This is a genomic window from Terrabacter sp. MAHUQ-38, from assembly GCF_014518425.1.
GTDB lineage: Bacteria > Actinomycetota > Actinomycetes > Actinomycetales > Dermatophilaceae > Terrabacter.
On sequence record NZ_JACVCU010000005.1, the window covers coordinates 116,020 to 173,690 of the forward strand.

Genomic DNA, 57,671 nt, shown 5'->3' on the forward strand with positions numbered 1-57,671 from the left:
GGCGTTCGCCCTGTTCCTCTTCCTCCTGCCGCTGCTGAACATCCCGTTCGTCACCACGGAGGGCTCCGACTTCGGCGGTGTGCTCTTCACCGTGGCGACGTACGTCCTCGTGGCGTTGGGCCTCAACATCGTCGTCGGGTACGCCGGACTGCTCGACCTCGGGTACGTCGGCTTCTACGCCGTGGGTGCCTACACCGTCGGCGTCCTGAGCGCCGAGCACGCGTCGCTGCCTTGGCTGCTCAGCGTGCCGATCGCGATCGGCATCGCCATGCTCTCCGGCATCATCCTCGGCGCCCCCACCCTGAGGGTCCGCGGCGACTACCTCGCCATCGTCACGCTCGGCTTCGGTGAGATCGTGCGTCTCACGCTCGTCAACACGCAGTGGCTGGGCGGCGCACAGGGCATCTCCGACATCCCGAAGCCCCCGGGCCTCGAGCTGTTCGAGGTGCCCGCCATCGACTGGAGCTCCGGTGCGCCGGTCGTCGACCTCGACACGACGTCGACGTTCCTCAAGTTCGGCATCACCGACTTCGTCCCCTACTACTGGCTCGCCCTGATCGTCATCGGCCTCGTGGTCCTCTTCGACGTCCTCGTCAAGAACAGCCGCGTCGGCCGCGCGTGGGAGGCGACCCGTGAGGACGAGGACGTCGCCGAGCTCATGGGCGTGCCGACCTTCCGGTTCAAGCTGCTCGCCTTCGCGCTCGGTGCGGCGATCGGCGGACTGTCAGGCGCCCTGTTCGCGACGAAGTCCGGCTTCATCAACCCGCAGAGCTTCGAGCTGATCCTCTCGATCCTCTTCATCGCGGCCGTCGTCGTCGGCGGCGCCGGCAACCGCTGGGGCATCATCGTCGGGGCGATCGTCGTCAGCTACTTCCCGGAGCGGTTCCGCGAGTTCGCCGACTTCCGCGTCCTCGTCTTCGGTCTCGCCCTGATGCTGCTCGCGATCTTCCGGCCGCAGGGCATCCTGCCACCGCGACGGACCCTGAGGGCCAAGAAGGCCGACGAGCGACAGGCCATCCTCGAGGAAGGAGAAGCCAGTGCCTGAAGACACCCAGCCTGACTCGACCCAGCCCGACCGCACCGCGGCAAACCCGACCGTCGACGAGTCCGCGCACGCCCCGACAGGGGTGATGGACCCGGCCGACGAGGTCACCGAGATCAACCCCGACGTCGACATCACTCCCGAGGACATCGGGCCGACCGTCGCCGAGGGCGAACGCCTGCTCGAGGTCGACGACGTCACGCTGCGCTTCGGCGGTGTCGTCGCGCTCAACGAGGTCAGCTTCCACATCAACAAGGGAGAGATCCTCGGCCTCATCGGTCCCAACGGTGCCGGCAAGACGACCTGCTTCAACGTCATGACCGGCGTCTACCAGCCGACCTCCGGCGGTGTGCGGTTCCTCGGCAACCCGCTGGGCAAGCGCAAGAAGTTCGCGATCACCAAGCTGGGCATCGCCCGGACGTTCCAGAACATCCGGCTCTTCGCCAACATGACCGTCCTGGAGAACGTCCTCGTGGGCGTCGACGCGCACCACAGCACCGGCATCGGCTCGGCCATGTTCCGCCTCCCGAAGCACCGGCGTGAGGAGGAGCAGGGCCACGCGCGGGCGATGGAGCTGCTCGAGTTCATGGGTCTCGCCGGCAAGGCAGACGAGCTGGCCCGCAACCTGCCGTACGGCGACCAGCGCCGTCTGGAGATCGCGCGCGCCCTGGCCACGAGCCCGCAGCTGCTCTGCCTCGACGAGCCGGCGGCCGGCTTCAACCCGGCCGAGAAGCGCAAGCTCATGGAGCTGATCCAGACCATCCGCGACCAGGGCTACACCGTGCTGCTCATCGAGCACGACATGAAGCTCGTCATGGGGGTCACCGACCGGATCGTGGTGCTCGAGTTCGGCCGCAAGATCGCCGAGGGCACGCCCGCGGAGATCCGCGACAACCCGGCGGTCATCGCCGCCTACCTTGGAGTTGATGAAGAAGATGCTTCTTGAGGTCAACGGCCTGTGCGTCAACTACGGGCGCATCGAGGCCATCCGCGACATCAGCTTCACGGTCGACGAGGGTGAGATCGTCACCCTCATCGGGGCCAACGGCGCGGGCAAGACGACGACGATGAAGACCGTCTCGGGGCTGCGTCCCGTGCGCGCCGGGACCGTCATGTTCAACGGCAAGGACATCACGCACACGCCGTCGCACGAACGCCCGGTGCTCGGCATCTCGCAGTCGCCGGAGGGTCGTGGCTGCTTCGTCGGCATGACCGTGATGGAGAACCTCGAGATGGGCACGTACGCCCGTCCGGACCGCAAGACCAAGGCGGTCAAGGACGACCTCGCCCGCGTGTTCGAGCTCTTCCCGCGTCTCAAGGAGCGCAGCAACCAGGCGGCCGGCTCCATGTCCGGTGGCGAGCAGCAGATGCTCGCCATGGGACGGGCCCTGATGGCCAAGCCGAAGCTGCTCCTCCTCGACGAGCCGTCGATGGGCCTCGCACCCAAGCTGATCCAGCAGATCTTCGACATCGTCACCGAGATCAACAGCCAGGGCACGACCGTTCTGCTCGTCGAGCAGAACGCCGCGCAGGCGCTGAAGCGCTCGCACCGCGCGTACATCCTCGAGACGGGTGAGATCGTCCGTGAGGGCACGGGAGCGGAGCTCGCAGCCGACCCTGCGGTCAAGGCGGCATACCTCGGCGGCGACGTCTAGGAGTCGGCCCGGGCGACCTACGGAACCAGAAGGCAGGGTGCCACGACGCAGTCGTGGCACCCTGCCTTCTGCCTGCGGACCTGTGTGTTCCTCTTCCGCGTGAAGGCCGTTGGTCGTAGTGTCTGCCGGGTGACCTCGGGACAGGAACTGGAGGGATGATGGGTCGAGCGGCGGTATCGGTGCAACGGGTCGACGAGGGCCTGCACTCGCAGTTCATCGAACTGTGGATCGCGCACCGGATCGAGGGCGGCACGACGCCGGAGGCAGCACAGCGCCTCGCGCTCGATGGAACCCTACGGAATGCCTTGCAGCGCAACGACATCTGCGCCTTCCTCGCCTCCACCGAGGGTCGCCCCGCGGGCTACGTCGTGCTCGCCGACTCGACGCGCAGCCTGCTCGTCGACTCACCGTGCGTGTCGATCGACATGCTCTTCGTCCACCCCGACCTGCGCCGGCAGGGCGTCGGCAAGGCGCTGCTCACGGCCGCCAGCAGGTACGCCGACCGTCAGGGGTGCGAGCACCTGGCCAGCGCGGTTCCCGCAGGCGACCGGGACGCCAACCGGTTCTTCGCCCGTCTCGGGTTCGCCCCCGAGACGGTGCGTCGCGTGGCGTCGGCGGCCACGCTGCAGCGCAAGCTCGCGGGGGAGCCGCGCACCCAGAAGGTGTCCCTCGACCTGCTCCAGCGGCGCCGTGACCTGCGCGCCCGGGCACCCCGGCGCGGGCCCAAGATCGCGGGCTGAGCCCGCCGGGCACCGGTGCCGGGGTCAGGCTCCGGGGGCGGCGTCGCGCAGCAGGCAGGTGATCCGCGACGTGCAGACGCGTCGACCGTCCTCGTCGGTGACGACGACGTCGTAGCTGACGAGGGTGCGGCCGGCGCTGAGCAGCGTGGCCGTGCCCGTCACGACGCCTGCCCGCGCCGCGCGGTGGTGCGTCGCGTTGATGTCGAGGCCGACCGCGACGCGGCCCGCGCCCGCGTGCATCTGCGCGCCGATCGAGCCGAGCGACTCGGCGAGCACGACGCTGGCGCCACCGTGGAGCAGGCCGTAGGGCTGGGTGTTGCCGGCGACCGGCATCGTCGCGACGAGCCGTTCGGGCGTGGCCTGCGTGATCTCGATGCCCATGCGCTCGAGGAGCGTCCCCGTCGCCATCTCGCGCATCGACTCGAGCGCGCTGTCCGTCGCGGTGTCCGTGGAGTCCGTCATGCCCGCGATCGTATGCCGCTCCGGGGGCCGTCCTGCGGTCACCGTGCCCCGGGTCACGGCGTCGGTGGGCGCCACTAGGGTTGCGGGTGTGAGCCGACTTCTCCTCCTCGACGGACACTCGCTGGCCTACCGCGCGTTCTTCGCGCTGCCGGCCGAGAACTTCTCGACCGTGACCGGGCAGCACACCAACGCCGTGTACGGCTTCACGTCGATGCTGATCAACATGCTCCGCGACGAGCAGCCGACGCACGTCGTCGTCGCGTTCGACAAGTCGCGCCAGACCTTCCGCACCGAGCAGTACGCCGAGTACAAGGCCGGGCGGGCGCGGACCCCCGACGAGTTCCGGGGGCAGCTGCCCCTCGTCAAGGAGGTCCTCGACGCCCTGCGCATACGGTTCGTCGAGCTCGACGGCTACGAGGCCGACGACATCATCGCGACGATCGCGACCGAGGCCGACGGGCAGGGGGTGGAGGTGCTCATCTGCTCGGGCGACCGCGACACCTTCCAGCTCGTGTCCGACAACGTCACGATCCTCTACCCCGTCCGCGGTGTCTCCGAGGTGTGGCGCATGGGTCCGACCCAGGTCGAGGAGAAGTACGGCGTCCCGCCGACCCGCTACAGCGACCTCGCCGCAATGGTCGGCGAGACCTCCGACAACCTGCCCGGCGTTCCCGGGGTCGGGCCCAAGACGGCCGCGAAATGGATCACGCAGTTCGGTGATCTCGAGGGCATCGTCGCCGGCGTCGACCAGATCAAGGGCAAGGCGGGCGAGGCCCTGCGCGAGCACCTCGACCAGGTGCTGCGCAACCGCCGGCTCAACCAGCTCGTCAAGGACGCCCCGGTGGGCATCGGCGTCGCCGACCTCGAGCGGGCGCAGTGGGCGCGCGAGGAGGTCCACGAGGTCTTCGACCGGCTCGAGTTCCGGGTCCTGCGTGACCGGCTCTTCTCCGAGGTCGAGGCGAGCGAGCCCGAGGCCGAGTCCGGCTTCGAGGTCGACGGGACGGTGCTCGCGCCCGAGGCCGTGCCCGACTGGGTCGCCGAGCACCTGCCCGCGGGGGAGCGGGCCGCGCTGTCGGTCTCCGGCACCTGGGCCCGGGGCACGGGCGACGCCACCGGCCTCGCGATCGCCTCACCCGACGGATCGGCCGCCTGGGTCGACCTCACGACGCTGACCCCCGAGGGCGAGACCTCCATGGCGTCCTGGCTCGAGGACGAGGCCCGACCCAAGGCCATGCACGACGCCAAGGGCCCGATCGAGGCGCTGACGGCCCGCGGCTTCACGGTCGCCGGGCTGACGAGCGACACCCAGCTCGCCGCCTACCTCGTCAAGCCCGACCAGCGCACCTACCACCTCGACGACCTCGTCCTGCGTCACCTCAAGCGCGAGCTGAGCGGTGTTGCACCCGCCGACGGGCAGGGGATGCTCGACTTCGACGGCGACGCCGACGAGGTGGCCGCGCACAAGGAGCTGGTGCGGGCCACGGCGGTCCGCGACCTCGCCGTCGTCCTCGACGAGCAGGTAGCTGCCACAGGCGGTTCCGACCTGCTCGCCGACATGGAGCTGCCCCTCGTCGAGGTGCTGGCGCGGATGGAACGCACCGGGATCGCCGTCGACGTCGACGGGCTCGACGACCTCGAGCAGGACTTCGCGGCCAAGGTGGCGCAGGCACAGGAGGACGCCTGGGACGCCATCGGTGGCGAGCGGATCAACCTCGGGTCGCCCAAGCAGCTGCAGGAGGTCCTCTTCGGTCAGCTCGGCATGCCGAAGACGAAGAAGACCAAGACGGGATGGACCACCGACGCAGATGCGCTGACCGACCTCTTCGCCAAGACCGGTCACCCGTTCCTCGAGGCGCTGCTGCGCCACCGCGACTCCGCGAGGCTGCGCAGCACCGTCGAGGGGCTGCAGAAGTCGGTGGCCGACGACGGCCGGATCCACACCACGTACCTCCAGACGATCGCGGCCACGGGCCGCCTCAGCTCGACCGAGCCCAACCTGCAGAACGTCCCGATCCGCACGGAGGAGGGGCGCCGCATCCGCGAGCTGTTCGTGGTCGGCGAAGGCTTCGAGTCGCTCATGTCGGCCGACTACTCGCAGATCGAGATGCGGGTGATGGCCCATCTCTCGGGCGACGCGGGGCTCATCGAGGCCTTCCGCACCGGTGAGGACCTGCACCGCTACGTGGGGTCGAAGGTCTTCGGCGTCGCCCCGGAGGACGTGACCGCGGCGATGCGGTCCAAGGTCAAGGCGATGTCCTACGGCCTCGCCTACGGCCTGTCGGCGTTCGGCCTGTCGAAGCAGCTGACGATCAGCACCGAGGAGGCCCGCGGCCTCATGGACGGCTACTTCGAGCGTTTCGGAGGCGTCAGCGAGTACCTCCGAGAGGTCGTCGCCGAGGCGCGGGGGACGGGCTGGACGGCCACCATGTTCGGTCGGCGTCGCTACCTGCCCGACCTCACCTCCGACAACCGGCAGCGACGCGAGACCGCCGAGCGGATGGCACTCAACGCGCCCATCCAGGGGTCGGCAGCCGACATCATGAAGGTCGCGATGATCGGGGTCGACCGCGCGCTGAGGGCGGGCGGCGCGAGCTCGCGCATCCTTCTCCAGGTGCATGACGAGCTCGTCCTCGAGATCGCAGCAGGGGAGCGTGACGACGTCGAGAAGCTCGTGCGCGAGCAGATGGGCAATGCCGCGGAGATGGACGTGCCCCTCGACATCAACGTCGGTGTCGGTCGCTCCTGGCACGACGCTGCCCACTGACGCGCGTCAGGTCACGATCGCGCATCGGCCATGTCGGTTGCGTCACTTCGACTCGCGCCTGTGAGGAGCCATCAGCATACTGACCGGTAACTTGCACCCGTCACCGGAGACGGGTGCTTTTACTGTGAGGTGGACATGGTCAGAAACCTGGTCACAGGTCTGTGTCTCGCCGTCTTCGCGGCGGTCATCATCGGGATGAGCACCCTGCTCGGTCTCGACCTCGAGCACGTCGCCCTCCTCGGGGCTGCTCTCGGCGGCGTTCTCGGGCTCGTCCCGCACCGCCACGCGTGGGGCAAGGTGGCCGGCTTCCTCGCCGGGTTCCTGCTCGCCTGGGTCGGCTTCGCCCTCCGGGCGGCCGTCCTCCCCGACGCTTCAGCCGGTCGCGCCGTGGCCGCCTTCGTCGTGGTCGCCCTCATCACCGCCGTCGCGGCCGTGAGTGGGGACCGCCTTCCGCTGTGGAGCGGTCTCGTCGGCGCTGCGTCGATCGTGGGGGCCTACGAGTCGGTCTACACCAACGCGCCCTCGCAGTTCCTCACCGAGTCCCCGGCTGCCGCCACCACCGTCCTGCTCGCCGTCGGCCTCGGCTACCTTGCGACGAATCTTCTTGCGCCGCAGTCGATCCCGTCCCACGAGACAGTACGGCCGGTAGTCCACCGGCAGGACGCCGCAGACCCTGGGCCCAACACCACGCTCGACGACCTCGTGACGGGGGCGGCCCAGTGAGCAAGCGGACTCTCGCCAGCGTCGTCGCCGGTCTGGCGACGACGCCAACCCTGGTTCTCCTCGCTGCCGCGCCCGCAGCCGGCAGCGGCTCGGACAACGGCTCGGTCAAGGTCTCGAACACGGAGACCGTTCAGGCCTACCTCGACGCGACCGGGAAGGTCGATGCGGCACGTGTCTACGAGCAGGTGGCCATGCAGGGCCGAGGCACAGTGGATCTCAAGAACCCCGTCGAGGCGCGGGGCCTGCGCAACCTCGACGGATTCAGCCGCTTCGAGGTCAGGGACGGCGTGATGGTCGGCCGCTTCGACGTCGACGGCGAGCAGCGCCTGCGCACCGTGAGCGACTACTCGAAGAAGCTGCCCCTCGAGGTCCAGGCGGCGTACGCCCTCGACGGCAAGCCTGTCGATCCGGGCGACCTCCTCGGTCGCAGCGGGCGACTCGAGGTGCGCTACACCGTCAGGAACGTGACCGGCACGTCGCAGGTCGTCAGCTTCGACGACGGCACCGGCGCGACCATGACGGCGACCGAAGACGTCGTCATCCCGATGGTCGGCTCGCTCTCGACGACGCTGCCCTCGACGTTCACCAACGTCTCCTCCCAGGAGGCGAACCTCGCCGGGGACGGCCGTGGCGGCACGAGGCTGACGTTCACGATGACGCTCTTCGGCCCGATCGGTACGCCGACGGCGACCTTCGGCTACGCGGCCGACATCGTCGACGGCACCCTGCCCAAGGCAGCCGTGTCGGCCCTGCCGGTGAGCCCTCTCGACAGCCCGTCGTTCAAGGGTGGCGCCGCGAGCTACAAGGGCGGCGCCACGACCGGTGCCACGCTGACCGCGGGGGCGACCGAGATCGACGCCAACCTGCTCAAGCTGCGCGACGGAGCGAGCACCCTGCTCGCCGGCCTGATCCAGCTGCGTGACGGGGCCAAGAAGCTCGACGCCGGTCTCGGCTCCCAGGCGCTCACGGGGTCGCGCGACCTCGCGACCGGAGCCGGCCAGCTCAAGGACGGGACGTCGAAACTGCGGTCCGGTGCCGATGCGGCGAAGGACGGCTCGTCCAAGGTCGCCGACGGCGCCACCCAGGTCGCCGACGGCAACGCGAAGGTGGGCGCCGGTGCACAGAAGCTGAGCAGGGGCGCGGCCCAGGTGGACGACGGCGCCGGACTCGTCGCAGGCGGGCTGCGCCTTCTGGGCGACAAGGCCCCCCAGCTGCTCGACGGTCTCGCGCAGGTGGCGGACGGGCTGGACCAGGTCGATGCCGGCCTGACCCAGCTCTACGACGGCGTCGGTGGTCTTCCGGACCAGGCGAAGCCGCTCCACGCCGGAATCGCAAGGCTCCGGGCAGGTCTCGGGGACAAGGGCCAGTCCGGAACGCTCATCGACGGCGTGGACCAGGTCCGTTCCGGTCTGACCGCAGCCACGAAGGACGGCGGGAGCCTCGACCAGCTCATGGGTGGTGTCAACCAGTCCAAGGGCGGGGTCGACACGTCGAAGGGGGGCGTCGACCAGGTCCGCTCCGGACTCCAGGGAGCGCTCTCGGTCGGCGGTGGCATCGACCGGCTCGACGGTGGCGTGGCCCTGGCGAAGGGCTCGGACTGCGGGGTGGTCTGCAAGGGAATCCTCGCGCAGGTCCAGGTGGGGCTCGGCGAGCTGCGGACGAAGACGAAGGCGGGAGCCGACGGTCTCGGTCAGGTGTCCGATGGTCTCGGTCAGGTCTCCGGTGGTCTGGGCCAGGTGTCCGGTGGCCTGTCGCAGCTCAAGGGCAAGCTCAGCGACGCGGCTTTCGGGCTCGCCAAGGTCGAGTGCGGCCTCAGCAACACCACGCTGTCGGTGTGCGATCCGCAGGTGCCGGGGCTGCTCGAGGGTGTCGACCTCGTCGACGCCGGCGTGTCCACGCTTGTCGACCGTGTTGTCACCAAGGTGCAGAGGGGCCTCGGCGCGCCCACTGATCAGCCGAACGACAAGACGCTGCGTGGGGGCATCAACGGTCTCCAGTCCGGCGTGGACCTGCTCGGTCTCGGCGGCCTCGACCTGCTCGATGCAGTCGACGCCCTCACGGTCGGTGCAGACGCGGTCCACGGGGGGACGTCGCAGATCGCGACGAAGTCCAAGGTCCTGGCGGTGGGCGCCACGAAGCTCGCGAACGGGTCGAGCGACCTCGCGACCGGTGCGGGTCGACTCGATGCGGGCGTCGGCAAGCTCACCGACGGTGCGGGCAAGCTCGACGAGGGCGCGGCCCGGCTCGCGGACGGCGCGGGACGGCTCTCGGACGGTCTCGTCGACGCGGCATCCGGCACGAGCCGGCTCGCGGCCGGCCTGACCGATGCGGCGGCCGGTGCTCCGCAGCTCGAGGACGGTGCTCAGCGCCTGTCCGACGAGGGTACGAAGAAGCTCGTCGCTGCAGGCAAGGCGACGGCATCCGACTACGGCCAGAAGTACGCCCTCATCGAGATGGGTACCCGCCGGGCGAAGGCCGAGGGCATGGCCTACGGCGCGCCGCAGGATGCGGTCGGGGCCACGGCCTACTCGTTCGAGCTCGCAGGCGTCGACGGTGCGGGCCCGGCCAACCTCGGCCGGGCGGCAGGCGCGGCCGCGGTGTTCGGTTTGGCGGGTGGGACGGTGCTGCTCCGGCGCCGCTTCCTCTGACCTCGACCGCCGAGAGGCCACGAACCATCCGGTTCGTGGCCTCTCGGCGTTGTCGAGCGGGACAGGCGGTGGGTGGGAGCTCAGGCGGGCTTGCGGCAGACGAACACTGCCGTGCCAGGGATGATGCGCCCGCGCAGGGGAGACCAGCCGCCCCAGGGGGCGTCGTGGCCCCGAGGCCACTCGGGCTCCACGAGGTCGACGAGGACGAGCCCCGCCGCCGCGATCTCGCGGACCCGGTCGCCCAGGGTGCGGTGGTGCTCCACGTAGGTGGCCCGACCCCGCTCGTCCTGCTCGACGTACGGCGTGCGGTCGAAGTAGGAGTGCCGAGCCGTCAGGCCGTCCGGCCCCGGGTCGTCGGGAAAGGCCCACCGCACCGGGTGCGTGGTGGAGAAGACGAACCGGCCGCCCGGGCGCAGCACTCGCGCCGCCTCGGCCATGACGACGTCGGAGTCGGCGACGAAGGGCACGACGCCGTAGGCCGTGAACACCGAGTCGAAGACGCCGTCGGCGAAGGGCAGGGCCCGTCCATCGCACTGGGCGAACGGCACGCGCGCCACGGAGTCGACGGCGGCGTTGACGGCGACACCCGTGGCCACCATGCCGGCGGACAGGTCGGTCGCGACCACTGTGGCCCCGTGCGCGGCGAGCCAGCGCGAGCACTGCCCAGAGCCGGCCCCGATCTCGAGGACGACCTGGTCCCGTGGGTCGCCGAGCAGGTGGGCGTCCTCCTCGCGGAGGCGCTCGGGCCCCCAGACGAAGTCGGTGTCACCGAGGAACACGCCGTGCTCGACGTAGTAGTCGGTGGCCTCCGCGTCCCACCAGGTCCGGTTCGCCGTGGCCGTCTCGGTGGCGGGAGCGGGGCGGCGCGTGGCCTCGGACGGCGTGCTCACGGCATACTCCCGCTCTTTTGACCCGGTACTGACGGCGCGGATAGGATTGCCGGGCACATCCGTGTGCGCAGTGTCACTGCTGCACCTGTCCACGAGGACACCGGGGCTCCGAGCCGTCAGGCGCGTCGCCGCGAGGTCCCCAATCTAACTGTCCACAATCGGAGTTCCTACTACATGACTGCCAACACGGTCGAGAAGACCGCGCCTGAGATTGCCATCAACGACATCGGCTCTCAGGAAGACATCCTTGCGGCGATCGACGCCACCATCAAGGACTTCAACGACGGCGACATCGTCGAGGGTCGCATCGTCAAGGTCGACCGGGACGAGGTCCTGCTCGACATCGGCTACAAGACCGAGGGCGTCATCCCCTCGCGCGAGCTGTCCATCAAGCACGACGTCGACCCGGGCGAGATCGTCAAGGTCGGTGACGAGGTCGAGGCCCTCGTCCTCCAGAAGGAGGACAAGGAAGGCCGTCTGATCCTGTCCAAGAAGCGTGCGCAGTACGAGCGCGCCTGGGGCACGATCGAGAAGGTCAAGGAAGAGGACGGCGTCGTCACCGGCACCGTCATCGAGGTCGTCAAGGGTGGTCTCATCCTCGACATCGGCCTGCGCGGCTTCCTTCCCGCCTCGCTCGTCGAGATGCGTCGCGTCCGCGACCTGCAGCCGTACGTCGGCAAGGAGATCGAGGCCAAGATCATCGAGCTCGACAAGAACCGCAACAACGTGGTCCTGTCGCGCCGTGCCTGGCTCGAGCAGACGCAGTCCGAGGTGCGCACGACGTTCCTCAAGGAGCTCCAGAAGGGCCAGGTCCGTTCGGGCGTCGTGTCCTCCATCGTCAACTTCGGTGCGTTCGTGGACCTCGGCGGCGTCGACGGTCTCGTGCACGTCTCCGAGCTGTCGTGGAAGCACATCGACCACCCGTCAGAGGTCGTCGAGGTCGGCACCGAGGTCACCGTCGAGGTGCTCGACGTCGACATGGACCGCGAGCGTGTCTCCCTGTCGCTGAAGGCGACGCAGGAGGACCCGTGGCAGCACTTCGCCCGCACGCACGCCATCGGCCAGGTCGTCCCGGGCAAGGTCACCAAGCTCGTCCCCTTCGGTGCGTTCGTGCGTGTCGAGGACGGCATCGAGGGCCTCGTCCACATCTCCGAGCTGGCCGAGCGCCACGTGGAGCTGCCGGAGCAGGTCGTCAACGTCGGCGACGAGATCTTCGTCAAGGTCATCGACATCGACCTCGAGCGTCGTCGTATCTCCCTGTCGCTCAAGCAGGCCAACGACCAGTCCGTTCCGGTGTCGGAGTTCGACCCGACCCTCTACGGCATGGCCGCCGAGTACGACGAGCAGGGCAACTACAAGTACCCCGAGGGCTTCGACCCGGAGACGAACGAGTGGCTCGAGGGCTTCGAGTCGCAGCGCGAGAAGTGGGAGCGGCAGTACGCCGAGGCCCACGCCCGCTGGGAGGCCCACAAGGCCCAGGTCGACGCCGCGACGAAGGCCGACGCCGAGGCTGCGGCCAACGCCGGCTCCGCGACGTCGTACTCGTCCGCGACCGGTGACGTCGCCGACGCGGGTGACACCGACCGCGACCGTGGCCAGCGCAGCGCGCCGGCTCCGGCCGAGGGCACGCTCGCTTCCGACGAGGCGCTCGCCGCGCTTCGCGAGAAGCTGACCGGCAACTGAGCCCCACCGCTCAGGGCTGATCGCTCTGAAGGAGCCCCGGACCCATGGTCCGGGGCTCCTTCGCATTGCCACGCCCGTCGAGGGCTCCAGGAGTTCAGACACGCGTCGAAAGCCCGACGCACCAAAGCCGCATTCCGTGCAAATGTGTGGCTAGGTTGACGGGGTGCAGTCACCGGAGACCGTTCCACCCGACGAGCCTCGACACGGAGCCGGCGCGCCCGCACCGGTCGGGCCGCCACCGCGGCGATCGAGCGGACGGGCCTGGGAGTGGACGCTCGCGGCGCTCCTGCTCCTGCCCAACCTCGTCCTGCTCATCGTCTTCACGTACCGCCCGCTGCTCGACAACATCCGGCTGTCGTTCACGGACTGGAACATCAGCTCGCCCATCGCCAACCCGGTCGGGCTCGCCAACTACATCGAGTGGTTCGGTCGCGATGACACCCGGGTCGTCGTCCGCAACACGGTGGTCTTCACCGTGGCCACCGTCGGCATCTCGATGGCGCTCGGTCTCGGCCTCGCGCTGCTGCTCGACCAGAGGCTCAGGGGTCGCAACCTCGTCCGCTCGGTCGTCTTCGCGCCGTTCGTCATCTCGGGTGCCGCGATCGGGATCGCCTTCCAGTTCGTCTTCGACCCGCAGTTCGGCCTCGTCCGTGATCTGCTGACGCGCGTCGGCGTGACCTCGCCCGACTTCTACCAGCAGTCGGGGTGGGCGCTGTTCATGGTGACGGTCACCTACATCTGGAAGAACCTCGGCTACACGTTCGTCATCTATCTCGCTGCGCTGCAGGGCCGCCGGGCCGACCTCGACGAGGCGGCCGAGATCGACGGGGCGTCGGCGTGGGCCCGGTTCCGGCGCGTCCTCATGCCGCAGCTGCGGCCGACGACGTTCTTCCTGTCGATCACGGTGCTGCTGAGCTCGGTGCAGGTCTTCGACATCATCAACGTGATGACCCGTGGCGGTCCCGCCGGCAACGGCACGGCGACGCTCGTCTACCAGGTGTACCAGGAGACGTTCGTCAACCAGCGCGCCGGCTACGGCGCGACGGTGGCGACCATCATGTTCGTCATCCTGTTGGCGGTCACGGTGGTCCAGGTGCGCTTCATGGACAAGGGGCAGAGGTCATGAGCACCCCCGCCATCGTCGGGACGCTCGACGACGAGACGACCACCACGCCGCGTTCGCGCCGCCGGCGCCGCGACGACGCCCACGGGGCCGAGGCCGGGACGCACCACCGCGGTCCCGTGTGGACCGTCCTCGGCTACGCCGGCATGGTCCTCGTCGTCCTGCTCGTCGCCGTCCCACTGTTCTGGATCCTCATCACCTCGTTCAAGGAGCGCGGCGACATCTACGTACGCCCCGCACAGTGGTGGCCCGAGCCGGCGACCGGCGAGAACTACCACGAGCTGACGACCCGGATCCCGTTCTTCGACTACGTCCGCAACTCGGTCATCATCACGTCGGCGACCTCCGTCGCGAAGATCGTCCTCGGCGTCCTCAGCGCGTACGCCCTGTCCCTGCTGCGCTTCCCGGGGCGTGGGGTCGTCTTCCTCGTCGTCATCGCGGCACTCATGGTGCCCAACCAGATCACCGTGATCAGCAACTACGCGCTCGTCGCACAGCTCGGCTGGCGAAACACGTTCCAGGGCATCATCATCCCACTGGCGGGGGTGGCGTTCGGCACCTTCCTGATGCGCAACCAGTTCCTCAACCTGCCCGGCGAGATCATCGAGGCCGCCCGGCTCGACGGGGCCGGCCCGATGAAGCTGCTGTGGCGCGTGGTCCTGCCCATGTCGTGGCCGACGCTCGTGGCGTTCGCGCTCATCACCGTCGTCAACGAGTGGAACGAGTACCTCTGGCCGTTCCTCATGTCCGACGACGAGACGACCGCCCCGCTTCCCGTCGGCCTGACCTTCCTGCAGAACAACGACGGCGTCACGAACTGGGGCCCCGTCATGGCCGGCACGGTCCTCGCCATGCTGCCGATCCTCGTGCTCTTCCTCTTCCTCCAGCGCCAGATGATCAAGGGCCTGACGGCCGGCGCCGTGAAGAGCTGACGCGCGGGTCAGCACCCACGACCCACCGCAACCACCACTACAGGGAAAGGCACCATCCATGAACGAGTTCTCACGTCGAGGCTTCCTCGGTCTCGCCGGTGCGGCCGGTGTCGCCGGCCTCTCCGCCTGCGCCGGCACCGGTACGGCCCCGTCGTCGGGCGCCGGGGGCGGCTCGAGCAACACCATCGAGTTCTGGAGCAACCACCCCGGCAACAGCAAGCCGGTCGAGCAGCAGATCATCAAGGCGTTCGAGGCGGCCAACTCCGGCCTCAGGGTCAAGCTCGTCGACGCGGGCAAGAACTACGAGGAGGTCGCGCAGAAATTCAACGCCTCCCTCGCCGGAGGGCAGCTGCCCGACGTCGTCGTGGTCTCCGACGTGACGTGGTTCAACTTCGCGCTCAACAAGCAGCTGGCCCCGCTCGACGACCTGCTCTCGGCCGCGAAGATCGACACGAGCGACTACGTCGACGCGCTCTACAACGACTACAACCTCGACGAGAAGCACTACGCGCTGCCGTTCTCCCGCTCGACGCCGCTCTTCTACTACAACAAGGACCTCTGGAAGGCGGCCGGTCTCGAGGACCGCGGCCCGAAGGACTGGGACGAGTTCCTCACCTGGGCGCCGAAGCTCAAGGCGGCAGCGGGCTCCGACACGATCGTCATGGAGCTGCCCGACGGCTCCAACTACCTCGACTGGGTCTTCCAGAACATCGTCTGGGGCTACGGCGGTGCCTACTCCAAGGAGTGGACGCCGACCTTCTCCGACCCCAACACCGTCAAGGCCGGGGCGTACCTGCAGGACCTCGCGAAGAAGGGCTTCCTCAAGCTGTCCAAGGACCCTGCGCCCGACTTCACCGCCGGAATCGTGGGCTGCAGCATGATGTCGACGGGCTCGCTCGGTGGCGTCACCAAGGACGCGAAGTTCGCCGTGGGCACGGCGTTCCTGCCGGGGGACGGCAACTGCCCGACCGGCGGCGCCGGCGTCGGCATCCCGGCGAGCCTCTCCGACGAACGCAAGAAGAACGCCCTGAAGTTCATCGAGTTCCTGACGAACGCGCAGAACACCGTGACCTTCACGCAGGCCACCGGCTACATGCCCGTGCGCAAGTCGGCGGTCGAGCTGCCGGAGGAGAAGGCGTTCCTCGAGAAGAACCCCAACGCCAAGACGGCGATCGACCAGCTGCCCAAGACGCGTTCGCAGGACAACGTCCGCGTGCTGCTCCCCGGTGGCGGCGCCCGCATCGGCAAGGCCCTCGACCAGATCGTCCAGGGCCAGGACGTCGGGACGGTCTTCAAGGCGCTCGACGCCGAGAGCCAGCAGGTCTTCGACTCGCAGATCAAGAGCAAGCTCGGCGCCTGAGGCGCCTTCGTTCGACCAGCACGACCCGGCCGTATGCCGTCCGGCGGGCACCCGCTCGTGTCCGCCAGACGGTGTACGCACTGACCAGAACGACCCGAGAGGCCATCGATGGCAACCGTGTACTTCGACGAGGCGACTCGTCGGTTCTCCAAGGACGATGCCCCGGCGGTCGACGGCATCACCCTCGACATCGCCGACGGTGAGTTCCTCGTCCTCGTCGGCCCCTCGGGCTGCGGCAAGTCGACGACGCTGCGAATGCTCGCGGGCCTCGAGCCCGTCGATGGCGGCCGGATCCTCGTCGACGGACACGACCAGAAGGGCGTACGGGCCCGCGACCGCGACATCGCGATGGTCTTCCAGAGCTACGCGCTCTACCCCAACATGACCGCGGCCCAGAACATGGCCTTTGCGCTCGACAACGCGAAGGTGAGCAAGGCGGAGACGAGGCAGCGCGTCGCCGAGGCCGCCAGGATCCTCGAGCTCGAGCCCCTGCTCGACCGCAAGCCCGGCCAGATGTCCGGTGGCCAGCGCCAGCGCGTCGCGATGGGGCGCGCGATCGTGCGCAACCCCAAGGTCTTCTGCATGGACGAACCGCTCAGCAACCTCGACGCCAAGCTGCGTGTGTCGACGCGCTCACAGATCGCGGGCCTGCAGCGTCGCCTCGGCATCACGACCGTGTACGTGACGCACGACCAGGTCGAGGCCATGACGATGGGCCACCGGGTCGCGGTGCTGCGCGACGGCAGGCTCCAGCAGGTCGACACACCGGAACGCCTCTACGACAGCCCGGTCAACACCTTCGTCGCGTCGTTCATCGGCTCGCCGGCGATCACTCTCGTCGAGTCAGAGGTACGCGAGGGCGTGGCGCACGTGCACGGGGTTCCCGTGCCCCTCGACCGGGCCGTCGCCGGGAAGGCGGGGGAGAAGGCCGTCATCGGTCTGCGCCCGGAGTCGTGGCACGTCGTCGCGTCGCCGACGAGCGGCTCGAACGGGTCGGCGGTCGCCCTCAACGTGGAGCTCGTCGAGTCGCTCGGGTCCGAGTCGTTCGTCTACGGCCGGCCCGCAGGCGCCGGTGAGGAGGCGGGCCGGGTGACGGTCCGCCTCGACAAGCGCACTCACCTCACGGTCGGCGACGTCGTGCACGTCGAGCCGAACCGGGGCGAGGTGCACGTCTTCGACGCGTCGACCGGCGATCGGATCGAGGCCTGACATGAGCTCGCGCCCCGGCCCGTGGGCGTCGGGCCGCTTCGACGTCGAGGGCCACCGAGGGGCCAAGGGGCTGGTGGTCGAGAACACCCTCGCGAGCTTCGCGGCGGCCTACAGCGCCGGGGTGACCGGGGTGGAGCTCGACGTGCGGCGGACGGCGGACGGCCACCTCGTCGTCTGGCACGACCCCGTCCTGCTGCCGCTCAAGTGCCTTCCGACAGGTCCTGACCTCATCGGTGCGCGCGTCGCGGACCTGACGCTGGCCCAGCTGCGCACCGTCGACATCGGCAGCCGGGCCCTTCCGGGGTTCCCCGGCCAACGCACGTCGCCGGGGGCCCGGATCGCCACCCTCTCCGAGGTGTTGCGACACGGGCTGGCGCGCGCCCCTGACGTGTGGTGGACGATCGAGGTCAAGGTCGACCCTCGGGACCAGCGCGAAGCCGACCAGCGCCAGGCGCTCGTCGAGGGCGTCCTGTCGATCGTTCATGACCTCGGTCTGGAGGGCCAGTGCTTCGTGCACTCCTTCGACTGGTCGGTGCTCGAGCTGTCTGCGCAGCTCGCCCCGGACGTGCTGCGCTCGGCCCTCGTCGAGGCGTCCGTGACGTGGCTGCCGGGCAGCCCGTGGACGGGCAGTGTCACCGTGGGGGAGTCTCACGACGAGGTGTGCGAGGGGGCGGCGGCCGTCGGAGCGCACGTCATCTCGCCCGAGCACGTGCTCGTCGACGCGGCGCTCGTCGACCGGGCGCACGCGCTGGGGCTCAGCGTGCTCCCGTGGACCGTGAACGACCCGAAGCGGATGGTGGAGCTCGCCGAGACGGGCGTCGACGGCATCGTGTCGGACTACCCAGACAGAGCCCTTGCGGTGCTGGCGCCAGGAGCATGAGCGGTCGGCCGAGTCGGCCGACCCAGGCAGCGCTCGCCCGGGTCCGGTCAGCGAGGGACCGGATCCCCGTGGTCCGGCCCCTCGCTCCCCCTCAGATGCCCCTGGGGGCCGGGAGCCGGGGCGCTCGTGGCACACTCGTGCGGTCGACAGTCGCCGGTGTCGGCGCTGCGGACGCCCGAGGGCAGCAGCAGGGTGGGGACCCCTGGACCCCACCCATTCACTAGAACGCCGTTCCAGCGAACTCATGATGCTTTTCGAAGGGCACGGATGTCAACAGACCGGGCGTACGACAACCGCTCGCGTGCAGAGGCGGCCCTCGCGACACGACGCCGGATCATCGACGCGGCACGCGAGATGCTGCTCCGTGACGGCTACCACGCGATGTCGGTGAGCCAGCTCGCCTCGTCCGCGGGCGTGAGTGCACAGACCGTCTACAACGCGATCGGCGGCAAGGCCGCCGTCGTCAAGGCCGTCTACGACGTCATGCTCGTCGGCGACGACGAACCGGTCGCGATGCAGGACCGTCCGGAGTTCCGAGCCATGTCCCAGGCACCCGACCGCGAGGGCTTCGTGCGCGCGTACGCGGCGCTGTGCGCCACCATCTACGAGCGCGTGGGCCCCCTGCTCGGCGTCCTCCTCGCCCAGGGCGCAGGTGGGGACGTGGGGCTGCAGGACTTCGTCGCGACCATCGACCGCGAGCGCCGCGCCGGTAACACCAACGCGCTCAACGCGCTCGAGCGAGCGCACGGCCTGCCGCTGCAGCTCGACCGGCAACGCTTCATCGACATCGTCTGGACCGTGACCGCACCCGAGATCTACGACCGGTTCGTGCGTCGCAGCGGGTGGACCCACGCGATGTATGCCGCATGGCTCGCCGAGGCGCTCGTCGCCATCTTCGACCGCGCCAGCGTCCGACCCGCCGCGGGCGTCGAGCTCGCCGCTCCGGTCGGAGCGTCCACGAACGCCGCACTCCAGGAGGACTGATCATGCCCCGTCAGATCGCGACCAACACCGCTGTCGACCGCGACGGGCTTCTCGACTTCGTGCGACCGCGGCACTCGATGGTCCTCGTCACGCAGCGGGCCGACGGCCGACCGCAGACGTCGCCGGTGACGGGCGGCGTCGACGAGCAGGGCCGCATCGTCATCTCGACCTACCCCGAGCGCGCCAAGACCGCGAACGCCCGACGGCGTCCCGCCGTCAGCGTCCTCGTCCTGTCCGACGACTTCGGCGGCGAGTGGGTGCAGGTCGACGGCGACTGCGAGGTCATCGACCTGCCCGACTCCGTGGAGGCGCTCGTCGGCTACTACCGCTCCATCTCGGGCGAGCACCCCGACTGGGACGAGTACCGCCAGGCGATGCGCGACCAGGGGAAGTCGCTGCTGCGCATCACGCCGACCCGGTGGGGTCCCATCGCGAAGGGCGGCTTCCCGGCGCGGCTGGCCTGAGCAGCCGGCCGCGTGGCGGCCCCTAGGCTGGCCACGTGCTGCGCGTCGGAGTCACCGGAGGCATCGGGTCGGGCAAGTCGACGGTCTCGCGCCGTCTGGCCGAGCTCGGCGCCCACGTCGTCGATGCGGATACGGTCGCCCGCGCGGTCGTCGAGCCGGGGGAGCCCACGCTCGACCGCATCCGCGGACGCTTCGGCCCCGACGTGATGCACGCCGACGGGTCGCTCGACCGGGGGGCGCTGGCGGCTCTCGTCTTCCCCGACCCGGAAGCCCTCGCGGCACTCGACGCCATCACCGGGCCCGCGATCGGCGAGCGGGTGGCGGCGCAACGCGCGCAGGTGCCGGACGGCGTGGTCTCCGTCTACGACATGCCGCTCCTCGTCGAGCGCGGGCTCTGGGTCCACGAGCATCTCGTCGTCGTCGTCGAGGCCGACGTCGAGACCCGGGTGCAGCGGCTCGTGGAGCAGCGTGGTCTCGGGGAGCAGGACGCGCGGCACCGCATCGCCGCGCAGGCCACCGACGACCAGCGACGAACGGTCGCCGACGTCGTCCTCGACAACACCGGCGTGCCGGAGGCGCTCGTCGCTGCCGTCGACGAGCTGTGGACGTCGCGGCTCGCGCCCTGGGAGGACAACCTCGTGGCGGGTCGCCGCAGCCGCGTGCCGGGCCGTGCCGCCGTCGTCGCCCCCCGAGCCGACTGGGACGCACGCGGCGCTCGCTTGGTGGCGCGGATCGGCGCCGCCCTCGCCCGCTCGGGGGTCGCGACCGAGGTGTCGCACATCGGGTCGACGGCAGTCCCGGGCCTCGCGGCGAAGGACGTCATCGACGTCCAGGTCGGGGTGCGCGACCTCGCCGACGCCGACCGCGACGACGTGCGTGCGTCACTGCGCGATGCCGGCTACGTCCTCTCCGAGGGAAACACGGTCGACACCCCGCACCCGACGGGTGCCCCGAGCGAGGAGTGGAGCAAGCGCTTCTGGGGCGGCTGCGACCCAGGGCAGGTCGTGCACGTCCACGTCCGCGAGCACGGCTCTGCCGGTTGGCGTTTCGCGCTCCTCTTCCGGGACTGGCTCGTCCACGAACCGGGTGAGCGGGACGCGTACGCCGCCGAGAAGCTGCGCCTCATCACCCTCGACGACAGGACGGATGCCTACGTGGAGGCCAAGGAGCCGTGGTTCGACGGTGCGTGGCATCGCGCGACCGACTGGGCCACGCGCACCGGATGGCAGCCCCGCTGAGCCCACCACCCGGCATACGGCAGCTCGCGGCATACCTTGGTGGCCCTCGGTGTTGAGCGTGACATGCGTGGTGAGTACAAGGTCCCCGGTGGCAAGCTCGTGGCGGTCGACGTCGAGGTGAAGGATGGGAGGCTGGCCGAGGCCAGCGTCTCCGGCGACTTCTTCCTCGAACCGGACGAGGCGCTCGACGACATCAACGCGGCGCTGACCGGGATGTCCGTCGACGCCGGCGTCGACCAGCTCGCGGCGGCAGTCACCGGCGCGCTCGCCGACGACGTCACCCTGATCGGCTTCACGGCAGAGGCCGTCGGCATCGCCGTCCGGCGCGCGCTCGGAAAGGCGACCGGCTGGGACGACCATGTCTTCGACGTCATCCCCGCGCGGGTGCTGCACCCGGCGATGCACGTCGCCCTCGACGAGGTCATCGCGCGCGAGGTCGCATCCGGGGAGCGTCCGCCGACGCTCCGGTTCTGGGACTGGGACAGCCCGCTCGTCGTCATCGGGTCGTTCCAGTCGGTGCGCAACGAGGTCGACCCGGACGGAGCGGCACGGCACGGCATCGACGTCGTGCGCCGGGTCTCCGGGGGTGGCGCGATGTTCATGGAGCCGGGCAACACCATCACGTACTCCCTCGTCGTGCCCACCTCGCTCGTCGAGGGCCTGAGCTTCGAGAGGTCGTACGCGTTCCTCGACGAGTGGGTCATCGGTGCGCTCGCCGACGTCGGCGTCAACGCCCACTTCGTGCCCCTCAACGACATCGCGAGCGACACGGGCAAGATCGGCGGAGCCGCGCAGAAGCGCTTCGTCTCCGGCGCCGTGCTGCACCACGTCACGATGGCCTACGACATCGACGCCGACAAGATGCTCGAGGTGCTGCGGATCGGCCGGGAGAAGATGAGCGACAAGGGCACGAAGTCGGCGAACAAGCGCGTCGACCCGATGCGCTCGCAGACCGGTCTCAGCCGCGCCGCGATCCTCGAGTCGTTCGCGGCGTCCTTCGCGCGGCGCTACCGCACGAAGGACGCCGACTACACGGCGGCTGAGCTGGCCGAGGCGCAGCGACTCGTCGACGAGAAGTTCGCGACGACGGAGTGGACACTCCGGGTGCCGTGACGTCGAGACGGGGCCGGCGGCTCCGACGTCTCCTTCGAAGCGGCAGACTGGCCGCCCCGACCGAAGGAGCCTTCCATGAAGTACGTCATCCTCATCCACTCGAACCCGCAGCCCTGGGGCCACCCGACGGGTGACTTCGTCGCCGAGGCGCTAGCCCGACCCCAGGAGGAGCGGGAGCGCAGCGGCGCCGCCTTCGACGCGATGCTCGAGGAGCTGTCGGCGAGCGGTGAGCTCAAGGGCGGCGAGGCTCTGGGCGACCCTGCGTCGGCACGGCTATACCGGTGGGACGCCGGCGGCACCGTCGCGACGGACGGGCCGTACGCGGAGTCGAAGGAGCACCTGGCCGGGTTCTTCCTGCTCGACGTCGCGAGCCGAGAGCGCGCCGAGGAGCTGGCTGCGCGGTTCGCGGGCCCGGGTGACACGGTCGAGCTGCGTCCGGCTCACGTCTGGGAGGAGTGAGCGGTGGGCGCTGTCGGTCGTGCGACGTACGGTTGAGCCATGCGTCCCACGACCGACCTCCAGCGCACCGTGTCACCCTTCGAGGTCATCTCCGACTACACCCCGAGCGGTGACCAGCCCACGGCCATCGCCGAGCTCGCGCGACGGGTCAAGGCGGGCGCGACCGACACCGTCCTGCTCGGGGCCACCGGCACCGGCAAGTCGGCCACCACGGCCTGGCTCATCGAGCAGGTGCAGCGCCCCACGCTCGTCATGGCCCCCAACAAGACGCTCGCCGCCCAGCTCGCCAACGAGTTCCGCGAGCTGCTGCCCAACAACGCGGTCGAGTACTTCGTCAGCTACTACGACTACTACCAGCCCGAGGCGTACATCCCCCAGACCGACACCTACATCGAGAAGGACAGCTCGGTCAACGACGAGGTCGAGCGGCTGCGGCACTCCGCCACCAACTCGCTGCTGACCCGCCGCGATGTCATCGTCGTCGCCTCGGTGTCGTGCATCTACGGCCTCGGCACACCGCAGGAGTACGTCGACCGGATGGCCCGGCTCAAGGTGGGCCAGGAGATCGTGCGCGACGACCTGCTGCGCCGGTTCGTCGAGATGCAGTACACCCGCAACGACCTCGCGTTCACGAGGGGCACGTTCCGGGTGCGCGGCGACACCGTCGAGATCATCCCCGTCTACGAGGAGCTCGCGATCCGCATCGAGTTCTTCGGCGACGAGATCGAGCGCATCTACACGCTGCACCCGGTGACCGGTGAGGTCGTCAACGAGGAGCAGGAGATGTACGTCTTCCCGGCGTCGCACTACGTCGCCGGCCCCGAGCGCATGGAGCGAGCGATCCGCGGCATCGAGCTCGAGCTCGAGGACCAGCTCGCGCTCTTCGAGAAGCAGGGCAAGCTCCTCGAGGCCCAGCGACTGCGCATGCGGACCACGTACGACGTCGAGATGATGCGGCAGGTCGGCTTCTGCAACGGCATCGAGAACTACAGCCGCCACATCGACGGCCGCACTGCCGGCTCGGCCCCGAACTGCCTGCTCGACTACTTCCCCGAGGACTTCCTCCTCGTCCTCGACGAGTCACACCAGACCGTGCCCCAGATCGGTGCGATGTACGAGGGCGACATGTCGCGCAAGCGGATGCTCGTCGAGCACGGCTTCCGGCTGCCGAGCGCCATGGACAACCGGCCGCTCAAGTGGGAGGAGTTCCTGGAGCGCATCGGCCAGACCATCTACCTGTCGGCCACGCCGGGGGAGTACGAGCTGGCCAAGTCGGGTCCGCCGGTGGAGCAGATCATCCGGCCGACGGGCCTCGTCGACCCCGAGGTCGTGCTCAAGCCGACCAAGGGGCAGATCGACGACCTCATGCACGAGATCCAGGAGCGCACGAAGCGCGACGAACGCGTCCTTGTCACGACCCTGACGAAGAAGATGGCGGAGGACCTGACCGACTACCTCCTCGACAAGGGCATCCGGGTCCGCTACCTCCACAGCGACATCGACACCCTCCGTCGCGTCGAGCTGCTGCGCGAGCTGCGCACCGGTGTCTTCGACGTGCTCGTCGGGATCAACCTGCTGCGTGAGGGCCTCGACCTCCCCGAGGTCTCCCTGGTGTCGATCCTCGACGCCGACAAGGAGGGCTTCCTGCGTTCCGCGCGGTCGCTCATCCAGACCATCGGTCGTGCGGCGCGAAACGTGTCGGGCCAGGTGCACATGTACGCCGACAAGGTCACGCCCTCGATGGAGCAGGCTCTCGACGAGACGAACCGTCGCCGCGAGAAGCAGGTCGCCTACAACACCGCGAACGGCATCGACCCCACGCCGCTGCGCAAGAAGATCGCCGACATCACCGACCTGCTCGAGCGTGAGGACGCCGACACCCAGGAGCTGCTCGGGTCCGGGCGCATGCAGTCGCGCGGCAAGAGCGGTGCCGGTCGTGGCGCGATGGCGGCCGACGTCGGCGTCTCCGCGGGTGGCTCCACCAACCGCCCGGCCGACATGGCGGCCGCGGACCTCGCCGGCCTGATCCAGGAGCTGACGACGCAGATGCACCAGGCCGCCGCCGAGCTGCACTTCGAGCTCGCGGCGCGCCTGCGCGACGAGATCGGAGACCTCAAGAAGGAGCTGCGGCAGATGAGCGCCGCCACCCGATGACGGCGCGGCGCTCTTCCGACCCGGGCGTCCCGGGTCGCCTGCGGGCGGCTGCGCTCGCCCTGCCCGGCGCCTGGGAGGACTCGCCGTGGGAGGGCGACGCGGTCGCCAAGGTGGGCGACAAGATCTTCGTCTTCCTCGGCGGGGAGTCGATCGGCGTCAAGAGCGCACGCACCCGCCAGGAGGCCGACGAGTGGTTGCACCGTTACCCCGACGACGCCTCCGTCATGGCCTACATCGGCCGTCACGGGTGGAACACCCTGCGGGTCGGTGGGGCGATCCCCGAGGACGAGCTGCTCGAGGCGCTGGAGACGTCGTACGAGATCGTCGTCGCAGGCCTGCCCCGCGGCAAGCGGCCGTCGTGACCAGGGGACGGGACCGACTTGAGGCTTGACCCCTGCGGGTGAAACACTCAGGCGTTCACGGAGGGGAGTATCCCCGAAACGACGGGCTCGTCATCACGGAGTGGGTCTCACCGCCGCTCCCGGTCCCGTCGGTCCCGGCCCGCAGGGTCAGGGCGGGAGAGACCTCCGGTTACTGATCTGGTGACCGGAAGGTTGTGCCCATGAACGTTCCAGCTTGGGGCTGGTTCCTCACGATCGGTCTGATGACCGTGTTCCTGCTTCTCGACGTGTTCGTCATCGCGCGACGACCACACGTCCCGACGATGGGCGAGGCCGGACGCCATCTGGCGTTCTACGTCGCCGCCGCCGTGCTCTTCGGACTGTTCGTCTGGTTCGAGTGGGGCGGTCAGTACGCCGGTGAGTTCTACGCCGGCTGGCTGACCGAGTACTCCCTGTCGGTCGACAACCTCTTCGTCTTCCTGCTCATCATGGCCAGTTTCAAGGTGCCGCAGAAGCTGCAGCAGTCCGCCCTGATGATCGGCATCATCATCGCGATCGTGCTGCGCGGCATCTTCATCGCGCTCGGCGCGGTCGTCATCAACGCGTACGCCTGGGTCTTCTACCTCTTTGGCGCGTTCCTCATCTACACCGCCGTCAAGCTCGCGACCGGCGGCGAGAGCGACGACGACGAGTACCACGAGAACCGGCTCCTGATCTGGGTCGAGAAGCGCTTCCCGGCGACGAAGGCGTGGAACGGCACCCGCCTCACGGTTCTCGAGAAGGGCAAGCGGCTCGTCACGCCGATGTTCATCGTCATCCTGGCGCTGGGCACGACCGACCTGCTCTTTGCGCTGGACTCGATCCCGGCCATCTACGGTCTGACGAAGGAGCCGTTCCTCGTCCTGACGGCGAACATCTTCGCCCTCATGGGTCTGCGCCAGCTCTACTTCCTCATCGGTGGCCTGCTCAAGAAGCTCGTCTACCTCAGCATCGGCCTGGCGGTCCTGCTCGCCTTCATCGGCGTCAAGCTCGTCATGCACGCGCTGCACGAGAACAACCTGCCGTTCGTCAACGGCGGCGAGCCGATCCACGGCGTGCCGGACATCCCCATCTCCGTGTCGCTCGGCGCCATCGTCGTCATCCTCGGGGTCACGACGGTCGCCAGCCTCTGGAAGTCGCGCCGTGACGCGGCACTCGAGGCGGCCACCGGCACGAGCGCCGTGGAAGGCCCGGACGCTTCGACGCCCGATGCCTCACGCGACGAGACGGGCGCCACAGGCCGCGGCGCCTCCGCCGCCCGCGCGCGCACGAACGACCCCCTCTGAGCCGTCTGCCGTTCTGAGCGCCCGTCGACCCCTGGGTCGGCGGGCGCTCACGGCTGTCGCAGCGGCCTGGCCGCGTCAGCGTACGCGGTGCGCGGCGAGCCAGCCGACGACGGCCGGGACCGCCATGACGGCGAACACCGTGACGTACGCGCCGGGAAGAGCAGAGCCCGCCGCCGCGAAGACGATGGCCGACAGGGCGATCGCGGTGGCCGCCCCAGCGGAGTCGCCGATCTGGAGCGCCGAGCTGACGAAGCCCTGCTCGGTCGACTCGGCGCGGGAGAGGGCCTGCGCGGTGACCCTGGGGTAGAGCGTCCCGATGCCGAAGCCGAGCACCGGGAACGTCGCGACCAGCACCCAGGTCGGTGCGCCCAGGGCGACCGCGAGTGCGAGCCCACCGAGGGTCAGCGTCATCGCCGCGAGCGACGCGGACGCGGTCCGCCCGATCTCGAACCGCCGGTCCCATCGGCCCTGCACCCACGACCCGACGAACCACGCGACGCCCGTGACGGTGAGGGCGATGCCGGCGAGGCTCGGGCTCAGGCCGTCGCGATCGGTGAGCAGCCGAGGCAGGTAGACCTCGGCGCCGCTGAACGCCGCGAACGCCAGGGCTCGCAGGGCGATGTCGGTCGGCAGCCCTCGGGCCGCGCGCAACGTGCCGCGCGGGGTCAGCGGCAGAAGGGTCAGTCCGACGACGACGAGAGCGAGGATCGCGAGCGTGACCCCGAACGGGTCGAGCCGGTCCGCGACGGCATTGAGGCCGAGGACGGCGACGGCGAGCACGACGGATGCGGCGATCGAGCGCCACCGCCAGGGCACGTCGACGAGGTCCTGGCGCAGTCCGGCGATGATCCGGCCGAGGAGCACGGCGGCGACCAGCAGGACGACGAGCGCGAGCCCGAAGACCCACCGCCAGCCGATCGTCTGCGCGATGAGGCCCGCCACGAACGGACCCGCGATCGAGGGGACGACCCACGCCGCCGAGAAGCCTGCGAGGATCGCGGTGTGCAGGCGCTGCGGGTAGACGCGCGTCACGAGGACGTAGAGCGCGGTGCTCGTCATTCCGGCGCCAAGCCCTTGGACGACGCGGGCCACGACGAGCACCACCATGTCCGGCGCGAGCCCCGCCACGACGAGCCCGGCCGCGAAGAGGACCAGGCCGAGCAGCAAGGGTGGCCGGGGCCCACGCCGGTCGGCCAGGTTGCCCGACCAGACGATGCTCACGATGCCGGCCGCCAGGGTCGCCGTGAACGCCATGGCGTAGAGCGAGGCGCCGTCGAGGTCGCGGGCGATCGTCGGCATCACCGTCGTCAGCGCGAGCGCCTCGAACGCGTGCAGCGAGACGAGGGCGAGGACACCGATCGTCGTGGCCCGCAGCGTCGGCGACAGCAGTCCACCGGGCGGTTCGAGGTCGGGCTTCGTGGGCTCAGCTCTCATGGTGTTCGAGGTCATGGGCAGACGCTAGAACTTCGAGTCGACCTGAGGTCAAGCCGGACGTCATCAGCCGGGTCCGAGGGCGGCGTCGGGGGACTCGGGACGCGCCTGGGCGCCGAGCACGATGAGGCTGGCGAGCACGACGAGCACCATGCCGGCGACCTGCCAGCGGTCGAGCACCTGCCGGAGGACGACGAACCCGGCCAGGGCGCCGAGGACGGGCTCGAGGCTGAGCAGGATCCCGAAGACGCGCTGCGCGAGGTGGCGCAGCGCGACGAGCTCGAGCGAGTAGGGCAGCACGGACGAGAGGATGGCGATGCCGAGCCCGAGCGCAACGTCCCCTGGCGTCCACTCGTCCACCGAGGCAAGCCCGAGCGGCGTCACCGCGACCGACGAGACGATCAGCGCCAGGGCGAGTCCGTCGAGGCCGCCGAAGGCGCGACCGGTGCGCTGGCTGAGGACTATGTATGCGGCCCACAGGACGCCGGCCAGGGCGGCGAGCCCGACCCCGACCAGGTCGAGACGATCCCACGACGTGTGCAGGACGCCGGACACGAGGACGACGCCGAGTGCTGCTGCGGCGACGGCGAGGACGTCGCGCGTTCGTCGGCTGAGCGCGGCCGCGAGGCCGAGCGGTCCGAGGAACTCGACGGTGACGGCGACCCCGAGGGGCAGGTGCGCGAGCGAGGCGTAGAACGAGGTGTTCATCGCTCCGAGGACGAGGCCGAAGAGGACGACCGTGCCCCAGTCCCGGCGGCTGCGCCGGCGCCACGACGGGCGGGCAACGGCGTAGAGGATGACCATGGCGAAGACGAGCCGCAGCAGGACGGAGCCCGGCGCACCGATCCGGGGGACGAGCGTGGCCGCGAAGGCACCGCCGAACTGGACCGAGACGACGCCGCCGAGGACCAGCAGAGGAGCCGTTCGACGGTCCACGCTCACGGCATCGGCAGGCGGCCGGCGGCGACGAGGGTCGTGAGGCGCTCCGCGGAAAGGTCCTCCTCGACCAGCACGCTGCCGGTCTCGGACGCGTGGACCATGCGGCCGGGACGGACGACGATGCCGACGTGGTGGATGGGTCGGCCGGGGCGGGCGAAGAAGTACAGGTCGCCCGCGTGCACGTCGTCGAGGTCGACCGGCGCAGCGAAGTCGGCCTGCGCGTAGGCGTCACGCGCCACCACCACGCCCAGCCGGCGCCAGGCGTACAGCACGAGGCCCGAGCAGTCGAACCCGAGCGGCGAGAGTCCGGACCAGAGGTACGGCAGGCCGATGTGGCGCCGTGCCTCCGTGATGGCGGGGTGCTCGTCTCCGTCCGCAGATGCCGGCTCCCGTCCGGGCCACCCCACGTCGGCCGCGACCGGGAGCGTCTCGAGGTGCGCAGTGACCACCCATCCGGGGTAGCCGCGGTCGTCCTTGGGCGAGATCTGCCACGGCGCGACGACGTGAGACCACCGCCCGGACGAGTCCGTCTCGGTGACGGTCACCGGCTCGCCGAGGAGCAGCTGCGACTCGACCCTGCCGTGCAACCCCAGCCGTCCGTCGCCGGACTCGTCGTCCGCGCTGTTCGCGTCGAGAGCGGCCAGCCACCGGAGGACGTCCGGCTCGTCGGCGACGACGGGAGCATCGACGGGACGGGGGCTCCCGGGGGTGGACCAGATGGTGGTCACGGGGACGCGGACACGATGGGTGGCGGTGACGGTCGAGCTCACGCTCGCCATCCTCGCACCACGCCCGCGTCACCGTTCACGCCGGCGGGCGCCGTTGCCGCTCAGAGGCGCCGGCTGGGCTTCCTGACACTCCGCTGGCACTCACCTGCCGAGTCGATGTGGACCGGGCCGAGGTGCTGGCCCGTGCGCGTCGGTGGCCGTACCTTCAGAGGTATGGAAGAGCGAATCACCCTAGAAGGATTCGACCCGCCGAAGAACCGTCGGCACGGCCCGGACGGCGACCTCGTCGACGTACAGGGTTGGCTCCACGCCCCGGTCGACTGGACGGGAGGACCGCGGCTCGAGCGGGCCTGGCGCGACCGTCACGGCCAGTCACGGCTCGGCGTCGGTCTCTCGGTGGCGAACAACCCGAGGCGCCACATCCTCGTGACGAACGTCTCGGCCGACCTCGACTTCGTGAGGTCCGAGCTCGAGTCGCTCATCGCCGAGTTCGAGCCCCAGGAGTCGCTCGAAGGCGCCCAGTAGGTCGGCTCGGCCGGTGGGCCTTTGTGACCACGCCGCGTCCGGCTTGTCCGATTGGTGTGGTGTGCGGGCCGGCGACATCGCGGCGAACCTCGCGAGTGCGGCCCCGCGGAGCCCGCTCGCTCGTAGTCTGAGGGCGTGACGAGACCGGCCATCATCACGGTCGACGACGACGCGCCGGTCTCCGCCGCGATCGCCAGGGACCTCAGGGCGCGCTACGGCGCGGACTACCGCATCGTGCGCGCCGGCTCGGGGGCCGAGGCGCTCGACGTCGTCGGCCGGCTCGTCCTGCGCGGCCAGTCGGTCGCGCTCGTCGCCTCCGACCAGCGGATGCCGGGCATGACCGGCATCGAGCTGCTCGCCCGGGTGCGCGTCGACGCCCCGGACGCGAAGCTGTTGTTGCTCACGGCGTACGCCGACACCGACGTCGCCATCTCGGCGATCAACGACATCGGCCTCGACCACTACCTGCTCAAGCCGTGGGACCCGCCAGAGGACCGGCTGTACCCCGTCGTCGACGACCTGCTCTCGGACTGGCGCAACGCTCATCCGGAGGAGACCAACGACGTCCGCGTCGTCGGCGACCGGTGGTCGGAAGGCAGCCAGCTCGTCAAGGCGTTCCTCGCGAACAACCACGTGCCGTACGTGTGGCTCGATGTCGAGCGCGACGAGGAAGGTGCCCGCCTGCGGGACCTCGCCCAGGCGAAGCCGGACGACCTTCCGCTGGTCCTCGTGCCGGACGGCGAGACGCTCCGGGCACCCACGACGGTCGCGGTCGCGACGGCCCTCGGCCTGCGGACCCGGGCCGAGCGCGACCTCTACGACCTCTGCATCGTCGGTGGTGGTCCGGCCGGTCTCGCCGCCGCGGTCTACGCCGCGTCCGAGGGACTGAGCACCGTCATCGTCGAGCACGACGCTCCCGGGGGTCAGGCCGGCCAGAGCGCGGCCATCGAGAACTACCTCGGGTTCCCGCGCGGGCTCTCGGGGTCCGACCTGGCGCAGCGGGCCATCGCGCAGGCGCGACGGTTCGGCGCCGAGATGGTGCTGGCCCGTGACGTGGTGGCGCTGGAGTCCCGCGGCCCGGTTCGCGCGGTGCGGCTCGAGGGCTCCGACGACATCGAGGCCCGCAGCATCGTGCTGGCCACCGGCGTCGCGTACCGGCGGTTGGAGGCAGCCGGGGTCGACTCCCTCACCGGGCGTGGGGTGCACTACGGCTCGAACGCCGCCCAGGCCGCCGCCTGCAAGGGCGACGAGGTCTACGTCGTCGGCGCCGCGAACTCCGCGGGGCAGGCTGTGCTCAACCTCGCGAGGTTCGCCCGGCGCGTCACGCTGCTGGTCCGCGGCGACTCTCTCGAGGCGAGCATGTCGCAGTACCTCGTGGAGCGGATCCGCGCCGACGACCGGATCCGGGTGCTGTGCCGCACCGAGGTCGTCGGCGCCGACGGCGACGGACATCTCGAGCGGCTCACTCTCGCCGACAGGCACACCGGCGCGACGACCCTGGTCGAGGCGGCGTGGCTGTTCGTCTACATCGGGGCCTCGCCCCGCACGGACTGGCTCGGGTCCGACGTCTCTCGTGACGACCACGGCTTCGTCGTCACGGGGCACGACCTCGTCACTGGCCCGCACGCCGGCGGCTGGTCCCTGTCCCGCCCCCCGTTCGCGCTCGAGACCAGCCTGCCCGGTGTGTTCGCGGCCGGTGACGTGCGCTCCGACTCGATGAAGCGCGTCGCCTCGGCGGTCGGCGAGGGGTCGATGTCGGTGTACTTCGTCCACCGGTACCTCGCCACGATCTGACGTCAGAGAGGACAGTGCATGCTCGACCTCGCCGACCTACGGAAGGTCCCGCTGTTCGACGGTCTCCGCGACGACCAGCTCGCGGTGCTGCTCGCCGACGGGGCGGAGCAGCCGGTGATCCCGGGCGAGGTCGTGTTTCGCGAAGGCGACCACGCGGACGACTGGTGGGTGCTCGTCGACGGGGCGCTCGACCTCTCGCGGCACATCGGGCGCGAGGACGTCGTCGTCGGCCGGATGGACGTCCCGGGCCGCTGGGCGGGCGGCTTCCGCGCCTGGGACGAGCAGGGCGTCTACCTCGCCACCGCACGCGGCGTGACGGCCGGGCGCCTACTGCGCGTATCGTCCGAGCGGCTCCACGAGCTCGCCAACGAGTGGTTCCCCTTCGCGGCGCACCTGGTCGCCGGCCTCTACGGGACGGCGCGGTCGATCGAGGCCACGGCGCGCCAGCGCAACGGGCTCGTCACCCTCGGCACGCTCGCCGCTGGTCTCGCCCACGAGATCAACAACCCGGCAGCCGCAGCCACTCGGTCGGCGGCGGAGCTCGAACGGGCCTGCGACGGCCTGCTCGACTCACTTCGGCACATGGCCGTCAGCGAGGTGACCGCGGCGCAGTTCAACGAGCTCGACGCGCTGCGCCGCGAGCTGAAGCCGCCGACGGCGCTTGCGGATCCGCTCGAGACCGCAGATCGCGAGGAAGTGCTGGGCGACTGGCTCGAACGCTCCGGCGTCGACAAGCCGTGGGATCTCGCGCCGGCGCTCGTGTCGGCCGGGGCCGACGTGGCGTGGCTCGAGCGCGCGGCCGCCGCGACCGCGCCTGACGCGCTCGATGCCTCGCTCGGGTGGGTCGCGCGCACCATCGACGTGTCGGCGCTGCTCGCCGAGGTCCGCGAGTCGACGCGTCGTGTGTCGGAGCTCGTCGCCGGCATCAAGACGTACTCGCAGATGGACCGCGCGTCACACCAGCGGCTCGACGTCCGTGAAGGTCTCGAGAGCACGTTGCTGGTCATGGGCCCGCGGCTGCGCGAGGGCGTCACGGTCGTGCGCGACTGGGGGACTGACGTACCCCTCGTCGACGGGCTGCCCGGTGAGCTCAACCAGGTGTGGACCAACCTCGTCGACAACGCCGTCGACGCGATGGAGGGCTCGGGCACCCTCACGGTGCGGACGCGGCGCGACGGCGACGCGGTCCTCGTGGAGGTCCGCGACACCGGCGTGGGCCTGAGCCCCGAGGCGCAGCAGCGTGCCTTCGAGGCGTTCTACACGACGAAGGACGTCGGTCGCGGGACCGGCCTCGGACTCGACATCGCACAACGCATCGTCGTCGACCGCCACGGGGGCACGATCGAGGTCGAGTCGCGGCCGGGGGACACGCGCTTCCGCGTGCGGCTGCCGATCACCTCGCCGACGCCGACCGGCCCCTGACCGCGCGCGAAGTCCGCCGGGGCGCAGCTGGCGTCTGGGTGGCGGCCGTTCGGGGCGCGCGAAGTCCGCAGGGGCGCAGTTGGCGTATGCCGCATGGCCGGCGAGCGGTTCACCAACCGCGAGCGCGCCACTCGTCGAGGTGCGGGCGTTCCGCCCCGAGGGTCGAGTCGTCGCCGTGGCCGGGGTAGAACCAGGTGGCGTCGTCGTAGACGTCGAAGACGCGCGTCGTGACGTCCTCGATGAGTGAGTCGAAGCTCTGGCCGGGGTTCTTCGTGTTGCCGATGCCGCCGGGGAAGAGGCTGTCGCCCGTGAACAGGTGGGTGTGGCCCCCGGGGTCGGCATAGGCCAGCGCGATCGAGCCCGGCGTGTGGCCGCGCAGGTGGACGACGTCGAGTGTCACGTCGCCGACATCGACGGTGTCACCCTGGCCGACGCGCACGTCGACATCGACCGGCAGGGCGTCCGCGTCGTCCGTGCCGGCGACCGTGCGGGCGCCAGTCGCGGCCACGACCTCCGCCAGCGCCCCCACGTGGTCGTGGTGCTGGTGCGTGGTCACCACCGTCTCGAGCCCCTCGCCGCCCGAGGTGACGAGGTCGAGGAGGCGCCCGGCCTCGGCGGCCGCGTCGATGAGGAGCTGGCGTCCCGTCGCGCGGCATGTCAGCAGGTAGGCGTTGTTGTCGAACGAGCCCACCGACAGCTTGCGGATGATCAGTCCGGGCAGCTCGCGCACCTGTGCCGGCCCGCCCGGGGTGGCGTGGCCCATGTAACCGTCGGACGTCTGCGAGCCGGTCACGGGTCAGCCTCCGAACGGCAGGGTCGGGACCGGGCCGTCGAACTCGACGCCGTCGGTGCTCCCTCGGGCGAGCCACATCAGCACGTCGGCGCGCGCGCCCGAGACCCGGGTCGTTCCGTCGCCCACCGTGTAGTCGTCGCCCTCGGTGGTCCTGACGCGCATCGACGGCGGGTTGTCGTCGTGGGTCAGGCGGTTGACGGCGTCGCGCAGGAACAGGGCGACGACCTCGGCCGGGGCGCCCGCGAACGTGTATCCGGCATCGAGGTCGACGTGGTGGTAGACGACCTCGCGCAGCCGCATGAACGGGACCATCCGGACCTCGATCGGGAACCCGCCCGGCGTCCGCTCGACCCGCACCTCGGCGTGCTCCGGTCCCAGGGCCTGGAGCCGCTCGGCCAGACGCGCGGCGCTGTCGCGGATGTCCGTCGCCTGGTCGTCCGCCGACCGGCGGGCACCGCGGGCGATGTCGGCATCGCGGGCCTCGGCGTCGTCGTACATGGTGTCGGGGGTGCCGGTCAGGGCCACGTCGCACACCCGGGCGAGCGCGTCGGCATTGCGGGCCACGTGCGACAGGACGTGGCCGCGCGACCAGCCCTCGCACAGCGACGGTGCGAGGACGGCGTCGTTGCGGAAGCTGGCCGCGGTGGCGAGCAGCCGTTCCGTCTCGGCGGTGACGAGCTCGGCCGTCACGTCAGCGTGCTTCATGGGTGGCCTTTCCGGTCGCCTTCTCGAGGGCCAGCGCGGCCCCGACGAGGGTCAGGTGCGAGAACGCCTGGGGGAAGTTGCCCACCATGCGCTCGCCAATCGGGTCGTACTCCTCCGAGAGCAGGCCGACATCGTTCGTGAGGCCGACGAGGCGGTCCATCAGCTCGGTGGCTTGCGTCGTCATACCCGCCTTCGCGTAGGCGGTCACGAGCCAGAAGGAGCAGGCCAGGAAGGGGTGCTCGTCACCGGAGATCCCGTCGACGTTGGTCTCGGTGCGGTAGCGCATGACGAGGCCGTCGCGCAGCAGGTCGTTCTCGACCGCGGCGATGGTGCCGAGCATCCTCGGGTCGTCGCCGTCGACGAACCCGACCGACGACAGCGTCAGGAGCGAGGCGTCGACCTCCGTCGTGTCGTAGTGCTGGACGAACGTGTTCCTCTCGACGCTGAAGCCCTTCTCCATGACCTCCTCGCGCACCCGGTCACGCAGCTCGCGCCACTCGTCCACCGGGCCCTCGAGACCGTAGCGCTCCACGGCGCGGATGGCCCGGTCGAAGGCCGCCCACACCATCACCCGGGAGTGCGTGAAGTGCCGGAGCGGGCCACGGACCTCCCACAGGCCGTTGTCGGCCTCCTCCCAGTGCTTCGCGAGGTGGTTGACCAGGGCGCGCTGGAGGTACCACGAGTCGTCGTTGTCCTCGAGCCCCCGCGAGCGGGCGTGGTCGAGCGAGATCATCACCTCGCCCAGCACATCCGTCTGCCGCTGGTCCACGGCGGCGTTGCCGACACGTACGGGCTGCGACCCGGCATACCCCGGGAGATGGCTCAGCACCCGCTCGGGGAGGTCACGTCCGCCGTCGACGCGGTACATGATCTGCATGTCCTCGGGGTCACCGGCGACGGCCCTCAGCAGCCAGGCCCGCCACAGCTCGGTCTCCTGGACGTAGCCGCAGCCGAGCAGCGCCTCGAGAGTCAGCGCGGCGTCGCGCAGCCAGCAGAACCGGTAGTCCCAGTTGCGCTCGCCCCCGAACTCCTCGGGCAACGACGACGTGGCGGCTGCCACGATGCCGCCCGTCGCCTGGTGCGTGAGCGCGCGCAGCACGAGCAGCGAGCGGGTGACGGTCGACGCGTACGGGCCGGTGTAGTGGCTCCGTGCCGCGTACTCCTCGCTGAGCGCGATCGTCTCCAGGATGCGCGCGCGGATGCGGAGCGGCGGCGGGATGGGCTCGTGGCTGCGGAACCACGTGGTCGAGAACGTCAGCACGTCGCCGGCCGACACGTCGAACTCGTCGACGTGGTGACCGTCCTGGGCATGTGGGAGCCTGGCGCCACGGAGCACGAGCATGTCGGGGCCCGCGATCGCCGTGATGATCTCGTCGGTGCGTCCCTCGAGGTCCTCGGTGTCGCGCATGACCCAGGGGCGGGTGCGGCCGTAGTTGAACCGCACCGTCCACTCGTGGACCATCCGCACCGTTCCCTCGAGCCCCTCGACGCGGCGCAGGACGTCGGACCGGCCGTCGCCGAGCGGCATGACGTCGGTGACCTTGACCCGGCCGGTCGAGGTCTCGTGCGTCGTCTCGAGCACGAACGAGTTACCGACGTAGCGGCGCGTGGTCACGGCGTCCTCGTCGACGGGCGCGATGAGCCACCGGCCGTGCTCGGGCGTGCCGAGCAGCGCCGAGAAGCATGCGCGCGAGTCGAAGCGGGGCAGGCACAACCAGTCGATGGAGCCGCGCCGGCTCACGAGGGCGGCCGTGCCGAGGTCGCCGAGCATGGCGTAGTCCTCGATCGGGGTGGGCACGTGCTCACTCATGACTGCGAGTATGCCGTTCCGCCGGGCCGGAAGTGCTGCGCCCCGCCCCGTCCGTGTCGTCTCCGCCCGCCGCCGATGAGGGTACTGTCGGCGACCCCACCTAGCATGTTGCGCGTGACTGCTACGCCCACCGGCAACGCCCATTCCCTCGTCGTCCGCGGCGCGCGCGAGCACAACCTGCGCGACGTGTCGGTCGACCTCCCCCGTGACAGCCTCATCGTCTTCACCGGGCTCTCCGGGTCGGGCAAGTCGAGCCTCGCCTTCGACACGATCTTCGCCGAGGGTCAGCGCCGCTACGTCGAGTCCCTGTCCGCGTACGCCAGGCAGTTCCTCGGGCAGATGGACAAGCCCGACGTCGACTTCATCGAGGGACTCTCGCCGGCGGTGTCCATCGACCAGAAGTCGACGAACCGCAACCCGCGCTCGACCGTCGGCACCATCACCGAGGTCTACGACTACCTCCGCCTGCTCTTCGCCCGCGCCGGCAGGCCGCACTGCCCGGTCTGCGGCGAACCCGTGACGCGGCAGTCGCCCCAGCAGATCGTCGACCAGCTCCTCACGCTCGAGGACCGCACGCGCTTCCAGGTCCTGGCCCCGGTCGTGCAGGGCCGCAAGGGCGAGTTCGTCGACCTCTTCGCCGAGCTGCAGACCAAGGGCTTCTCGCGCGCTCGTGTCGACGGCGAGGTCGTCTCCCTCACCGAGCCCCCCGCGCTCGAGAAGCAGAAGAAGCACACCATCGAGGTCGTCGTGGACCGCCTCGTCGCCAAGGGTGACGACGCCGGGTCCAAGCGCCGGCTCACCGACTCGGTCGAGACCGCGCTGGGCCTGGCCGGCGGAGTCGTCATCGTCGACTTCGTCGACCGCGACGCGAAGGACAAGGAACGCGAGCGCCGGTTCTCCGAGAAGATGGCGTGCCCCAACAACCACCCCCTCGGCATGGACGAGATCCAGCCGCGGTCCTTCTCGTTCAACTCGCCGTTCGGTGCCTGCCCCACCTGCACCGGCATCGGCACCGAGCTCGAGGTCGACCCCGAGCTCGTCGTGCCCGACGACGACCTGTCGCTCGCCGAGGGCGCCATCCAGCCGTGGGCGCAGGGCTCCGGCTCGGCCGAGTACTTCCAGCGCGTCATGGAGGCTCTCGGCGAGGACATGAAGTTCTCGATGGACGTGCCCTGGCGGGCCCTGCCCGAGCGCGCCAAGGAGGCCCTGCTCCACGGCCAGAACTACAAGGTCCACGTCCGCTACAAGAACCGCTACGGCCGCGACCGGTCCTACACGACGGGCTTCGAGGGCGTCGTGCCCTTCATCAAGCGGCGCCACTCCGAGACCGACTCCGACTGGAGCCGTGACCGCTACGAGGGCTTCATGCGCGAGGTCCCGTGCCCGGTCTGCCGGGGCGCGCGCCTCAAGCCCGAGTCGCTCGCCGTGCTCGTCGGCGGCAAGAACATCTCGGAGGTCTGCGCACTCGCCATCAGCGAGGCCGCCGGCTTCCTCGACACCGTCGACTTCACCTCGCGCGAGCAGCAGATCGCCGAGCGCGTCATCAAGGAGATCGACGCGCGGCTCGGCTTCCTCCTCGACGTCGGCCTCGACTACCTCTCGCTCGACCGGCCTGCGGGCACGCTGTCGGGAGGTGAGGCGCAGCGCATCCGCCTCGCCACCCAGATCGGGTCGGGTCTCGTGGGCGTCCTCTACGTCCTCGACGAGCCCTCGATCGGGCTGCACCAGCGCGACAACCACCGACTCATCGAGACGCTGACGCGCCTGCGCGACCTCGGCAACACCCTCATCGTCGTCGAGCACGACGAGGACACCATCGCGACCGCCGACTGGGTCGTCGACATCGGCCCGGGTGCGGGCGAGCACGGCGGCCACGTCGTGCACTCCGGCCCGGTCAAGGGCCTGCTCGAGCACCCCGACTCGCTGACCGGCATGTACCTCTCGGGTCGCCGTGAGATCCCGACGCCCGACGTGCGCCGGGGCCACGACGGCCGCCAGATCACCGTGACCGGCGCGCGTGAGAACAACCTCCAGAACGTCTCCGTGAGCTTCCCGCTGGGCAATCTCGTCGCCGTGACGGGCGTCTCCGGCTCCGGCAAGTCGACGCTCGTCAACGACATCCTCTACAACGTCCTCGCCAACAAGCTCAACGGCGCGCGCCACGTCCCCGGGCGGCACAAGACCGTCACGGGCCTCGACCAGCTCGACAAGGTCGTGCACGTCGACCAGAGCCCGATCGGACGCACGCCACGATCGAACGCAGCCACGTACACCGGCGTCTTCGACAACATGCGCAAGCTCTTCGCCGAGACGACGGAGGCCAAGATCCGCGGCTACCAGCCGGGCCGGTTCTCCTTCAACGTCAAGGGCGGGCGCTGCGACGCGTGCTCCGGTGACGGCACGATCAAGATCGAGATGAACTTCCTGCCTGACGTCTACGTCCCGTGCGAGGTGTGTCACGGCGCCCGCTACAACCGCGAGACGCTGGAGGTGCACTTCAAGGGCAAGACCATCGCCGACGTGCTCGACATGCCGATCGAGGAGGCCGCGACCTTCTTCGAGGCGGTCCCCGCGATCTCGCGCCACCTCAAGACCCTCAACGACGTCGGCCTGGGCTACGTGCGCCTCGGTCAGCCCGCCCCGACCCTCTCCGGTGGTGAGGCCCAGCGCGTGAAGCTCGCGAGCGAGCTGCAGAAGCGATCCACCGGACGCACCATCTACGTCCTCGACGAACCGACCACCGGTCTGCACTTCGAGGACATCCGCAAGCTCCTCGACGTGCTGCAGGGCCTCGTCGACAAGGGCAACACCGTCATCGTCATCGAGCACAACCTCGACGTCATCAAGAACGCCGACTGGATCGTCGACCTGGGACCCGAGGGCGGCTCGGGCGGCGGCCTTGTCATCGCCGAGGGCACTCCCGAGGACGTCGCCGACGTCGAGGCGAGCCACACCGGTCGCTTCCTGCGACCCATCCTCGAGCGCACCGCCCGCACGACGACCCGCACGAAGACTTCCACGACGACCCGCAGCACGACGCGCGGTCGGTCGTCGAAGCAGGGCACCACGGGCTCACAGCGCGCTGACGGGCCGGGCACAGGAACGGGCCGCACAGTGGCGTCGACGAAGGCGGGCGGTCGCGCACGAGGGGGTGCCACCACTGCCGCCGCGAAGAAGACCACGTCGAGCACGACCGTGAGCAAGACGAGGTCATCCGCCACGACCCGGAAGAGGAACGCATGACCGAGCCCACCCAGTCCAGCACCACCGAGCCGACCGGCAGCACGTCCGGCGTCCCAGGCGAGCGCTCCACCGATCGGGTCGTCTTCATCGCGGACCGACGCTCGATCCTGCGCGCGGGCGGGTTCGCGCTCTGCGCGGGTGCCCTCGCCGCGTGCAGCAGCCCGCCCCTCCCGAGCGTCTCCCAGTCCTCCGGCACCGCCGGATCCTCGTCGCCCGCGGCGAGCTCGGCCGGAGCCACCTCGACGAGCGGGGCCGCGGCGGGCACCGGCGCGGGTGGCACCCCGGTCTCGGAGGTTCCGATCGGCGGAGCGGCGTTCTACCCCGACACGAGCACGATCGTCACGCAGCCGAAGGCCGGCGTCCTCAAGGCCTTCGACATGACGTGCCCACACCAGCAGAACCCTGTCAGGACGGTCGAGGACGGCCAGCTCGTGTGCCCGTCGCACGGGAGCCACTTCGACCTCACGACCGGCGCCCGTCTGTCCGGCCCGGCCGAGCAGGGCCTGACGGCCAAGACGGTCACCGTCACCGGAGACACCTTCACGGTGAGCTGAGGCACCTGCGCCGGAGGCCGTGCCGGGCCGTCGGTGGCCCGACATAGGGTGGAACCGTGGCCGACCCGACGACCTATCGACCGAAGCCGGGGGAGATCCCGACCGACCCGGGCGTCTACCGGTTCCGCGACTCCCACGGTCGGGTGATCTACGTCGGCAAGGCCAAGTCCCTGCGTCCCCGGCTGTCGTCGTACTTCCAGGACATCACGGCGCTGCACCCGCGCACGGCGACGATGGTCACGACTGCATCCTCCGTCGAGTGGACTGTCGTGCGCACCGAGGTCGAGGCGCTACAGCTCGAGTACTCCTGGATCAAGGAGTTCGACCCGCGCTTCAACGTCAAGTACCGCGACGACAAGTCCTACCCGTTCCTCGCCGTGACCATGGGCGAGGAGTTCCCCCGGGCCCAGGTGATGCGTGGCGCGAAGCGCAAGGGCACCCGCTACTTCGGTCCCTATGGGCATGCCTGGGCGATCCGCGAGACCCTCGACCTGCTGCTGCGGGTCTTCCCGCTGCGCACGTGCTCCTCCGGTGTCTTCAAGCGCGCCGCCTCGAGCGGCCGCCCGTGCCTGCTCGGCTACATCGACAAGTGCTCGGCGCCGTGCGTCGGCAGGGTCACCGCCGACGAGCACCGGGCCATCGCCGAGGACTTCTGCGACTTCATGGCCGGCAACACCACTCGCTTCGCCAAGCGGCTCGAGACCCGGATGAAGGAGGCCGCGGCAGAGCTGGACTTCGAGCAGGCGGCCCGGCTCCGCGACGACATCGGCGCTCTGACCAAGGCGCTCGAGAAGCAGGCCGTCGTCCTCGGCGACGGCACCGACGCCGACGTCTTCGCCCTCGCCGATGACGACCTCGAGGCCGCGGTCCAGGTCTTCCACGTGCGCGGTGGTCGCATCCGCGGTCAGCGCGGCTGGGTCGTCGAGAAGGAGAGCGAGGACGTCCCCACGCTCGTCGAGCACCTCCTCCAGCAGGTCTACGGCGACGCCGACCGCGACGCCGTGCCGCGCGAGGTCCTCGTCCCGACGGTGCCGACCGACCTCGAGGCGGTCACCGAGTGGCTGACGTCGGTGCGCGGCTCGGGGGTCAGCGTGCGGGTGCCGCAGCGCGGCGACAAGCGGACCCTGATGGAGACGGTGCGGCGCAACGCCGAACAGTCCCTCGCCAGGCACAAGGTCGCCCGGGCCGGCGACCTCACCCTGCGCAGCCGGGCCCTGCAGGAGCTGCAGGACTACCTCGGCCTCGACGACCCCCCGCTGCGCATCGAGTGCTACGACGTGAGCCACGTGCAGGGCACCAACGTCGTCGCGTCGATGGTCGTCTTCGAGGACGGCCTCGCGCGCAAGAGCGAGTACCGCCGCTTCATCGTGCGCGGCGCGGCCTCCGCCGCCGAGGCCGGTCCCACCCGCAACGGCCTGGAGCGCCAGGCCACGGTCGACGACACCGCGGCGATGCGCGAGGTGCTGACCCGCCGCTTCCGCCGCTACCTCGAGGAGGCCGAGGGTGTCGGTGACCTCGACCTGTCCACGGGTGTCGTGGGCGCGTCCGATGCCGAGGGGGACACGACGGGCGGCCGCGCCGCGGACACGGGTGTCGCCGGCAGAGGCCCGGGTGGCGCGATCGACGAGGACGAGGGTCCGTCGTCGTCCGGTCCGATCGACCCCCAGACCGGCCGCCCCCGCCGCTTCGCCTACCCACCCAGCCTCGTCGTCGTCGACGGCGGTCTCCCGCAGGTCAACGCCGCGCAGGCCGTCCTCGACGAGCTCGGCATCGAGGAGGTCGCGCTCGTCGGGCTCGCCAAGCGCCTCGAGGAGGTGTGGCTCCCGCGCGACGACCACCCCGTGATCCTGCCCCGCACCAGCGAAGGCCTCTACCTGCTCCAGCGCCTCCGCGACGAGGCCCACCGGTTCGCCATCACGTTCCACCGCCAGCGCCGTTCGAAGGCGATGACGACGTCCCAGCTGGACGGCATACCCGGGCTCGGCGCGAGCCGGCAGAAGGCTCTGCTGCGCCACTTCGGTTCGGTCAAACGCCTTCGTGCTGCGGACGTGACGGACATCATGGCCCTACCCGGCTTCGGCCGGTCGCTTGCCTCGGCGGTCGTCAACCACTTGGCTGAGGGAGCCCCGCAGGAGCCAGCCGTGAACCTCACGACGGGAGAAGTGCTCGAATGACCGCCGACACCGGCCGCACGCCGCAGACCCGCTTGGCCGACGCGCCGATCGTCATCGTCACCGGGATGAGCGGCGCCGGCCGCAGCACGACCGCCAACGTCCTCGAGGACCTCGGCTGGCTCGTCGTCGACAACCTGCCACCGCAGCTGCTGACACACCTCGCCGAGCTGCGTGACGAGGCGCGCGAGCGGCAACCCGAGTCGCACCTCCAACAGGTGGCCGTCGTCGTCGACGTCCGGTCTCGCGGCTGGTTCGCCCAGCTCGAGGACGCGATCGCCGCGGCTCGCGAACGCGGCGAGCGACCAAGCCTGCTGTTCCTCGACGCCACGGACGAGGCGCTCGTGCGGCGTTTCGAGAGCGTCCGGCGGCCGCACCCGCTCCAGGGGGAGGGGCGGTTGCTCGACGGCATCCAGCGCGAGCGCGAGCTGCTGCTCGACCTGCGCTCGTCGGCCGATGTCGTCATCGACAGCTCGGGCCTCAACGTCCACCAGCTGAGCGCCAAGCTGTCCTCGCTCTTCGCCGGTGACCGTGGTGTGCAGCTGCGCATCGCCGTCATGTCGTTCGGCTTCAAGTACGGCCTGCCGCTCGACGCCGACGTCGTCTTCGACATGCGCTTCCTGCCCAACCCCTTCTGGGTGCCCGAGCTGCGCGGGCTGACGGGCCGCGACAAGCCAGTCGCCGAGTTCGTCATGAAGCAGCCGGGCGCCGAGGAGTTCCTCGACCGTGCCTCCGAGCTGCTCGACACGATGATCGACGGCTACGTGCGCGAGGGGCGCCGCTACGTGACCGTCGCCGTCGGGTGCACGGGCGGCAAGCACCGGTCGGTCGCCACCGCCGAGGCGCTCAGCGCGCGGCTGGGCGGTCGCCACGGAGTCGACACCTTCGTGGTGCACCGCGACCTGGGGCGGGAGTGACCGGAGCACCTGACGTGACCCCTCCTCCCGGGCCCCTTGCCCCACCGCATCACCGCCGCATCGTCGCGCTCGGCGGCGGCCACGGCCTGGCCGCCGCCTTGACCGCCCTCCGGCTCCTCACCGACAGCGTCACGGCCGTGGTCACCGTCGCCGACGACGGTGGCTCGAGCGGCCGCCTGCGCGAGGACTTCGACGTCCTGCCGCCGGGCGACCTGCGGATGGCCCTGTCCGCGCTCTGCGACGACAGCGACTGGGGCCACACGTGGCGTGATGTGCTCCAGCACCGCTTCGCCGGCACGGGCGAGCTGAGGGGCCATGCGCTCGGCAACCTCATGATCGTCTCGATCTGGGAGCTGCTCGGCGACACTGTCGAGGGGCTCGACCTCGTCGGCCGCCTCCTCGGGGCCCGTGGCCGCGTGCTGCCGATGGCCGCCGTGCCGCTCGAGATCGTCGCCGAGATCCGAGGCCACGACCCGCAGCGTCCCGACGAGACCGTCGAGGTACGCGGCCAGCACCGCGTCGCGTCGTCGCCAGGAGTCGTGTCGTCCATCGGCATCCTGCCCACCTGCCCCGAACCGTGCCACGAAGCCATGGCAGCCGTCGCCGACGCCGACTGGGTCATGCTCGGGCCCGGCTCGTGGTTCACCTCGGTCATGCCGCACCTGCTCGTTCCCGGGCTCGCCGACGCGCTGGTCGCGACCCCGGCCAAGCGTCTGCTCAACCTCAACCTCGAGGTGAACAAGGGGGAGACCCGCGACTTCCGTGCAGAGGACCACCTCGCCTCGTTCGCGGCCAACGCTCCCGACCTGCGACTCGACGTCGTGCTCGCCGATCCGAGCGTCGTCCCCGACGGTGCGTCGCTGCGGGCGGCCGCCGCCGACCTGGGCGCCGAGCTCGTCGTCGCACCCGTGGCGGCCAGGGGAGCGCCCGGAGTCCACGATCCGCTCCGGCTCGCCGCAGCCCTGCGCGACGTCGTCTCCTGACGCCTCGGTCGTCCGCCCGTCGGCGTTCCCTCGCGCGCCGCGCCCACCGTCGGGCTCCTGACCTCGTCGGCAGAGGACCGGACGGCCTCCCGCGCGAAGGTGCTTGATCAGGATGGCAGGATGTCGCCCATGGCCATGACAGCGAAGGTGAAGGACGAGCTCTCACGCCTCGAGGTGACCAAACCCTGCTGTCGCAAGGCCGAGGTCTCGACGATGCTCCGCTTCGCCGGTGGCCTGCACATCATCGGCGGCCAGATCGTCGTCGAGGCCGAGCTCGACACGGCCAACGCGGCTCGCCGCCTGCGTCGCAACATCGCGGAGGTCTACGGCCACAAGAGCGACGTGCTGGTCCTCGCGGCCGGCGGCCTGCGCCGGGGCTCACGCTACGTCGTGCGCGTCGTCGAGGATGGCGCGACCCTCGCGCGACAGACGGGCCTCATCGACACCCGCGGCCGACCCGTACGCGGCCTGCCCCCCAAGGTGGTCAGTGCGGCGACGTGCGACTCCGAGGCGGCCTGGCGCGGGGCCTTCCTCGCCCACGGCTCGCTGACCGAGCCAGGCCGCTCCTCAGCCATGGAGGTCACCTGCCCGGGACCCGAGGCCGCGCTCGCCCTCGTCGGCGCTGCGCGTCGGCTGGGCATCCAGGCGAAGGCGCGCGAGGTCCGGGGCGTCGACCGGGTCGTCATCCGTGACGGCGACGCCATCGGCGCCATGCTGACGCGGCTCGGCGCGCACGACGCGGTCCTCGCCTGGGAGGAGCGCCGCATGCGCCGGGAGGTGCGCGCGACCGCGAACCGCCTCGCCAACTTCGACGACGCCAACCTGCGCCGCTCCGCTCGTGCCGCCGTCGCGGCCGGGGCTCGCGTCGAGCGCGCCATGGAGCTGCTCGGCGAGGAGATCCCGGACCACCTGCGCGAGGCCGGCGACCTCAGGCTCGAGCACAAGCAGGCGAGCCTCGAGGAGCTCGGCCAGCTGGCCAAGCCGCCAATGACGAAGGACGCCGTGGCGGGTCGAATCCGTCGGCTCCTCGCGATGGCCGACAAGCGAGCCGAGGAGCTCGGGGTGCCCGGCACCGACGCGAACCTCACCCCCGACATGCTCGAGAGCTGAGCTCCCGGCTCCCTTCCCCGTCCGGCTCCTCATCCGGCTCCTCATCCCGCTCCTCATCCCGCTCCTCACCGAGCGAGGCCGTCCGACGCCACGCCTGCGGAGGCTGCGTCGGGGCTGAGCACACGCTCACCAAGCCCTGAGACTGCCGGTTCGTCGCCACGAGCGACGCACTAGGGTGGGCTGTGATCCAGGTCGCAACGGCGCGACCAAGGTCTGACACATCGTCCGACACAGTCTCACCGAAGAGGTACAGCAGTGACCGTTCGCGTTGGTATCAACGGCTTTGGCCGCATCGGCCGCAACTTCTTCCGCGCCGTGCAGGCGTCCGGAGCCGACATCGAGGTCGTGGCCACGAATGACCTCATGGACAACAAGACCCTCTCCCACCTGCTCAAGTACGACTCGATCCTGGGTCGCTTCCCGGGCGAGGTGACCTACGACGACACGTCGATCGTCGTTGACGGCAAGGCGATCCGCGTGTTCGAGGAGCGCGACCCGGCCGCCATCGACTGGGCCGGCGTCGGCGCCGACATCGTCGTCGAGTCCACGGGCTTCTTCACCGACGCGACGAAGGCCAAGGCCCACGTCGACGGCGGCGCCAAGAAGGTCATCATCTCGGCGCCCGCGTCCAACGAGGACATCACCATCGTCATGGGCGTCAACGACGACCAGTACGACGCGGGAGCGCACACGATCATCTCCAACGCCTCGTGCACGACGAACTGCCTCGGCCCGATGGCCAAGGTGCTCAACGAGGAGTTCGGCATCGTCAAGGGCCTCATGACGACGATCCACGCGTACACGCAGGACCAGAACCTCCAGGACGCGCCGCACAAGGACCTCCGTCGCGCCCGCGCCGCCGCCCTCAACATCGTCCCCACGTCGACCGGCGCCGCCAAGGCGATCGGCCTCGTCCTGCCCGAGCTCAAGGGCAAGCTCGACGGTTACGCGCTGCGCGTGCCGACCCCGACCGGCTCGGCCACCGACCTCACCTTCGAGGCCGGGCGTGAGACGACGGTCGAGGAGGTCAACGCAGCGGTCAAGGCTGCCGCGGAGGGCCCGCTCAAGGGTGTCCTCGTCTACACCGAGGACGCCATCGTGTCGAAGGACATCGAGACCGACCCCGCGTCGTGCATCTTCGATGCCGGCCTCACGAAGGTCATCGGCAACCAGGTCAAGGTCGTCGGCTGGTACGACAACGAGTGGGGCTACTCCAACCGCCTCGTCGACCTCGTCGAGCTCGTCGGCAAGTCCCTCTGAGCCACCCGGCCACCGCCCTCGGCTGTCATCGACACGCCGGGGCGGTGGCCGTCTCCATGCCCGGCTGACCCCCAACCACTGAAGAGGCATACCGCGTGAAGAACACCAGCGACCTCGGGGACCTGCGCGGCAAGCGCGTCCTCGTCCGGTCCGACCTCAACGTGCCGCTCGACGGCTCGACGATCACCGACGACGGCCGCATCCGCGCCTCCGCCCCGACGATCCAGGGCCTCGCCGACGCCGGCGCCCGCGTCATCGTGTGCGCCCACCTCGGGCGGCCCAAGGGATCTCCCGAGGCCAAGTACTCCCTGGCACCCGTCGCGAAGCGCCTCGGCGAGGTGCTCGGCACCGACGTCGTCTTCGCCGACGACACCGTCGGTGACGACGCCAAGGCCAAGGCAGCGGCTCTCGAGGACGGCCAGGTCCTGCTCCTCGAGAACCTCCGTTTCAACGCGGGCGAGACCGCCAAGACCGACGAGGAGCGCGCCGAGTTCGCCGGCGAGCTCGCCTCTCTCGCAGACGTCTTCGTCTCGGACGGCTTCGGCGTCGTGCACCGCAAGCAGGCGTCCGTCTACGACGTCGCCCGGCTCCTGCCGCACGCCACCGGCGGGCTCGTGCAGACCGAGGTCGACGTCCTGCGCCGCCTGACGAAGGACCCCGAGCGGCCGTATGCCGTCGTGCTCGGAGGCGCGAAGGTGTCCGACAAGCTCGGCGTCATCGGCAACCTCCTCGGCACGGCCGACCGCCTCCTCATCGGCGGCGGCATGGTCTTCACCTTCCTCGCGGCCCAGGGCCACGAGGTCGGCAAGAGCCTGCTCGAGGCCGACCAGGTGGACACGGTCAAGGGCTACCTCGACCGCGCCGAGAAGGAGGGCGTCGAGATCGTCCTGCCCGTCGACGTCGTGGCAGCGGACGCCTTCAGCGCGGACGCCCAGCACGAGGTCGTCGCAGCCGACGCGATCCCGGCCGACCGGATGGGCCTCGACATCGGACCCGAGTCGAGCCGTCTGTTCGGCGAGAAGCTCGCAGACTGCCGAACCGTCTTCTGGAACGGCCCGATGGGCGCGTTCGAGATGGAGCCCTACGCCGCAGGCACGAAGGTGCTGGCGCAGGCCCTCGTCGACATCACGAAGGGCGGCGCCCTGACGGTCGTCGGCGGCGGCGACTCCGCGGCTGCCGTGCGTCAGCTCGGCTTCGAGGACTCCGACTTCGGCCACATCTCCACCGGTGGCGGCGCCAGCCTCGAGTACCTCGAGGGCAAGGAGCTGCCCGGACTGACCGTTCTCGAGGAGGGCGACGCCTGATGGCGAAGGACACGAAGCCGGCCGGGCGCACCCCGCTCATGGCCGGAAACTGGAAGATGAACCTCGACCACCTCCAGGCGACGCACCTGGTGCAGAAGCTCGACTGGACCCTGAAGGACGCGAAGCACGACCACACGGCCGTCGAGGTCGCCGTGCTGCCGCCGTTCACCGACCTCCGCTCGGTGCAGACGCTCGTCGAGGGTGACAAGCTCGACCTGAAGTACGGCGCGCAGGACCTCTCGCCGCACACCTCGGGCGCCTACACCGGAGACATCTCCGGTGCGTTCCTCGCCAAGCTCGGCTGCACGTACGTGGCGATCGGGCACAGCGAGCGGCGCGAGGGCCACGGCGAGACCGATCAGCTCGTCAACGCGAAGGTCAAGGCGGCGTACGCCCACGGCCTGACGCCGATCCTGTGCTGCGGCGAGGCCCTCGACGTGCGCAAGGAGGGCCGTCAGGTCGAGCACGTCGTCGAGCAGCTGCGCGCCGACCTCGACGGTGTCACGAAGGAGCAGGCCGCCACGATCGTCATCGCGTACGAACCCATCTGGGCGATCGGCACCGGCGAGGTCGCCACGCCTGACGACGCGCAGGAGGTCTGCGCGGCCATCCGGACGCTCCTCGCCGAGCTCTACAGCGGCGACGTCGCCGACGGCGTCCGCGTGCTCTACGGCGGGAGCGTCAAGGCGGGCAACGTGGCCGCGATCATGGCCCAGGAGGACGTCGACGGCGCCCTCGTCGGTGGCGCGTCGATCGACCCGGCCGAGTTCGCGTCGATCTGCCGCTACCGCGAGCACCTGACGACGGCCTGACCGTACGCGCGTACCCACCCGAGCACGGCCCGTCGGCAGAGCGTGCCCCCGCCGGGGCGTTCGGCCGATGGGCCCTCGGGCAGGTATCCTTGCCCGAGCCCCGGAACACACCGGAACCCGCGGGGGAGCGGCCGACCGGCCCGAGGCCCCCGAGATCCCGACGATTTGGAGTGACCACGTGGATGCGGTTCGCATCGTGCTGCAGGTCCTGCTGGTGCTGTCCAGCATGGTCCTGACCCTGTTCATCCTGCTGCACAAGGGCAAGGGTGGCGGCCTGTCCGACATGTTCGGCGGGGGCATGTCGACCTCCCTCGGTGGATCCTCCGTCGCCGAGCGCAACCTCGACCGCTTCACGGTGGCCGTGGCCGCCGTCTGGGCGGCATCCATCATCGGTCTGGGCCTGCTGGCCCGCTTCGCGAGCTGAGAGGAACGACATGGCCAGCGGTAACGCCATTCGCGGAAGCCGGGTCGGCGCCGGCCCGATGGGCGAGGCCGAGCGCGGCGACGCCGCGCCCCGCGTCCACATCTCCTACTGGTGCTCCAACGGGCACGAGACGCGTCCGAGCTTCGCGGAGGAGCCCGGCATGGTGCTGCCCGAGACGTGGGACTGCCCGCGCTGCGGCTTCCCCGCCGGCCAGGACAAGGACAACCCGCCCGCCCCACCGAAGGTGGAGCCCTACAAGACCCACCTCGCCTACGTGAAGGAGCGTCGCAGCGACGCCGACGGCGCCGCGATTCTCGACGAAGCCCTGAGCACCCTGCGCGAGCGCGGCCTCATCCAGTGACCTGACCGGTCACGCACCGACACGGCCGAAAGGGCCCGGGAGATCTCTCCCGGGCCCTTTCCGCATACCGAGCGCCGGAGCCGGCGTCAGCCGAGGCCGGATGCGGCGTCGGCGTCGACGAGCCAGAGGGTCGCCTCGCTGCCGCGTACACCCGCCGCCGGCACGTCCCACCGGTCGGCACCCGGCGCCAGTGCGGCCGCCACGGCATCGGCCTTGTCGGCCCCGGCGACGAGGAACCACACCTCACGCGAACGCTCGAGGCACTCGAAGGTCAGGCTCACCCGGTCCGGCGGCGGCTTCGGGGAGTCGTGCACGGCCACCGCCACGGCGTCGGTCGTGCGCTGCGCGGGGTGGTGCGGGAACAGCGACGCGACGTGGCCGTCGGGCCCGACGCCGAGCAGCACGACATCGAAGGCGCCCTGCCCGTGCTCCCTGACCGTGAGGGCGTACGCCTCGGCGCTGGCCTCGGCGCTCTCTGACACGTCGGGTCCGGCGACCCGGTGCACCTTCGCCGGGTCGAGCCCCAGAGCGCTGAGCCCGGCGTCGTCGTTCTGGGTGTCGTTGCGGTCGGGGTCGCCGGCCGGCAGGTAGCGCTCGTCGCCCCACCACACGCGGACGCGGGCCCAGTCGACCGCGGAGCGTCCCGGCACCTTCGTGACGGAGGCGATGATCGCCGAGCCCATCGAGCCGCCGGTGAGGGCGACCTGGGCCTCGGACCCGCGCGACTGCGCGTCGAGGAGCGCGATGACGAGACGAGCCGCCGCGGCATCCGCGAGCGCCGACTTCTCCGCGTGGACCACGACACGGGGGTCGGCCGTCACGACATCGCCTTCCGAGCCGTGCCCTTCCTGGCGGTGGCCTTCCTCGTGCCTGCGGTCTTCTTCGCAGCCGCCTTCTTGGCCGTCGTCTTCTTGGCCGTCGTCTTCTTGGCCGTCGACTTCGTCGGCGTGCTCTTCGTCGGTGCGGTGCTCGTGCCCGTCGTCCCCGTCTTCGTACCGGCGGAGGCGCCGTCGGCCGAGACCTTGGTACGGCGTTTGGCGGTCTGCTTCTCGCGCGAGGTGCGCTTGCCCGCGAGCTTGCGCACCGTCGCTGCGTGGACCTGGGCGGTCTCGGCGTGCTCGGGGGCCGGGGGCGCCGAGATCATCGCACTGGCCTCCTGCGCGGACTCGTCACGACTCAGGCGGGCCGCCAGGCGGCGCGACTCGGCGGGGTCGGGTGCCTTGCCGGCGCGGGCGGCGGCGGCCGCGGTGAGCCGCACCGGTTGGAGGGCATCCAGGCCGTGCAGGAGGGCCTCCTCGTACGTCTCGTCGGGGTCGAGGCGACGCAGCTCGTCGGCGAGGCACTCGGGCAGCTCACGGCGGGGCAGGCTGATCCGACGATCGGGCTGACCGTTCTGCGAGAGGGTGGCGACCGTGTCGCCGGGGCGCACGAGGTCGATGGGCCCGCTCTTGCGCTCGAGGCGCACCGCGCTGATGCCGGAGCCACGCGGTGTCGACACCCGGTGCACCGGCACCTTGAGCCGTCGGTGGAGCCAGGCCGCGAGCAGGTCCGACGACGGCGAGTCGGGTGCACCACTGACCACGGCTCCCGTGATCGGCTCGTAGGGCGGCTGGTCGAGCGCCGCCGCGAGCAGACCGCGCCATCGCGTCAGGCGCGTCCAGGCCAGGTCGGTGTCTCCCGGCCGGTACGTCGCCGCGCGCTTCTTGAGCATGTGTCGCGGGCTGCGGTGCTCTGCGGCGTCCGTGATGCGACGTTGCGCCATGGCCCCGATGGGGTCCCTGCCGACGTCGGCAGGAGCCTCGCCGGGCCACCACGCGACGATGGGGGAGTCGGGAAGCAGGAGCGGGACCACGACACTGGGGCCGTGGTTGGCGAGCGCGCCGTAGAGCCGCAGCACGACGATCTCGCTCGCACCCGCGTCGCCGCCGAGCCGGATCTGGGCGTCGAGGCGGTTCTTGCCGCGCCGGTCACCGGAGATGACGACGATGATGCGGCAGGGGTGCTGCCGGCTGGCCTGGTTGGCGACGTCGATGGCGTTGCCGGCGTCGGTGTCATCGACGACGACGACGAGCGTCAGCACGCGTCCGAGGGCCATCGCGCCGACCTCGTTGCGCAGCCGGACGAGCGTCTTGCTGATGCCGGTGGTCGTGGTGTCGGTCAGGTCGCGGATCACGGCATCCTCCACGTGCGTCCGTCGCGCTCGAGCATGTGGTCCGCCGAAGGCGGCCCCCAGGTGCCGGCGGGGTACTGCTCCGGCTTGCCCGACTTGGCCCAGTGCCGCATGAGCGGGTCGAGGATCCGCCAGGACGACTCGACCTCCTCGTGCCGCGGGAAGAGCGGCGGGTCGCCGAGCAGGACGTCGAGGATGAGCCGCTCGTACGCCTCGGGCGAGGCCTCGGTGAACGACGAGCCGTAGCCGAAGTCCATCGTGACGTCGCGCACCTCCATCTGGGCGCCGGGCACCTTGGAGCCGAAGCGGATCGTCACACCCTCGTCGGGCTGCACCCTGATGACGATGGCGTTCTGACCCAGCTCCTCGGTCGCCGTGTGCTCGAAGGGGAGGTGCGGCGCCCGCTTGAAGACCACCGCGATCTCCGTGACGCGCTTGCCGAGGCGCTTGCCGGTGCGCAGGTAGAACGGGACCCCGGCCCAGCGCCGGGTGTCGACCTCGAGGGTGACGGCCGCGAACGTCTCGGTGGTCGACGAGGGGTTGACGCCCTCCTCCTGGAGGTAGCCGACGACCTCCTCGGCGCCCTGCCAGCCGGTGGCGTACTGCCCGCGAGCCGCACCCTTGTCGAGGTTGTCGGGCAGCCGCACCGCAGAGAGCACCTTCTCCTTCTCCGCGCGAAGGTCCTTGGCGTCGAAGGAGACCGGCTCCTCCATGGCCGTCAGGGCGAGCAGCTGGAGCAGGTGGTTCTGGATGACGTCGCGCGCGGCCCCGATGCCGTCGTAGTAGCCGGCGCGGCCGGCGATGCCGATGTCCTCGGCCATCGTGATCTGCACGTGGTCGACGTAGTTGGCGTTCCAGACGGGCTCGAAGAACTGGTTCGCGAAGCGCAGGGCGAGGAGGTTCTGGACCGTCTCCTTGCCGAGGTAGTGGTCGATGCGGAACACCGAGTCGGGTGGGAAGACGCCCTCGACGATCTCGTTGAGCTCCTGGGCGCTCTTGAGGTCGTGCCCGAACGGCTTCTCGATGATCACGCGGCGCCAGCTGTCGCCCTCGGCCTTCGTCAGCCCGCAGCGCTCGAGCTGCTCGCACACGGTCGCGAAGAAGCCGGGAGGGATCGACAGGTAGAACGCGTGGTTGCCGCCGGTGCCGCGGTCCTCGTCGAGCTCGTCGACCGTCTTGGCGAGCAGGTCGAACGCCGCCGGGTCGTCGAAGGTGCCGGGCACGAACCGGAAGCCCTCGGAGAGGTTGCGCCACACGTCCTCGCTGAAGGGCGTGCGGGCGTGCTGCTTCACGGCGTCGTGGACGACCTGACCGAAGTCCTGCGCGGCCCAGTCGCGGCGGGCGAAGCCGACGAGCGAGAAGCCCGGCGGCAGGAGCCCGCGGTTGGCGAGGTCGTAGATCGCGGGCATGAGCTTCTTGCGGGCGAGGTCACCAGTCACACCGAAGAGCACCAGGCCGCAAGGCCCGGCGATGCGGGGGAGACGCTTGTCCTCGGCCGTGCGAAGCGGGTTGTGTCCGTGGGCGATTCGCGCCGGACTCATCCAGGACCTCCTGCGGCGAGGGCCTTCCGCAGCTGCTCGAGGCCCGCGTCGTGGTCGGTGAGGTGCAGCTGGAGCACGGGCCGCCCGTGGTCGGCGAGCACCGCCGCGTCGCCACCGGCCTGCGAGGCGATGAAGTCACCGAAGGTGAACTCGCGCCCCGGGACGGCGAGGTCTTCCTTGGGTGCGGCAGTCACCTGGAGATAGACGCCCACCGACGGCCCGCCCTTGTGGAACTGACCGGTCGAGTGGAGGAAGCGAGGTCCCCAGCCGAAGGTCACCGGACGCTCGGTGCGCAGGGCCAGCGGCACACGGCACTCGGCGAGGTCGGCGTCGGCCAGCCGGTCGAGGTAGGCCATGACGGCGACGTAGCCGCGGTCGGCGTCGAGCTGCGCGAAGAGCGCGTCGAGTGCAGCCGGCACGGTTCGGGCGTCGCCGAGCCAGGCGCCGTCGCCGCCGAGCGCCCGGATCTCGATGGCGCCGTCGGTCGCCGCCGGCGCCGCCACGGAGCCGGTGCCCTGGTCGAGCAGCTGACGCGCAGCCTTCTTGGCGCTCTCGACGTCGGGCTGGTCGAACGGGTTGATGCCGAGCAGGCGGCCGGCGACGGCGGTCGCGACCTCCCACAGGAGCAGCTGTGCCCCGAGGGCGCCGCCGACGCGTACCTCCGAGGCCGCATCGGTGGCGGGTGCGTCGCCGTCGGAGTCTGCCGCCACGAGGCGCGCCACGGTGACGTCGGCAGCGGGCCACTTCACCTCGGGGTCGTCGTCGCCACCGACGACGACGGGAAGCACACCGGTGCCGTTCTTGCCCGTGGACTCGGCGATGAGCTGCTCGGCCCAGTCGGCGAACCCGACGATGCCGGAGCCGTTGTCGACGATGACGAGCTTGTCGCGCAGGGGGTCGGTGCCGCCCATCGCCGCGCCGAGACGCAGGCCGGGGTTGGCGTCGTCGTCGGTGGCGAGCACGTCGGCGACCGACTCGGCCTCGTCGAGGAGCGCCTCGACGTCGACGCCGGCGAGACCACTCGGCACCAGGCCGAACGCGGTGAGCGCGGAGTAGCGCCCACCGACGTTGGGGTCGGCGTTGATGACGCGGTAGCCCTTCTCGCGGGACTCCTTGTCGAGCGGGCTTCCCGGGTCGGTGACGATGACGATGCGCGTGGCCGGGTCGATGCCGGCGTCGGTGAACGCCTGCTCGTAGGCCCGGCGCTGCGAGTCGGTCTCGACGGTGGAGCCGGACTTGCTCGACACGACGACGACGGAGTGCTCGAGGTCGTCGGCGACGGCAGCGCGCACGTAGTCAGGGTCGGAGGAGTCGAGCACGACGAGCGGCTTGCCGGCCGTCGCGCAGATGACCTCAGGCGCCAGTGAGGACCCACCCATGCCGCACAGCACGACGTGGGTCAGCCCGTCTGCGGTCAGCGACTCACGCAAGGCGGCGATCTCACCGACGAGCGGTCGCGACGAGCGGGGAAGACCCACCCAGGAGAGGCGGATCCGCGACTCGGCCTCGGCGTCCGCACCCCACAGCGTCGCGTCCTGGGCGAAGAGCCGGCTGGCGACGGAATCGTCGACGAGGGCCGGCACGTGCCGACCGATCGCGTCCGCCGCAGCGCCTGATGCGCTGACGGACAGCGAGCTCATGCCGTCACCTTCTCCATCTCCACGGTGACGCCGTCGAGGAGCTCACCCCACGCCTTCTCGAACTTGTCGACACCCTCGACCTCGAGGAGGTCGACCACCTCGTTGTAGGAGACGCCGGCGGACTCGAGGTCGTCGAGCACCTGGCTCGCCCCGGCGTAGCCACCGGTGATGGTGTCGCCGGTGATCGTGCCGTGGTCGGCCGTGGCCTCGAGCGTCTTCTCCGGCATCGTGTTGACGACGCCAGGCGCGACGAGCTCGGTGACGTACATCGTGTCGGGGTAGGCCGGGTCCTTGACGCCCGTGGACGCCCACAGCGGTCGCTGCTTGTTGGCCCCCTCGTCGGCGAGGCTCTTCCAGCGCGGCGTCGAGAAGACCTCCTCGAACGCCTGGTACGCGAGGACCGCGTTGGCGATCCCGGCCTTGCCGCGCAGGCCGGTGGCCTCGTCGCTGCCGATGGCGTCGAGGCGCTTGTCGATCTCGGTGTCGACGCGCGAGACGAAGAACGAGGCCACGGAATGGATCGTCGACAGGTCGTGGCCGTTGGCGTGCGCCTTCTCGAGACCCTCGAGGTAGGCGTTCATGACGGCTCGGTAGCGCTCGAGGGAGAAGATCAGGGTCACGTTGACGCTGATGCCCTCGGCGATGGTCGCCGTGATGGCCGGCAGGCCGGCCTTCGTGGCGGGGATCTTGATGAGGACGTTCGGGCGGTCCACGGCGGCATACAGCTGCTTGGCCTGCTCGACCGTCTTGTCGGTCTCGTGGGCGAGGCGGGGGTCGACCTCGATCGAGGCCCGGCCGTCGACGCCGCCCGTCGACTCGTAGAGCGGCAGGAACAGGTCGCACGCCTCGCGCACGTCGGCGGTGGTCAGCTCGAAGACGACCTCCTCGACGTCCTTGCCGTCCTTCGTCAAGGCGGCGAGGTCGTCGTTGTAGCGGTCGCCCTTCGACAGGGCGGCCTGGAAGATCGACGGGTTGGACGTGAGACCGACGACGTTGCGCTCCTCGATGAGCTCGGAGATCTTGCCGGTCTCGATGAGGTCGCGGGACAGGTCGTCGAGCCAGATGGAGACTCCGGCGTCGGACAGGGCCTTGGTGTTCGGGTTGGTCATGCTCACTTCCCCTTGCTCGATGCGGATGCGGCGGCCTTCTTCGCGGCCGGAGTCTTCAGCTCGTCGCCCATGACGTCGGTGGCAGCGCTCTGGGCTGCGCGAGCCGGGTTGGTCTCGGTCACGCCGGGAGCTTTGGTCGCTGCCCCCTTGGCGGCCTTGAGCGAGTCCTTGGCGGCCTTGACGACGGCGTCCGCCGTGAGGCCGAACTCCCGGTAGAGCGTCTGGAAGTCGGCCGAGGCGCCGAAGTGCTCGATGCTCACGACGCGGCCGGCGTCGCCGACGATGTCGTGCCAGCCCATGGACACTCCCGCCTCGACGCTGACGCGGGCGCGGACGGCCGGGGGGAGCACCTTGTCCTGGTAGGCACGGGTCTGCTTCTCGAACCACTCACGGCACGGCATGGAGACGACACGTGTCGCGATCTTCGACTTCTCGAGGCGCTCTGCTGCCTGGACGGCGAGCTGGACCTCGGAGCCGGTGGCGACGATGACGACGTCGGGGTCGCCGGCGCGGGACTCCTCGACGAGGACGTAGGCACCCTTGGCGACGCCGCTGACCTTGCCGTGCGTCGAACGGTCCCACGTCGGCACCGGCTGGCGCGTCAGGCAGAGGGCCGCAGGGCCGTCGGTGCGGGTGAGGATCTGGGCCCAGGCGGCCGCGGTCTCGTTGGCGTCGGCCGGGCGGACGACGTCGAGGCCGGGGATCGCGCGCAGGGCGGCCAGGTGCTCGATCGGCTGGTGCGTAGGACCGTCCTCGCCGAGACCGATCGAGTCGTGGGTCCACACGTAGGTGACGGGCACCTGCTGGATCGCAGCGAGACGGACGGCGGGGCGCATGTAGTCGGAGAAGACGAGGAAGGTGCCGCCGTAGGGGCGGGTCAGGCCCTCGAGCGCGATCCCGTTGAGGATCATGCCCATGCCGTTCTCACGGATGCCGAAGTGGAGCGTGCGGCCGTAGGGGCCACCCTTCCACTCGCGCGTCTGCTTGCCGCTGGGGACGAACGAGGGCTGGCCCTCCATCGTCGTGTTGTTGGACTCGGCGAGGTCGGCGGAGCCACCCCACAGCTCCGGCATGACGTCGGCGAGGGCGCCGAGGACCTTGCCCGAGGCCGCGCGGGTCGCGATGCCCTTGGCGTCGGCGGGGAAGGTCGGCAGCGCCTTGGCGAGGCCCTGGGGCGCCTTGCCGGCGACGACGCGGTCGAGCAGCTCGGCGCGGTCGGGGTTGGCCTTGCGCCACGCGTTGTAGGACTTGTCCCACTCGCGGTGGGCCGCCTTGCCGCGCTTGACGACCTCGCGGGCGCGCTTGAGGACAGCCGGGTCGACGGCGAAGGTCTTCTTCGGGTCGAAGCCGAGCAGCTCCTTCGTCGCGCCGATCTCCGCGTCGCCGAGCGCCGAACCGTGCGACTTGCCGGTGTTCTGCTTCGTCGGGGCGGGCCAGGCGATGATGGTGTGGAGCACGACGAGGGTCGGCTTGTCCAGGACCTTGTCACCGGAGCTGATCGCCGCGAGGAGTGCGTCGACGTCCTCGACGTAGGTGGCACCATCGGCGTCCTTGCGCCAGTCGACCTCGACGACGTGCCAGCCGTATGCCGCGAAGCGCGCCGCGACGTCCTCGCTGAACGCGATGTCGGTGTCGTCCTCGATGGAGATCTGGTTGGCGTCGTAGACGACGGTGAGGTTGCCGAGCTCCTGGTGGCCGGCCAGGGCGCAGGCCTCGTGCGAGACGCCCTCCTGCAT

The 57,671-nt window shown here is 70.5% G+C and carries 49 protein-coding genes (2 of these 49 only partly in view); 35 read left to right on the top strand and 14 right to left on the bottom strand.

The window, feature by feature from the left end; translation table 11 throughout:
• The 4 genes from H9I49_RS18565 to H9I49_RS18580 all read left to right on the top strand — a co-directional run.
• Positions 1 to 1,045: the 3' portion of a branched-chain amino acid ABC transporter permease gene (locus H9I49_RS18565; protein WP_188031882.1), read on the top strand. Its footprint begins 119 nt before the window's first position; 1,045 of the gene's 1,164 nt are visible here — the last part of the coding sequence; its start codon lies beyond the left edge, outside the window; its stop codon occupies positions 1,043 to 1,045.
• 85 nt (positions 1,046 to 1,130) lie between these two features.
• Positions 1,131 to 1,988 carry an ABC transporter ATP-binding protein gene (locus tag H9I49_RS18570; RefSeq protein WP_255524122.1) on the top strand — a complete coding sequence of 286 codons (858 nt, stop codon included), beginning with the start codon at positions 1,131 to 1,133 and terminating at the stop codon, positions 1,986 to 1,988.
• Positions 1,978 to 2,697 carry an ABC transporter ATP-binding protein gene (locus H9I49_RS18575; RefSeq protein ID WP_188032232.1) on the top strand — a complete coding sequence of 240 codons (720 nt, stop codon included), beginning with the start codon at positions 1,978 to 1,980 and terminating at the stop codon, positions 2,695 to 2,697. The genes H9I49_RS18570 and H9I49_RS18575 overlap by 11 nt, the downstream gene beginning before the upstream one ends.
• A 155-nt stretch (positions 2,698 to 2,852) precedes the next feature.
• On the top strand, positions 2,853 to 3,437 hold the full coding sequence (locus tag H9I49_RS18580) for a GNAT family N-acetyltransferase (RefSeq protein ID WP_188031883.1): 585 nt from the start codon (positions 2,853 to 2,855) through the stop codon (positions 3,435 to 3,437).
• Positions 3,438 to 3,461: 24 nt separating this feature from the next.
• Here the strand turns inward: H9I49_RS18580 and H9I49_RS18585 are convergent, their stop codons facing one another.
• A complete protein-coding gene (locus H9I49_RS18585) occupies positions 3,462 to 3,899 on the bottom strand; it encodes a PaaI family thioesterase (RefSeq protein ID WP_188031884.1) in 438 nt (145 codons plus the stop codon).
• An 88-nt stretch (positions 3,900 to 3,987) separates the two neighbouring features.
• Here H9I49_RS18585 and polA point away from each other — a divergent pair, with 88 nt between their 5' ends.
• The 3 genes from polA to H9I49_RS18600 all read left to right on the top strand — a co-directional run bounded on the left by polA (position 3,988) and on the right by H9I49_RS18600 (position 10,034).
• Entirely contained in the window at positions 3,988 to 6,663 is a 2,676-nt protein-coding gene (polA, locus tag H9I49_RS18590) for a DNA polymerase I (protein ID WP_188031885.1), read from the top strand.
• A gap of 135 nt (positions 6,664 to 6,798) precedes the next feature.
• Positions 6,799 to 7,386, top strand: a complete 588-nt coding sequence (locus H9I49_RS18595) for a hypothetical protein (RefSeq protein ID WP_188031886.1) — start codon at positions 6,799 to 6,801, stop codon at positions 7,384 to 7,386.
• On the top strand, positions 7,383 to 10,034 hold the full coding sequence (locus H9I49_RS18600; RefSeq protein WP_188031887.1) for a hypothetical protein: 2,652 nt from the start codon (positions 7,383 to 7,385) through the stop codon (positions 10,032 to 10,034). The genes H9I49_RS18595 and H9I49_RS18600 overlap by 4 nt, the downstream gene beginning before the upstream one ends.
• An 80-nt stretch (positions 10,035 to 10,114) precedes the next feature.
• Here the strand turns inward: H9I49_RS18600 and H9I49_RS18605 are convergent, their stop codons facing one another.
• Positions 10,115 to 10,924, bottom strand: a complete 810-nt coding sequence (locus tag H9I49_RS18605) for a class I SAM-dependent methyltransferase (protein WP_188031888.1) — start codon at positions 10,922 to 10,924, stop codon at positions 10,115 to 10,117.
• A 174-nt stretch (positions 10,925 to 11,098) separates the two neighbouring features.
• On the opposite strand from H9I49_RS18605, the gene rpsA reads away from it, so the two are divergent.
• The 14 genes from rpsA (at position 11,099) to H9I49_RS18675 (ending at position 26,189) form a co-directional block, all read left to right on the top strand.
• A complete protein-coding gene (gene rpsA, locus H9I49_RS18610) occupies positions 11,099 to 12,607 on the top strand; it encodes a 30S ribosomal protein S1 (RefSeq protein WP_188031889.1) in 1,509 nt (502 codons plus the stop codon).
• A 163-nt stretch (positions 12,608 to 12,770) separates the two neighbouring features.
• Entirely contained in the window at positions 12,771 to 13,733 is a 963-nt protein-coding gene (locus tag H9I49_RS18615) for a carbohydrate ABC transporter permease (RefSeq protein WP_370587655.1), read from the top strand.
• On the top strand, positions 13,730 to 14,662 hold the full coding sequence (locus H9I49_RS18620) for a carbohydrate ABC transporter permease (RefSeq protein WP_188031890.1): 933 nt from the start codon (positions 13,730 to 13,732) through the stop codon (positions 14,660 to 14,662). The genes H9I49_RS18615 and H9I49_RS18620 overlap by 4 nt, the downstream gene beginning before the upstream one ends.
• A gap of 58 nt (positions 14,663 to 14,720) precedes the next feature.
• Positions 14,721 to 16,022 (top strand): ABC transporter substrate-binding protein, encoded by a 1,302-nt coding sequence (locus tag H9I49_RS18625; RefSeq protein ID WP_188031891.1) that lies wholly within the window; start codon positions 14,721 to 14,723, stop codon positions 16,020 to 16,022.
• 108 nt (positions 16,023 to 16,130) lie between these two features.
• The gene (locus H9I49_RS18630; protein ID WP_188031892.1) at positions 16,131 to 17,231 is read left to right on the top strand and encodes an ABC transporter ATP-binding protein; all 1,101 of its coding nucleotides are present in this window, start codon (positions 16,131 to 16,133) and stop codon (positions 17,229 to 17,231) included.
• Position 17,232: 1 nt separating this feature from the next.
• Positions 17,233 to 18,111: a glycerophosphodiester phosphodiesterase family protein gene (locus H9I49_RS18635; RefSeq protein WP_188031893.1), complete on the top strand. Its 879-nt coding sequence runs from the start codon at positions 17,233 to 17,235 to the stop codon at positions 18,109 to 18,111.
• A gap of 267 nt (positions 18,112 to 18,378) precedes the next feature.
• The gene (locus tag H9I49_RS18640; protein ID WP_255524101.1) at positions 18,379 to 19,095 is read left to right on the top strand and encodes a TetR/AcrR family transcriptional regulator; all 717 of its coding nucleotides are present in this window, start codon (positions 18,379 to 18,381) and stop codon (positions 19,093 to 19,095) included.
• Between the two features lie 2 nt (positions 19,096 to 19,097).
• Positions 19,098 to 19,559, top strand: coding sequence for a PPOX class F420-dependent oxidoreductase (locus tag H9I49_RS18645; RefSeq protein WP_188031894.1), 462 nt, complete (start codon positions 19,098 to 19,100; stop codon positions 19,557 to 19,559).
• Positions 19,560 to 19,594: 35 nt separating this feature from the next.
• Positions 19,595 to 20,797 (top strand): dephospho-CoA kinase, encoded by a 1,203-nt coding sequence (gene coaE / locus H9I49_RS18650; protein WP_188031895.1) that lies wholly within the window; start codon positions 19,595 to 19,597, stop codon positions 20,795 to 20,797.
• Positions 20,798 to 20,860: 63 nt separating this feature from the next.
• On the top strand, positions 20,861 to 21,910 hold the full coding sequence (locus tag H9I49_RS18655) for a biotin/lipoate A/B protein ligase family protein (RefSeq protein ID WP_188031896.1): 1,050 nt from the start codon (positions 20,861 to 20,863) through the stop codon (positions 21,908 to 21,910).
• Positions 21,911 to 21,985: 75 nt separating this feature from the next.
• Positions 21,986 to 22,369 carry a YciI family protein gene (locus H9I49_RS18660; RefSeq protein ID WP_188031897.1) on the top strand — a complete coding sequence of 128 codons (384 nt, stop codon included), beginning with the start codon at positions 21,986 to 21,988 and terminating at the stop codon, positions 22,367 to 22,369.
• 39 nt (positions 22,370 to 22,408) lie between these two features.
• Entirely contained in the window at positions 22,409 to 24,523 is a 2,115-nt protein-coding gene (uvrB, locus tag H9I49_RS18665) for an excinuclease ABC subunit UvrB (protein WP_188031898.1), read from the top strand.
• A complete protein-coding gene (locus tag H9I49_RS18670) occupies positions 24,520 to 24,885 on the top strand; it encodes an MmcQ/YjbR family DNA-binding protein (protein ID WP_188031899.1) in 366 nt (121 codons plus the stop codon). The genes uvrB and H9I49_RS18670 overlap by 4 nt, the downstream gene beginning before the upstream one ends.
• A 200-nt stretch (positions 24,886 to 25,085) precedes the next feature.
• On the top strand, positions 25,086 to 26,189 hold the full coding sequence (locus H9I49_RS18675; protein ID WP_188031900.1) for a TerC family protein: 1,104 nt from the start codon (positions 25,086 to 25,088) through the stop codon (positions 26,187 to 26,189).
• Positions 26,190 to 26,264: 75 nt separating this feature from the next.
• Here H9I49_RS18675 and H9I49_RS18680 read toward each other — a convergent pair whose 3' ends face one another.
• From H9I49_RS18680 to H9I49_RS18690, 3 genes are read right to left on the bottom strand one after another with little or no spacing between them, the layout of a single operon-like run.
• Positions 26,265 to 27,638 (bottom strand): MFS transporter, encoded by a 1,374-nt coding sequence (locus tag H9I49_RS18680; RefSeq protein WP_188031901.1) that lies wholly within the window; start codon positions 27,636 to 27,638, stop codon positions 26,265 to 26,267.
• A 48-nt stretch (positions 27,639 to 27,686) separates the two neighbouring features.
• Positions 27,687 to 28,562: an EamA family transporter gene (locus H9I49_RS18685; RefSeq protein ID WP_188031902.1), complete on the bottom strand. Its 876-nt coding sequence runs from the start codon at positions 28,560 to 28,562 to the stop codon at positions 27,687 to 27,689.
• Positions 28,559 to 29,329 carry a C40 family peptidase gene (locus H9I49_RS18690; RefSeq protein ID WP_223128919.1) on the bottom strand — a complete coding sequence of 257 codons (771 nt, stop codon included), beginning with the start codon at positions 29,327 to 29,329 and terminating at the stop codon, positions 28,559 to 28,561. The genes H9I49_RS18685 and H9I49_RS18690 overlap by 4 nt, the downstream gene beginning before the upstream one ends.
• Before the next feature lie 171 nt (positions 29,330 to 29,500).
• On the opposite strand from H9I49_RS18690, the gene H9I49_RS18695 reads away from it, so the two are divergent.
• The 3 genes from H9I49_RS18695 to H9I49_RS18705 all read left to right on the top strand — a co-directional run bounded on the left by H9I49_RS18695 (position 29,501) and on the right by H9I49_RS18705 (position 33,028).
• On the top strand, positions 29,501 to 29,812 hold the full coding sequence (locus H9I49_RS18695; protein ID WP_188031904.1) for a hypothetical protein: 312 nt from the start codon (positions 29,501 to 29,503) through the stop codon (positions 29,810 to 29,812).
• Between the two features lie 135 nt (positions 29,813 to 29,947).
• A complete protein-coding gene (locus H9I49_RS24600) occupies positions 29,948 to 31,606 on the top strand; it encodes an FAD-dependent oxidoreductase (protein WP_188031905.1) in 1,659 nt (552 codons plus the stop codon).
• Positions 31,607 to 31,624: 18 nt separating this feature from the next.
• Complete coding sequence (locus tag H9I49_RS18705) at positions 31,625 to 33,028, top strand: sensor histidine kinase (RefSeq protein WP_188031906.1); 1,404 nt, start codon at positions 31,625 to 31,627, stop codon at positions 33,026 to 33,028.
• A gap of 109 nt (positions 33,029 to 33,137) precedes the next feature.
• On the opposite strand, the gene H9I49_RS18710 is transcribed toward H9I49_RS18705, so the two are convergent.
• Genes H9I49_RS18710 through H9I49_RS18720 form a run of 3 tightly spaced genes read right to left on the bottom strand, consistent with a single transcriptional unit; the run spans position 33,138 to position 36,336 of the window.
• On the bottom strand, positions 33,138 to 33,791 hold the full coding sequence (locus H9I49_RS18710) for an MBL fold metallo-hydrolase (protein WP_188032235.1): 654 nt from the start codon (positions 33,789 to 33,791) through the stop codon (positions 33,138 to 33,140).
• A 33-nt stretch (positions 33,792 to 33,824) separates the two neighbouring features.
• Positions 33,825 to 34,526: a maleylpyruvate isomerase family mycothiol-dependent enzyme gene (locus tag H9I49_RS18715; RefSeq protein WP_188031907.1), complete on the bottom strand. Its 702-nt coding sequence runs from the start codon at positions 34,524 to 34,526 to the stop codon at positions 33,825 to 33,827.
• Positions 34,513 to 36,336 (bottom strand): glycoside hydrolase family 15 protein, encoded by a 1,824-nt coding sequence (locus H9I49_RS18720; protein ID WP_188031908.1) that lies wholly within the window; start codon positions 36,334 to 36,336, stop codon positions 34,513 to 34,515. The genes H9I49_RS18715 and H9I49_RS18720 overlap by 14 nt, the downstream gene beginning before the upstream one ends.
• 105 nt (positions 36,337 to 36,441) lie before the next feature.
• Here H9I49_RS18720 and uvrA point away from each other — a divergent pair, with 105 nt between their 5' ends.
• The 11 genes from uvrA to H9I49_RS18775 all read left to right on the top strand — a co-directional run bounded on the left by uvrA (position 36,442) and on the right by H9I49_RS18775 (position 49,475).
• Complete coding sequence (gene uvrA / locus H9I49_RS18725; protein WP_188031909.1) at positions 36,442 to 39,579, top strand: excinuclease ABC subunit UvrA; 3,138 nt, start codon at positions 36,442 to 36,444, stop codon at positions 39,577 to 39,579.
• Positions 39,576 to 40,133: a Rieske (2Fe-2S) protein gene (locus H9I49_RS18730; protein WP_188031910.1), complete on the top strand. Its 558-nt coding sequence runs from the start codon at positions 39,576 to 39,578 to the stop codon at positions 40,131 to 40,133. The genes uvrA and H9I49_RS18730 overlap by 4 nt, the downstream gene beginning before the upstream one ends.
• 56 nt (positions 40,134 to 40,189) lie before the next feature.
• Entirely contained in the window at positions 40,190 to 42,307 is a 2,118-nt protein-coding gene (gene uvrC / locus H9I49_RS18735) for an excinuclease ABC subunit UvrC (protein WP_188031911.1), read from the top strand.
• Positions 42,304 to 43,221 (top strand): RNase adapter RapZ, encoded by a 918-nt coding sequence (rapZ, locus tag H9I49_RS18740; protein ID WP_188031912.1) that lies wholly within the window; start codon positions 42,304 to 42,306, stop codon positions 43,219 to 43,221. Before uvrC ends, rapZ begins: the two co-directional genes overlap by 4 nt.
• 14 nt (positions 43,222 to 43,235) lie before the next feature.
• Positions 43,236 to 44,204 (top strand): uridine diphosphate-N-acetylglucosamine-binding protein YvcK, encoded by a 969-nt coding sequence (gene yvcK, locus H9I49_RS18745; RefSeq protein WP_188031913.1) that lies wholly within the window; start codon positions 43,236 to 43,238, stop codon positions 44,202 to 44,204.
• Between the two features lie 129 nt (positions 44,205 to 44,333).
• A complete protein-coding gene (gene whiA / locus H9I49_RS18750; RefSeq protein WP_188031914.1) occupies positions 44,334 to 45,314 on the top strand; it encodes a DNA-binding protein WhiA in 981 nt (326 codons plus the stop codon).
• A 255-nt stretch (positions 45,315 to 45,569) separates the two neighbouring features.
• Entirely contained in the window at positions 45,570 to 46,574 is a 1,005-nt protein-coding gene (gene gap / locus H9I49_RS18755) for a type I glyceraldehyde-3-phosphate dehydrogenase (protein WP_188031915.1), read from the top strand.
• A 95-nt stretch (positions 46,575 to 46,669) separates the two neighbouring features.
• Positions 46,670 to 47,878 carry a phosphoglycerate kinase gene (gene pgk, locus H9I49_RS18760; RefSeq protein WP_188031916.1) on the top strand — a complete coding sequence of 403 codons (1,209 nt, stop codon included), beginning with the start codon at positions 46,670 to 46,672 and terminating at the stop codon, positions 47,876 to 47,878.
• Complete coding sequence (gene tpiA, locus H9I49_RS18765; protein ID WP_188031917.1) at positions 47,878 to 48,690, top strand: triose-phosphate isomerase; 813 nt, start codon at positions 47,878 to 47,880, stop codon at positions 48,688 to 48,690. The genes pgk and tpiA overlap by 1 nt, the downstream gene beginning before the upstream one ends.
• 178 nt (positions 48,691 to 48,868) lie before the next feature.
• The gene (secG, locus tag H9I49_RS18770; RefSeq protein WP_188031918.1) at positions 48,869 to 49,114 is read left to right on the top strand and encodes a preprotein translocase subunit SecG; all 246 of its coding nucleotides are present in this window, start codon (positions 48,869 to 48,871) and stop codon (positions 49,112 to 49,114) included.
• A 10-nt stretch (positions 49,115 to 49,124) separates the two neighbouring features.
• Positions 49,125 to 49,475, top strand: a complete 351-nt coding sequence (locus tag H9I49_RS18775; protein ID WP_081633871.1) for an RNA polymerase-binding protein RbpA — start codon at positions 49,125 to 49,127, stop codon at positions 49,473 to 49,475.
• Positions 49,476 to 49,561: 86 nt separating this feature from the next.
• Here the strand turns inward: H9I49_RS18775 and pgl are convergent, their stop codons facing one another.
• The 6 genes in view from pgl to tkt are tightly spaced (at most 2 nt apart) and all read right to left on the bottom strand, a layout consistent with a single transcriptional unit that may run on beyond the window.
• Positions 49,562 to 50,296 (bottom strand): 6-phosphogluconolactonase, encoded by a 735-nt coding sequence (gene pgl / locus H9I49_RS18780; protein WP_188031919.1) that lies wholly within the window; start codon positions 50,294 to 50,296, stop codon positions 49,562 to 49,564.
• Complete coding sequence (gene opcA, locus H9I49_RS18785; RefSeq protein ID WP_188031920.1) at positions 50,293 to 51,648, bottom strand: glucose-6-phosphate dehydrogenase assembly protein OpcA; 1,356 nt, start codon at positions 51,646 to 51,648, stop codon at positions 50,293 to 50,295. Before opcA ends, pgl begins: the two co-directional genes overlap by 4 nt.
• The gene (gene zwf / locus H9I49_RS18790; RefSeq protein ID WP_188031921.1) at positions 51,645 to 53,186 is read right to left on the bottom strand and encodes a glucose-6-phosphate dehydrogenase; all 1,542 of its coding nucleotides are present in this window, start codon (positions 53,184 to 53,186) and stop codon (positions 51,645 to 51,647) included. Before zwf ends, opcA begins: the two co-directional genes overlap by 4 nt.
• Positions 53,183 to 54,826 (bottom strand): glucose-6-phosphate isomerase, encoded by a 1,644-nt coding sequence (locus tag H9I49_RS18795; RefSeq protein ID WP_188031922.1) that lies wholly within the window; start codon positions 54,824 to 54,826, stop codon positions 53,183 to 53,185. Before H9I49_RS18795 ends, zwf begins: the two co-directional genes overlap by 4 nt.
• Positions 54,823 to 55,935, bottom strand: coding sequence for a transaldolase (gene tal / locus H9I49_RS18800; RefSeq protein ID WP_188031923.1), 1,113 nt, complete (start codon positions 55,933 to 55,935; stop codon positions 54,823 to 54,825). The genes H9I49_RS18795 and tal overlap by 4 nt, the downstream gene beginning before the upstream one ends.
• A 2-nt stretch (positions 55,936 to 55,937) precedes the next feature.
• Positions 55,938 to 57,671, bottom strand: partial view of a transketolase gene (gene tkt, locus H9I49_RS18805; RefSeq protein WP_188031924.1) — the 3' portion only. It continues 621 nt past the right edge of the window; the window shows 1,734 of its 2,355 coding nt (coding positions 622–2,355); the start codon falls outside the window, past its right edge; it ends in the stop codon at positions 55,938 to 55,940.

Bases quoted from the DNA above. Each gene is read 5' to 3' on its own strand.
- H9I49_RS18710 (WP_188032235.1), bottom strand. From the start codon at position 33,791: ATGGGCCACGCCACCCCGGGCGGGCCGGCACAGGTGCGCGAGCTGCCC.
- H9I49_RS18655 (WP_188031896.1), top strand. From the start codon at position 20,861: ATGCGTGGTGAGTACAAGGTCCCCGGTGGCAAGCTCGTGGCGGTCGAC.
- zwf (WP_188031921.1), bottom strand. From the start codon at position 53,186: ATGAGTCCGGCGCGAATCGCCCACGGACACAACCCGCTTCGCACGGCC.
- tal (WP_188031923.1), bottom strand. From the start codon at position 55,935: ATGACCAACCCGAACACCAAGGCCCTGTCCGACGCCGGAGTCTCCATC.
- H9I49_RS18585 (WP_188031884.1), bottom strand. From the start codon at position 3,899: ATGACGGACTCCACGGACACCGCGACGGACAGCGCGCTCGAGTCGATG.
- H9I49_RS18645 (WP_188031894.1), top strand. From the start codon at position 19,098: ATGCCCCGTCAGATCGCGACCAACACCGCTGTCGACCGCGACGGGCTT.
- H9I49_RS18640 (WP_255524101.1), top strand. From the start codon at position 18,379: ATGTCAACAGACCGGGCGTACGACAACCGCTCGCGTGCAGAGGCGGCC.
- rapZ (WP_188031912.1), top strand. From the start codon at position 42,304: ATGACCGCCGACACCGGCCGCACGCCGCAGACCCGCTTGGCCGACGCG.
- H9I49_RS18660 (WP_188031897.1), top strand. From the start codon at position 21,986: ATGAAGTACGTCATCCTCATCCACTCGAACCCGCAGCCCTGGGGCCAC.
- H9I49_RS18705 (WP_188031906.1), top strand. From the start codon at position 31,625: ATGCTCGACCTCGCCGACCTACGGAAGGTCCCGCTGTTCGACGGTCTC.
- H9I49_RS18625 (WP_188031891.1), top strand. From the start codon at position 14,721: ATGAACGAGTTCTCACGTCGAGGCTTCCTCGGTCTCGCCGGTGCGGCC.
- rpsA (WP_188031889.1), top strand. From the start codon at position 11,099: ATGACTGCCAACACGGTCGAGAAGACCGCGCCTGAGATTGCCATCAAC.
- H9I49_RS18720 (WP_188031908.1), bottom strand. From the start codon at position 36,336: ATGAGTGAGCACGTGCCCACCCCGATCGAGGACTACGCCATGCTCGGC.
- H9I49_RS18730 (WP_188031910.1), top strand. From the start codon at position 39,576: ATGACCGAGCCCACCCAGTCCAGCACCACCGAGCCGACCGGCAGCACG.
- H9I49_RS18670 (WP_188031899.1), top strand. From the start codon at position 24,520: ATGACGGCGCGGCGCTCTTCCGACCCGGGCGTCCCGGGTCGCCTGCGG.
- H9I49_RS18675 (WP_188031900.1), top strand. From the start codon at position 25,086: ATGAACGTTCCAGCTTGGGGCTGGTTCCTCACGATCGGTCTGATGACC.
- tpiA (WP_188031917.1), top strand. From the start codon at position 47,878: ATGGCGAAGGACACGAAGCCGGCCGGGCGCACCCCGCTCATGGCCGGA.
- uvrB (WP_188031898.1), top strand. From the start codon at position 22,409: ATGCGTCCCACGACCGACCTCCAGCGCACCGTGTCACCCTTCGAGGTC.
- H9I49_RS18620 (WP_188031890.1), top strand. From the start codon at position 13,730: ATGAGCACCCCCGCCATCGTCGGGACGCTCGACGACGAGACGACCACC.
- whiA (WP_188031914.1), top strand. From the start codon at position 44,334: ATGGCCATGACAGCGAAGGTGAAGGACGAGCTCTCACGCCTCGAGGTG.
- H9I49_RS18595 (WP_188031886.1), top strand. From the start codon at position 6,799: ATGGTCAGAAACCTGGTCACAGGTCTGTGTCTCGCCGTCTTCGCGGCG.
- H9I49_RS18715 (WP_188031907.1), bottom strand. From the start codon at position 34,526: ATGAAGCACGCTGACGTGACGGCCGAGCTCGTCACCGCCGAGACGGAA.
- H9I49_RS18795 (WP_188031922.1), bottom strand. From the start codon at position 54,826: ATGAGCTCGCTGTCCGTCAGCGCATCAGGCGCTGCGGCGGACGCGATC.
- H9I49_RS18775 (WP_081633871.1), top strand. From the start codon at position 49,125: ATGGCCAGCGGTAACGCCATTCGCGGAAGCCGGGTCGGCGCCGGCCCG.
- H9I49_RS18680 (WP_188031901.1), bottom strand. From the start codon at position 27,638: ATGACCTCGAACACCATGAGAGCTGAGCCCACGAAGCCCGACCTCGAA.
- uvrA (WP_188031909.1), top strand. From the start codon at position 36,442: ATGTTGCGCGTGACTGCTACGCCCACCGGCAACGCCCATTCCCTCGTC.
- H9I49_RS18630 (WP_188031892.1), top strand. From the start codon at position 16,131: ATGGCAACCGTGTACTTCGACGAGGCGACTCGTCGGTTCTCCAAGGAC.
- H9I49_RS18570 (WP_255524122.1), top strand. From the start codon at position 1,131: ATGGACCCGGCCGACGAGGTCACCGAGATCAACCCCGACGTCGACATC.
- H9I49_RS18575 (WP_188032232.1), top strand. From the start codon at position 1,978: ATGCTTCTTGAGGTCAACGGCCTGTGCGTCAACTACGGGCGCATCGAG.
- H9I49_RS18635 (WP_188031893.1), top strand. From the start codon at position 17,233: ATGAGCTCGCGCCCCGGCCCGTGGGCGTCGGGCCGCTTCGACGTCGAG.
- H9I49_RS18580 (WP_188031883.1), top strand. From the start codon at position 2,853: ATGATGGGTCGAGCGGCGGTATCGGTGCAACGGGTCGACGAGGGCCTG.
- H9I49_RS18695 (WP_188031904.1), top strand. From the start codon at position 29,501: ATGGAAGAGCGAATCACCCTAGAAGGATTCGACCCGCCGAAGAACCGT.